We start from the raw sequence: 56761 nt of genomic DNA on the forward strand, positions 1-56761 counted from the left end.
CTGGCGTCCGGCGAGCGCGTCCCGCCGTCCGTCCTGCCGTCCCGGCTCGCCGACGGTCGGTACGCCACCGCCCTCAGCGTGTCGGGCACGTACTTCGAGGGGTGAGCGCGACGAGGGCCCCGCGACGGATCGCGGGGCCCTCGTGCGTGCGTGCGGGTGGGCCGGCAGGCCCGCCGGCGTCAGGACAGGACGGACTCGATCTCGGTCACGAGCGCCGGCTTGGGGCGCGCGCCGACGATCTGCTTGACCAGCTCGCCGCCCTTGTAGATGTTGAGCGTCGGGATCGACGTGATGCCGTACGCCGCCGTGACCTGGGGGTTCTCGTCCGAGTTCACCTTGGCGATGCGGACGCGGCCCTCGTAGGTGCCCGAGAGCTCCTCGAGGATGGGCGCGACCTGGCGGCACGGGCCGCACCACGGCGCCCAGAAGTCGACGACGACGGGGATGTCGGACTCCAGGACCTCGCTCTTGAAGGTGGCGTCGGTGACGGGGACGGTGCTCACAGGGTCTCCTCGATCTTCTCGGGCAGGGTGGCGGGTGCGGGGGGCTCGGTGGCGTGCACGAGGTCCGCGAGGTAGTGCTGGGCGTCGAGCGCCGCGGCGCAGCCGGTGCCGGCCGCGGTGATGGCCTGGCGGTAGACGTGGTCGACGAGGTCGCCGCACGCGAAGACGCCCTGGACGTTGGTCGCCGTGCCGCGGGACCCGCCGACGTCCGGACCGACGAGCACGTAGCCCTCGTCGTCCAGGTCGACCTGGCCGGTGAGCAGCTCGTTGCGCGGGATGTGGCCGATCGCGACGAACAGGCCGGTCGCCGCGAGCTCGCGCTCGGCGCCCGTGACCGTGTCCCGCAGCGTCACGCCCGTGAGCTTCTCGGCGCCGTGGATCGCGACGACCTCGCTGTTCCAGGCGAACCGGATCTTGGGGTCGGCGAGCGCACGGTCGGCCATGATCTTGGACGCGCGCAGCTCGTCGCGTCGGTGGACCATCGTCACGGTCCGCGCGAAGCGCGTGAGGAACGTCGCCTCCTCGACCGCGGAGTCGCCGCCGCCCACGACGACGACGTCCTGGTCGCGGAAGAAGAAGCCGTCGCAGGTCGCGCACCACGAGACGCCGTGGCCGGAGAGGCGCTTCTCGTCGGGCAGGCCCAGCTCGCGGTACGCGGAGCCGGTCGCCAGGATGACGGCACGCGCCCGCACGACGTCCCCGTTGCCCGTCTCGACCGTCTTGACGTCGCCCACGAGGTCCGCGCGCACGACGTCGTCGTAGCGGACGTCCGCGCCGAAGCGCTCGGCCTGCTTGCGCATGTTCTCCATGAGGTCCGGGCCCATGATCCCGTCCACGAAGCCGGGGAAGTTCTCGACCTCGGTGGTGTTCATCAGGGCGCCGCCGGCGGTGACGGCGCCCGCGACGACCACGGGCGTGAGCCCGGCGCGTGCGGCGTAGACCGCGGCCGTGTAGCCGGCCGGCCCCGAGCCGATGATCACGAGGTCGTGGATGGTGTCGGTCACTGCTGGTCCTTCGTCCGGTGGAACAGGGCTCGTCCGAGGCGGGGCTCGTACGGAGCAGGGCTCTGACGATGCAGGGCTGGTGCGGCCGTGCCCGGCCGTGCCGACGTCGTCAACCGATCCTAGGGCGCGGATGTTCCGCCCGCCGGGGCCGTCCGGCCGTCGTCGCGGGTGACGTGCGTGCGCCTCAGGAGAGGCGCACCTCCGCGAGCTCGACCCGGTTCCCGCCGTCCGCCGCCTGGGGCAGCGCGGTGAACCACAGGACGATGTGCGAGGCCTCGACCGGCTCGCTGAAGGTGAGGACCGTCTCCGCCGAGAGGGGACCGCTCGCGAGCACCGGACCCTCGGTGGGGGTCGCGGGGTCCGTCGCCCGGACCTCGACGGTGCCGCCCGTGCCGTTGACGACGAGGGTGACGGCGCTCACGGTCGCGGGCGCGGCGAGCGTCACCGCGTACCCGACGCCGGGCTTCATGCCGTACGTCGGCGACTTGTACGTGCGGGTGTACCAGAACGTCGTCGGGTCACCGTCGATCGCGAGCTGGACCGCCTCGGGGTGCTCGTTGTTGTCCCCGCCGGGCGGCGGGTCGATCATCTGGGCCGACGCGATGGTGGGCGTCGCGGCGGCGGGCTCCTCGGCCGGCTCCTCCGCGGGCGCCTCGGCGGCCGGGTCCTCCGCGGCGGGGGCCTCGGTCTCGACCGAGTCCACGACGTCGCCCATGCCGTCGCTGCCGCCGATGGGCGGCGGCGGGGTCGTCAGCGCGTTCCAGGCCCACACGAGCCCCACGACGACGGCGATCCCGATGAGCGCCAGCACGAAGGGCGTGGGGTCGAACCGCTTGCGCGTCAGCGCCTCGATGGGCGACCCGATGAGCGTGTCGAAGTCCTCGTGGTCCTCGTGCGGCGCGGGCGGCGGGCGGTGCCCGCCGCGCGGCCCGTGCGGCGCCGCGCCACCCGGCACGACGGCGGTCGCGGTCGGCCGCGCGGGGGCGGCGGCGCTGACCGCGGCCGACTGCCGCACCGCGGGCGGACGGTCGTCGACCCGGTCGGCCGGGGCGGGGGCGTCCGGCACCACGACGCCGCGAGCGGGCGTGACGATGCCGGCCTCGGCGTCCTGGGAGCCGACGTCGGCCGCCGCGGCCGCAGCAGCCGTCGCAGCGGCCGTCGGCGCGCCGGCACCCGACGCGCCGCCCGCGACGGCGCCGGACCCCACCGCACCCGCGGCGGGCGTCGCGACGCGCGGGTCGGTGCGGCGCACGGCGGGCGGGATGGCGGGCGGCGGGGTCGTCCCCGGGCGGCGTCCCGGGCCCTGCGCGGCGAGCGCCGCCCGCACCGACTGGCGCTGCACGCCGGGCGGCGTCGCGGGCGCGACCGACGGCGGCCTGGCGGGGCCGGTGGGTGCGGCGGGCGCGCCGGCGCCGAGCGCGTCGGCGTCGACCGCGACCCACGGCTCGAGCTCGCGCACGAGCTCCGCCGGGCTGTGCGGGCCGTCGTCGTGCGGGCCGAGCGTGACCGCGCACAGCGTGTCGAGGTCGTTGGGCACGCCGGGCACGAGGTCCGCGGCCGCGACGGGCGTCCCGGCGGCGTCCTCGTCGACGGGCGCGACCTCCGCGCCGCCGGCGGGCACGCCGTCGCGTGCGGGCCAGTGACCCGTGAGCGCGAGGTAGAGCAGCGCGACCAGGCCCACGGTGTCCGCGCGCGTCGTCGACCGCGCGTCGCCGATGCCGTGGCCGAGCAGCTCGCCGTCGAGCCCGAGGCCCGTGACGACGACGCCGCCCGCCGGCGTCACGCGGACCGCGGCGGGCCGCAGGGCGAGGTGGTGCACCCCGCGGCGGCGTGCCACCTCGAGCGCGACGGCCGCCTCGCCCACGACGGCGCGCGCCTGGTCGGGGGGCAGCGGGCCGTCGGCGGTCAGCTCGGCGAGGTCGCGACCCGGGAGCGGCTCGGTGACCGTGTACGCGAGGCCCTCGTGGGAGCCGACGTCGAGCACGCGGAGCAGGCGAGGGTCGGCGACGAGCGCGGCCCGGCGCGCGGCGTCCTGGGCCTGGGCGACGCGGCCCGAGCGCAGGACGAGCGCGCGGACGGGCCGGTCGAGGATCTGGTCCTGCGCCTCCCAGCCCTCGACGCCGGGGAGGTCGGTCGGCAGCGGGCGGTCCAGGCGGTAGCGCCCTGCGAGCAGGGTGCCCTGCTCGACGACGACGTCCACCGGCTGCCCTCCCCGTGCGCTCGTGGTGCGGGCTCCCACCCGCGCGCCCATGCTACGGCCCAGGCGCGCGACCAGCGGCTCGACCAGACGGGTCAGGTCGTCCACCCCGAGCAGGCGCAGGCCGCCCAGGTAGACGGCGAGCATCACGGCCCCGACGAGCGCGCACACGAGCACGGCCTCGGCGAACCCGGCGTCGGAGAGGTCGCCGAACAGGCGCGTGAGCGGCCAGCCCACCGCGACCGCGGCGAGCGCGCTCGCGACGGCCCGCAGGTGCATGCCGATCGCGCCGCGGCCCGTGCCCCCGAGGCGCCGCCGGACCTCGAGCCCGCCCCACACGGCCCCGAGCACGTACGACGCCGCGATCGAGGCGCCGGCCGTGACGACCCACCACCGCGGCTCGAGCAGGAGCGCGCCCAGCAGGCTGCCCCCGGCGACGACGCCGGCCATGGCGACCTGGATCCAGAAGAGGCCCTTGGCGTCCTCGTAGGCGTAGAAGATGCGCTGGCACAGCGACCACGCGCCGAGCGCCGCGAGCCCGGCCATCATCGCGACCACGACGGCGGCGATCGAGCCTGCCTCGGCCGGGTCGGTCGACGGCAGGACGACGCGCACGACGGGCAGCGCGAGGACCGCCAGGACGGCGGTCGCGAGGACCGTGAACGCGCCGATGACGCGCAGGCCCGAGGAGAAGTCGTCCCGCAGCGCCCGGGTGTCCTCGGCGGCGGCGTGCGCGGACAGACGCGTGAACAGGGCCGTGAGCAGCGACACCGTCACGAGCGAGTGCGGCAGCATGAAGATCGTGAACGCGAGCGTGTAGGCGTTGTTGCCGGCGACGTCCGCCTGGAACTCCTGCGCGGCGGCGGTCGCGACCTGCATGACCACGAGGATGCCGAGCTGCCCGACGACGAGCGCCGCGAACGTCCAGCCCGCGACGCGGCCCGCGGTGCCCAGGCCCGCGCCGCGCCAGTCCCGGCGCGGGTGGAAGCGGAACCCGCTGCGGTGCAGCGGCACCACGAGGACGAGGGCCTGCGCGACGACGCCCAGGGTCGCGCCGCCGCCCAGCAGGGCGATCCGGCCGGCGTCCCACGTGGCCGGGTCGTCCTGCGGGCCGCCCCGCACGTACCCGCCGAAGACGGCGATGAAGACCACCAGGCCGAGGATCGCGACGACGTTGTTGACGACCGGCGCCCACATGTACGGCCCGAAGCTGCCGCGTGCGTTGAGCACCTGCCCCAGCAGCGAGTAGATGCCGTAGAAGAGGACCTGCGGGATGCACCAGAAGGCGAACGCGGTCGCGAGCGCGACGAACTCCGGGTCCCGCCCATTCGCGGCGAGGCGGACGACGACCGGCGCCGCGACCGTGAGCACCGTGGCGAGGCCCAGCAGGACGACGCCGGCCAGGCTGAGCAGGCGGTCGACGAAGGCCTGGCCGTCCGGCGAGCGGTAGGCCCGGACGACCTGCGGCACGAGGACGGCGTTGAGGACGCCGCCCGCGATGAGCATGTAGAGCATGTTCGGCAGCCAGTTGGCCAGGCCGAACGCGTTCGCACCCGCGGCGTTGGCGCCGATCGCCGCGACCAGCACGGACACGCGCACGACGCCCAGGACGCGCGACGTGGCCGTCCCCGCCGCCATGACGCCGGCGCTGCGCCCGACGTCGCTCACGGCGCGCCCACGCGCGGCGGGTCCGTCGCGGCCGCGACCCGGCGCTCGCCGCCCGGGGCGCCGGTCGTGTCGGTCCCGGCGACAGAGCCCTCGGTCGTGTCGCCGGTGCCCTCGGTCCCGGCGACGGAGCCCTCGGTCTCGGCCTCCTCGGGCGACAGGGCGTCGGGACCCGAGTCGACGGGCGCGGCGCGGCTGGCCGTCCGCCCGCGGCGGATGGTGCGCGCCACCCCGAGGACGAGGCCCAGCGCCAGGAGCCCGCCGATGATCGCGGCCCCGATGCCCTCCCACTCGGCGCGCACGCGCACGGTGAGCCGGGCGCGGTCGTCCACGAGGACCCCGTCGGCCGTGCGCACCTCGACCGCGACCTCGACGTCCGCGCTCTGCACGCCGTGGACCGGGACGAGGACCTCCTCCTGCCCGAGCGCCGGCAGGGTCACCGTCACCGGCTCGTCGGCCTGCAGCCGCCGGTCACCCGGACGCAGCGTGATCTCGACGGTGACCGCCTGGTCGAGCGTGTTCTCCACGAGCACGGGCAGGCGGCTCGACGTGGAGACGAGCAGCACCCCGCTCGCGGCGACCCGGACGACGTCGCGCAGCGTCGCCGTCCGCGCCTCGGTCGCCGCGACGAGGGCGGCCCGGCGCGACGGGTCCGCGCGCCACGCGACGGACAGCGGTGCGAGCAGCTCCGCGGTCGTGTCCCCGACGAGCTCCTCGGGCCGCTCGGCCATGGTCGCCAGCCGCCCGCGCAGGGTCAGCGAGCCCTCGAGCGCGGCCAGCGTGCTCGGGGGCATCTCCGCCGCGGTCGGCTCGGTGCGCGGCAGCGTGCCCCGCTCGACGTCCCCGCCGGACGCCGCGAGCAGCTCCTCGACCGGTGCCGTCCGGACCCAGGGGACGGAGCCCAGCGCGGCGAGCTGCGCCGCGACGACCGCCGGGTCGGCGTCCCAGTCGCGCGGGACGGTGACCAGGAGGTGCCGGCTCTCGCTGGGCCGCTCGGCCGTGACGACGGCGAGCTCGGCCAGGACGTCCTGCACCGCCGTCGCGGGCGTGAGCTGCGGGTCGCGCGGCCGCGGCGCGTCGGTGTCGCCGGCCGCACCCGTCACCGCCCCGGACGCGAGGGCGCTCGACAGGCGCGCGTCCGGGACGAGGACGGTGACGTCGCCGGCGTCGGTCGTCACGGTCGTGCGGGCCGAGGGCGTGTAGGTGAGGTCGTCCGGGACGGACAGGGCGCCCGGGCCGGTGACGACGGCGCGGGTCCCGCCGCGCATGCCGAAGGCCGCGGTCGTGAGGTCGGGCAGCGCCTCCGCGGGCAGGACGACGTCGGCGCGCGCGTCGGCCGGCAGGCCGGCCGTCGGGGCGCTCTCCGCCGAGCGCCGCAGCGCGAGGTCCCACGGCCCCGCGCCGCGCGCGTGGGCGAGCGCCGCGACGTCCGTGTCCCCGTACGGCAGGAGCATGACCTCGCGGCCGGCCGCCGCGGTGGTGAGCGTCGCGGCCCACGCCGCCGTCGTGGTCGCCGCCGTCGTGGGGCTGCCCGAGGTGCCGGGGGTGCCGGGGGTGCCGGCGGCGTCCGCCGGGTCCTGGGTGTCCCCGGCGTCCTCGGTGCCCGCGGCGTCCTCGGTGCTCCCGGTGCCGTCGCCGTCCCCGGCGCCCGGGTCCGGCGCGCCCGTCCCGTGGGCCTGCTCGACGAGCCACGGGTCCACCACCCACGACACCGCCGGGTACGGCGCCGTCGCGACGAGCAGGTCGGCGAGCCGGCCGCCGGGCCGGGTCAGCGTCTCGAGCTCTGCCCGGAGCGGTGCGGGTCCGTCCTCGACCGCCGTCGCGTGGGGGTCGACCGCCGGGCCGACGACGGGCACGAGCAGGCTGACCGCGGTCGGCGAGAACGTCTGCTCGGGCAGCCAGATGGTGAACGTGCGCGCGAGGCCCAGGCGCGGCCGCGCGTCGTCGTCGCGGTCGACCACCTCGACCGCGAGGCCGCGCGGTCCCCACGCGGCGGAGGCGGCGAGCCCGACCGAGGCGGCGGGGACCGTCGCGGTGAACGGGACCGACGCGCCCGGGGCCAGCGGACCGACGAGGTCGACGGTCACCAGCCGTGTGCCGGCCGCGGCGTCGTCGTCCGCGTCGCGCCAGGCGTCGAGCGAGGACCGCGTGAGGAAGGCGGAACGCGCGAGCCGCACGACGACGCGCGGGGTGCCGACGACGTCGTCGCCCGCGTTGCGCACGGTGCCCTGCACGACGAGGTCGCCGCCCGGCTGGAGCACGGACGTCAGCGCGTCGACGTCGACCTCGAGCGGCAGGCCGGGGTCCTCCTCGGGCGCGGCCTCGTCGGTGGCCTCGTCCTCCGTCGTCGCCGGGACGACGGCGACCGGCCGCCCCGCGGCGTCCACCGGCACCACCGCGCCCGCCGCGGCCGGGGCGCCGAGCAGCGCCGCGAGCACCAGCACGAGTGCCGCCCTCATCGGACCCCTCACTCGGCCTCGCCCGCGAGCACCGCGCTCGCAGCCTGCGCCAGGCGGCGCTCGTTCGGGTAGGCGAGGCGGTCGGGCAGGTCGCAGAGCGCGACCCACGCCACGTCCTCGGCCTCCTGGTCGGGGTCCCCCTCGACGCTCAGCACGCCGCCGGTCGCCTCGAGCAGGAAGTGGTGCACGACCTTGTGCACACGCCGGTCCTCGCCGGTGAACCAGTAGTCGATGGTGCCCAGCCGGCGCACGACCTGCCCGAGGATCCCCGTCTCCTCCGCGATCTCGCGCACGGCAGCCTCGGCCGGGGTCTCGGTGCCCTCCAGGTGGCCCTTGGGCAGGCACCACTCGAGGCGGCCGGCCCGGTTGCGGCGCGCGATCACCGCCGCGTGGGCAGTGCCCGCGTCCCGCGCGACGACGAGCCCGCCGGCTGACGTCTCCTCGACCACCGGCAGCGTGTGCACCGGGCGCCGCACCACGCGGGCGTCGATCCGCAGCGCGTGGCCACCGGGCGGGGTGGGCACAGGGCCCGGCCGCGGGTGGGGAACGGCGCTGGACATGCCGCCACTGTAACGACCGCCGTCCGTCGGGCCGCCGTGCGGGCACCCGCGTCCGCCGGCCCTGTGGACGACCGGGGCGGGCCGGCGCGAGCGCGGCCCCGCCGTCTGGCACCCTGGTGTCCCGTGCCGACCTCCTCCGCGACCCCGCCTCCCGCCCCCGGCGCCGGCGCGTCCGACGCGCTCGCGGCGCTGCGGCGGCGCGCCCTCACCGTCATCGCGGAGCTCGCGCCGGCCGCGATCGAGCTGGGCGAGGCGTTCGCGGCGGCCGGCCACGAGCTCGCGCTCGTCGGCGGGCCGGTCCGGGACGCGTTCCTCGGCCGGGCGAGCCAGGACCTCGACTTCGCGACGTCGGCGTCGCCGGACCAGACCCAGGCGGTCCTGGCCGTGTGGGGCGACGCGCACTGGGACATCGGACGCGAGTTCGGCACCATCGGCGCCCGTCGCTTCGCACGCGGCGGCGCGCCCGACGTCGTCGTCGAGGTGACGACCTACCGCACGGACGAGTACGACCGCACCTCGCGCAAGCCCGTGGTCGCGTTCGGCGACTCGCTCGAGGGCGACCTCTCGCGGCGGGACTTCACGGTCAACGCGATGGCGGTGCGCCTGCCGGCGCTGACGTTCGTCGACCCGTTCGACGGCCTCGCCGACCTCGCGCGCGGCGTGCTGCGCACCCCGGTCACGGCCGAGCAGTCCTTCGACGACGACCCGCTGCGCATGATGCGCGCCGCGCGCTTCGTCGCCCAGCTCGGCTTCACGCTGCACGACGACGTCCGCACCGCGATCGAGCGGATGGCGGACCGCCTCTCGATCGTCTCGGCCGAGCGCGTCCGCGACGAGATCGTCAAGCTCATGCTCGCGCCGGACCCGCGTCCGGGCCTCACCGCGCTCGTGGACACGGGCCTGGCCGACGTCGTGCTGCCCGAGCTGCCCGCGCTGCGCCTCGAGATCGACGAGCACCACCGGCACAAGGACGTCTACCAGCACTCCCTCACGGTGCTCGCGCAGGCGATCGACCTCGAGACGGGCACGCACGAGCGACCCACCGGGCCCGTGCCCGGGCCGGACCTCGTGCTCCGGCTCGCGGCGCTGCTCCACGACATCGGCAAGCCCGCGACCCGGCGGTTCGAGGCCGGCGGCGGCGTGAGCTTCCACCACCACGAGGTGGTCGGCGCCAAGATGGCCGCCCGCCGGCTCAAGGCGCTGCGGTTCGACAAGGAGACGGTCCAGGCCGTCGCACGGCTCACGGAGCTGCACCTGCGCTTCCACGGCTACGGCGAGAGCGGCTGGACGGACTCGGCGGTGCGCCGGTACGTCACGGATGCCGGCCCGCTGCTCGAGCGGCTGCACCGCCTCACGCGGTCGGACTGCACCACGCGGAACCGGCGGAAGGCCGAGCGCCTGTCCTTCGCGTACGACGACCTCGAGCGCCGCATCGCGGAGCTGCGGGAGAGGGAGGAGCTCGCGGCGATCCGCCCGGACCTCGACGGCGAGCAGATCATGGCGGTCCTCGGCCTGCGCCCGGGACGGGAGGTCGGGGAGGCCTACCGCTGGCTGCTCGAGCTGCGCATGGAGCACGGCCCGCAGGACCCGGCGGACGCCGAGCGCGCGCTGCGGGAGTGGTGGGCGCAGCGGACGGCCGGGACCCCGGAGTGAGGTCCGGCGCGTGAGGCTCTGGTCGGTGCACCCGCGCTACCTCGACCGCCAGGGGCTCACGGCCGCGTGGCGCGAGGGCCTCCTCGCGCAGAAGGTCCTCACGGGCACGACGAAGGGGTACCGCAACCACCCGCAGCTGCGGCGGTTCCGCGTGGGCGACGTGCAGCCCGTCCCGCCGGGCGAGCCGCCGCTCGACCCGGGCGCGCCGGTCCTCACCTTCCTCCACGGCGTCGCCGACGAGGCCGTGCGCCGCGGCTACTCCTACGACCGCGGCCTGCTGCTCGGCCCGCCCGACGCCGAGCTGCGGCTCGAGGTGAGCGAGGGGCAGCTCGCGCACGAGTGGCTGCACCTGCGCCTCAAGCTCGCGCGCCGCAGCCCGGACGTGCTCGCGCGGTGGCGCGACGTCGGCCTGCCCGACCCGCACCCCCTGTTCGACGTCGTGCCCGGGCCGGTCGCCGACTGGGAGGTCGTCACCGACCTCACGGAGCCGCCCGACCCGGGCACCTCGGGAGCCGCGCGTCCCTAGGGCGTCCGCGCGACGAGGTCGTCGACGCGCACCGTGAACGGCGCGTTGGTGGTCGAGGACGACAGGTAGGCGTTGAGGCCCACCGAGCCTGCCGCCTGGAGCCCTGCCGTCGCGTCGGTCACCGACACCTGCCAGGTCGTCGGCTCGGGCGTGCCCGCGCGCCACACGCGCGCTCGCAGCGTGGTCGGGCCGGCCCCGACGGCCTGCGTCCGCACGAGCAGCTGCTCGCCCGTGCCCAGCGTCAGCCCCGGCACGACGGCGGGCGCGACCAGCGCCGTCTCCGTCGACCCGGCCGTCCGCGCGAGCCCGAGCGCCACGACGCCGTTGGTCCGCAGCCGGACGTTCGCCCGGTACTCGCCGATGCCGGCCACGCGCCGCGTGCCGACCGTGAGGTAGACACCTCCGCCGGTGACGGGCTTGTCCGTGCTCACCGCGAGCGCGAGGTCGGTGCCGGCGGACGTCGCGTCCGGCAGTGCCGCGTCGAGGGTCCGGCCCGCGGTCGAGAACTTGAGCTGCGCGGCCCCGCTCGCGACGGCGTACTGCGTCGTGCTCCCGCTCACGCGCCAGACGCCGCCGACGTCGGCCGTGCCGAGGCCCGTGGCGACGGTGCGGCCGAACGCGTCCGCCGCGAAGGGCGGCGCGGTCGCGGTGACGCTCACCGTGCGCGTCGCGGTGGCGGTCGCGCCGTCGTCGTCGGTCACCGTGAGGACGACCTGGCGCGTGCCCGCGGTCGCGTAGGTGTGCTGGACGGTCGCGCCGGTCGCCGTCGCGCCGTCGCCGAGGTCCCACGACCACGAGGCGACCGTGCCGTCGGGGTCCGACGACGCCGACCCGTCGAACGAGCACGCGAGCGCGGTGCACGCGGAGGTGAAGGACGACGTCGGCGCGACGTTGCCGCCCGTGGGCGCCGTGATCGTGAAGGCGTCGGTGAACGAGCCCCCGGTCGCGCGGACGAAGCGTGCGCTGAGGCTCGTCTCCGTGACGTCCATCGCGAGGACGCCCCACGTCGCGGTGGCGAGCCCGGACGACGCGGCGAAGTACGGCGCCTCGCCGTCGGCCGTGTCGACGGCCCGCTGCGACTGGCCGCCCGTGCCGACCGTCGCGAAGACCGTGCCCGCGCCCCGGACCATGGTCGCGTCGGCGTCGGCGACGCAGTCGGTGTCCGCCGTGCCGGTGGCGAGCGAGGCGCAGCCCGGCCGCAGCGCGAGCTGGTGCGTGCGCTGGTAGAGGTGCTCGTGGCCGTTGAGCACCAGGTCGACCTTGGTGCTCAGCAGGAGGTCCGTGAGGTCGGTGCCCGGGTCGCACGAGTACTCGCCGAGGGACACGCACGGCTTGTGCAGGCTCACGACGACCCAGGGGACGCCGTCGGCCCGCGCGTCGGCGATCGCGGCCGCGGTCCACTGGTAGCGCGGCGTGCCGGCGCTGTAGTCGTACGTCCCGTCGGGGAAGGTCAGGGCGGGCGAGATCGCGATGAGGCGCACGAGCGGGTCGGCCGCGGGGACGTCCACGTACCACTGGCGTCCGTAGGTCCCGACCATGCCCGGGAGCTGGTTGGGCAGGCACGCGGCGAACTCGTTGATGTGGCCGTCCTGGCCGTTGGACTCGTGGTTGCCCGCGACGAGCTCGAACGGGAACCCCGCGCCGACGTGCTCGGTGACGAGGTCGCACCAGGCCTGCTCGCCGCCCGGGTCGCCGTAGGAGAGGTCGCCGAGCGCGATGTTCGCGTCGGGGGCGAGCGACGCCGTCGTCGTCAGGACGGCGCGCGTGTTGGCGTTCTGGGCGTAGTCGCCCGCGGCGGTGAGGGTGACGGTGCCGGGCACGCCGGCCGCGGCGACCGGACCCGCGGCGGGCGCGCTGCCGCCCGGCGAGCCGGAGGGCGCGGCCGTGAGGACGGTGACCCCGAGCGCCACGAGGGCGAGGACCGTCGCGGGAGTGCGGGCGCTGCGTCGAGCCATGACGACCTCCGGGCCTGGGGAGCCCCCCTTGCCGCCTGTCCTACCGCAGAAACGGACAATGCGGAACGCCCGTGCCGGTGTCGATCTTCCCCGGGCGTCGCCGGCCGGGCCGGGTCAGGCGGTGGTGCGGCGGACGACCAGGACGCAGACGTCGTCCTCCTGCGCGTTCCCGGTGAGCACGTCGACGAGGTGGTCGCACACGCCCTGGGCGTCGAGGCCGTCCGGGAGCGTCTCGAGCGTCGCCCTCAGGTCGTCGAGGCCCTGGCGCAGCGCACGGTCGCGCCGCTCGACCAGCCCGTCCGTGTAGACCACGAGCACGGCGCCCGGCTCGAGCTCGACGACGGCCTCGACCGGCTCCGGCGCGATCGTCGCGACCCCGACGGGCGTCGTGAGCGCGCCGTCGAGCGCCACGACCGTGCCGTCGGCGGCGCGCAGGAACGGCGGCGGGTGCCCCGCGCGGCTGTAGCGCAGGGTGCTGCCCTCGAGGCGCAGGTACACGCACGTCGCGACGTCGGCCATGCCGAGGCCCTGGACGAGCTCGTCGAGGCGCGCGACGACGCTGCCCGCGTCCTCGCCGGACCAGGCGTAGGAGCGGAGCACGGACCGCAGCTGGCCCATGGACGCCGCAGCCCGCAGGTCGTGCCCGACGACGTCGCCCACGGCGAGGCCCACGGCGCCGTCGGGCAGCGGGAGGACGTCGAACCAGTCCCCGCCCACCTGCGACCGGTGCATCGCGGGTACGTACGCCGCGGCGACGTCGAGCCCCGGCACGTCCGGCAGCGCGGGGAGGAGGCTGCGCTGGAGCGTGAGGGCGGCGTCCTGCTCGCGCTGGTAGAGGCGCACGTTGTCGAGGCCGAGGCCCGCACGGTGGCCGATGTGCGCGGCCGTGATGACCTGCTCCTGGGTGAAGCCGTCGGTCGCCGCGTCGACGAGCGTGAGGACGCCGAGCACGCGGTCGCGCGCGCGGAGCGGCACGACCATGGCGGAGCCCAGGCCCAGGCGCTCGAGCAGGGCGAGCTGGGTCGGGGTCGTGCGGCCCGGGAGCGAGGCGATGTCGACGGGGAACGGCGCGGCGACGTGCGTCGCGTCGCTGCGCAGCGCCCGCCGGACGACGCGGGACCGCGTGAGCCAGCCGACGTCCTCGTGCTCGAGCGCGGCGGCGTCGTCCGCGTGCTCGGGCTCGCGCGAGACGATGTGCAGGCGGTCGAACTGCCCGCGGTCGTTGGTCACGGCGACGAAGCCCCACGTCGCGAGGCGGGGTACGGTGATCTCCGCGAGCGCGCGGACCGCGGCGGTGTAGTCGAGGTGCTGCGCGAGCTCCTGGCTCACCTCCGCCAGGAGCTGGAGCCGGCCGCTCGCGACGCGCACCTCGTCGAGGGCCGCCTCGCGCGCGAGCTGGGCGTGCACGCGCTCGGTGACGTCGGCCTGGATGCCGACGTGGTGCGTCACGTTGCCGTCGGCGTCGACGACGGGGCTGATGACCACCTGGTTCCAGAACGGCGTGCCGTCCTTGCGGTAGTTGAGGAGGGTGTCGGCGATGGTCGTGCCGCTGCGGAGCGCCTCGCGGATGCGGTCGACGACGGCCGGGTCGGTGTCCGGGCCCTGGAGGAAGCGGCAGTTGGTGCCCAGGACGTCGGCCGCGCTGTAGCCGGTCACGCGCTCGAAGGCGGGGTTGACCCAGATCAGCGGGTCGTCGGGCTGGTGCGGGTCGGAGATGGTGAAGGAGAGGTCGCTCGCGATGGCGGCGCGCGCGTGGAGGTCGTCGCCGAGCTCCTGGAGCGCGTGGACCTCGGGACCCTCGCGGAGCGGGAGCAGGATCACGAGGGCCCGGCGCGCGAGCGGCGCGGGCGCGTCGACCAGCGGCACGCCGACCACCCAGAGCGCCTCCCGCGGCGCCGACGTGTCCGACGCGCGCTCCGCGCTGATCTCGATGCCGCGCGCGGGCGTCCCGCCCGCGACCGTGCCGAGCGTCCGCAGGCCCTCCTCGAGCGGGACCCCGTCGGCGCTGTGCAGGCCCGCCGCGCGCGACCACTCGGCGAGCGGGACGGGCAGGTGCAGGCCCGGCGCGAGCTCGGTCGCGAGGAGGTTGGCGAACACGACGGTCCCGGCGTCGAGGTCCACCAGGAGCGTCGCCGCGGGGCGGTCGTTGAGGACCTCGGCGACCGTCGTGGGGGCGTGGTGACCGCCCGACGGTCCGGCGACGATCGGGATGGCCACGGGAGCCGGCAGGGCCTCGCCCGACGCCGGCCCGGAGACGGTCACGTCAGGCACACGCCGATTCTAGGCGAGCGGCGTCGCACGGTCGTCGGTGCGACGCCGGGGCCCGCCGAGGCGCGCGACGCCCGCGTGCAGCGCGGCAGCCGTGAGGACGTACGCCACGGCCAGGGCGAGGAAGGCGGGCCGCGACCACCCCGTGTCGGGCAGCACGGCGGCGGCGAGAGCGGCCGCGCCGACGAAGGCCGCGTTGTACAGCACGTCGTAGAGCGCGAAGGCGCGCCCGCGGAAGTCGTCGTCGGTGTCGCGCTGGACGATCGTGTCGACGGCGATCTTGGTGCCCTGCGCGGCGAGGCCGAGCAGCGCGGCGCCCACGAGGACGGCGGTGCGCTCCACGGTGACCGCGAGCAGCACCTGGCTCGCCGCGCCGACGCCGAGGCACAGGACGATCCACCGCTCGGGCTCGACGCGCTCGTGGGCGACCGGGGTGAGCACGACGGCCGCGGCGAACCCGATCGCGGTCGCGGCGAGCACGAGCCCGAACGCCTGCAGCCCGGCCGCGCTGTCCCGGGGGTCGGCGAGGAGGTTCCGCGCGATGAGGATGCTCGCGATGAACGTCACGCCGTAGACGAACCGGTGCGCGGTCATGACGCCCAGCGCCATGGCGGGGGTGCGGCGGGCGAGGAGGTGCCGCGCGCCCGCGCCGAGGCCGGCGGCGACCTCGCGCAGCCGTGCGAGCATCTCGGTGCCGCCCGCCCGGTGCGTCGGGCCCAGCTGGTCCGGCCCGAGGCGCAGCGCGAGGGCCGAGGCCGCGGCGAACAGGAGCGCGGCGCCGACGAGGACGACCGCGTCGTGCGCCGGGCCCTCGGGCGCGACGACCCCGCCCACGAGGCCGAGCGCGCCGCCCACGCCGGCGGCGGCCGCCCCGAGCGTCGGCGTGATGGAGTTCGCCATGAGCAGCTGGTCGCGCGGGACGACGCGCGGCAGCCCCGCCGAGAGGGCGGACAGCAGGAAGCGGTTGACCGAGAGCGTGACCAGCGTGAGCACGTAGACCGCGGGCCCGACGCCGACGCCGACGAGCAGGCCGGCGAGCACGAGCGTGAGCACGACGCGCACCGCGTTCCCGACGAGGAGCACCTGCCGGCGCCGCCACCGGTCGAGCAGCACACCGGCCCACGGCCCGACGACGGTGAACGGCAGGAGGAGCACCGCGAACGCGGTGGCCACCCCGGACGCCGTCGTCATCCGCTCGGGGGCGAAGAAGAAGAGCGTCGCGAGCCCGACCTGGAACATGCCGTCGCCGGTCTGGGACACGAGGCGGACGGCGAACAGCCGTCGGAAGCCCGGGTGGACCGCGACGACGCGCAGGTCACCGAGCACGCTCACACGGGCAGGGTATCGGCCACGTCACCCGCCGATTTCCTTGAAGGCGCACGTGGTCGGCCGATCCGACTCCCGTGAGAGGTGACCATGGAACGCGCGCGCGCCGGGAGGCGGGCCCGAGCGGGATCGTGAGCGAGCTGCGCCGCAGCCACGTCGCGCTCCTCACCGCGCTCGCCGCGATGCTCGCCGTGTCCGTGCTCTCGTCGCTCTACCTGCTGCTCGTGACCGAGCCCGCCGTGGTGCGCTACACGAACCTCGCGCGCGACGCGCGCCTCATGCACGAGGCGATGCTCGACCAGGAGACCGGCCTGCGCGGCTGGGTCGCGACGGACGAGGAGACCTTCCTCGAGCCGTACCTCGACGGTCACGCCTCCGTCCTGCTCACGAGCCGCAGCCTGGTCGCCGCGACCCGCGAGGACGCGACGCTGGGCCCGCGCGTCGACCGGACCGTGAGCGCACGCGAGGCGTGGCAGGTCTGGGCGGACGACGTCGTCCTCGGGCGCACCCGGCTCTCCAGCCTCACCACGGGCGCGACGGTCTCGGTGCTGCTCGAGGGCAAGACGCTGTTCGACGCGTACCGCGCGTCCTACGACGCGACGACGGGGACCATCGTCGCGGAGCGCGACCGCGCGCTGGACGCGCAGCGCCTCGCGCTCGTGGTGAGCATGGCCGCGGCGGTGCTCACGGTCGCCGGTGCGGGGGCCTTCGCCGCGCGCCGCCGGCGCCGCCTGGTCCGGGCCGTCGTCCAGCCGGTCGCCGAGGTGCTCACCACGATCGACGCGCTGCGCGGCGGCGACCTCGACGCGCGCGCGCCGCGCACCGGCCTGTCGGAGCTCGACGCGATGGGCGAGGCGCTCGGTCACCTGGCCGCGGACCTGCGCTACGCGGGCGAGCTCGCCGCCGCCCGGGAGGAGCGGCTCGAGCTCCTGGCCGACCGGCTCGCGAGCGTCGTCATGATCGCGCGCGAGGTCTCGGGCAGCACGAGCGTGCGCTACGTCGCCGAGTCCGTCGCGTCCGCGGCCGCGGCGCTCCTCGAGGCGCCGACCGCCCTGTGGGTCCGCTCCGACGACGGCGTCCTGCGCGCCGCGAGCCGCAGCACCGACGAGCACGGCGTCGTCCCGCCCGGGGACGTCCCGGTGCCCGAGGCGGTCGCGACGTGCGCGGCGGACGCGCGCTGGGTCCTCGCCGACGGCGGCCGGGCACACCCCTTGCTGCTCGGCGGTCGCGTCGTCGGCGTGCTGCACGTCGCCGGCGAGGTCGCCGAGGCCGACGCCGACTCGGTCGACGTGCTCGAGGCGCTGCTCTCGACCGCGGCGGCGGCGCTCGAGTCCGCGCGCCTGCACAGCACCGCGCGCGAGCAGGCGGACCACGACGCCCTCACCCAGCTGCCGAACCGCCGTCGGCTCGAGGGTGACCTCGCGGTCGAGTGGGAGCGTTCCTGCCGCTACGACCGCCCGCTGAGCGTGCTCATGGTGGACCTCGACCACTTCAAGCGCCTCAACGACGAGCACGGCCACCTCGCGGGCGACGCCGTGCTGCACGCGGTGGCCGAGGCGCTCGCGCGGGGCCTGCGCTCGACGGACACGGCCTACCGCTTCGGCGGCGAGGAGCTCGTCGTCCTGCTGCGCGAGACCGACGCGGCCCACGCCGGGCCGATCGCCGAGCGCGTGCGCGCGGCCATCGCCGACGTCGTCGTGCCGGAGGTCGCCGCGCGCGTCACGGCGTCGATCGGCCTCGCCCAGCGCACGCCCGACATGCTGGAGGCCTCCGACATGCTCGAGGCCGCCGACGCGGCGCTCTACACGGCCAAGCGCTCGGGCCGCGACCGCGTCGCGGTGGCAGAACCCACCCCGGCCTTCTGACCCCCGGCCGCCACCCGCCCGGAGCCCGTCGCGGAGGCTTCGGGTCACCATGTGTGCCGAACCCTCCGCGATCGGTCTCGGGGGTTCAGGTACGGCGAAGGCCCGGGCGACATGCGTGCCCGGGCCCTCGACCTTCGCTTCGTGCGGCTCAGCGCTCGGCGTCGCCCGCGATGAAGGCCTCGAGCTGCGCCCGGCCCTTCGTGTCCTCCATCTGGACCGGCGGCGACTTCATGAAGTACGTCGAGGCCGAGATGATCGGGCCGCCGACGCCGCGGTCCTTGGCGATCTTCGCCGCGCGGAGGGCGTCGATGATGATGCCGGCCGAGTTCGGCGAGTCCCACACCTCGAGCTTGTACTCGAGGTTCAGGGGCACCTCGCCGAACGCGCGGCCCTCGAGGCGGACGTAGGCCCACTTGCGGTCGTCGAGCCACGCCACGTAGTCCGACGGACCGATGTGGACGTTGCGGTCCTCCTTCTTGCCGGCGAGGGGGCCCTCGTCGATGTTGGAGGTGACGGCCTGCGTCTTGGAGAGCTTCTTGGACTCCAGGCGCTCGCGCTCGAGCATGTTCTTGAAGTCCATGTTGCCGCCGACGTTGAGCTGGTACGTGCGGTCCAGCACGACGCCGCGGTCCTCGAAGAGCTTGGCGAGCACGCGGTGCGTGATCGTCGCGCCGACCTGCGACTTGATGTCGTCGCCGACGATCGGGACGCCGGCGGCCTCGAACTTGGCGGCCCACTCCGGGTCCGACGCGATGAAGACGGGCAGGGCGTTGACGAAGGCCACGCCCGCGTCGATGGCGCACTGCGCGTAGAACTTCGCCGCGTCCTCCGAGCCGACGGGCAGGTAGCAGATGAGGACGTCGGCGCGGGTCTCGCGCAGCTGGGCGACGATGTCGACCGGCTCCGCGTCCGACTCCTCGATCGTCTGGGAGTAGTACTTGCCCAGGCCGTCGAGGGTGTGGCCGCGCTGGACCGTCACGCCGAGCGGCGGGACGTCGGCGATCTTGATGGTGTTGTTCTCGCTGGCGCCGATGGCCTCGGAGAGGTCGAAGCCGACCTTCTTCGCGTCGACGTCGAACGCCGCCACGAACTCGATGTCAGACACGTGGTACGGGCCGAACTTCACGTGCATCAGGCCCGGGACCCTGGCCTCGGGGTCGGCGTCCGCGTAGAAGTGGACGCCCTGCACCAGCGACGCGGCGCAGTTGCCGACGCCCACGATGGCGACGCGGATCGAACTCATCTCGCTCCTCGGTTCTCTCTCAGTGCCGGGGCGCCGGGGCGCCGTCGGCGGTGTCGGGTCCGGCCGGACGGCCGTCCCCCTCGGTCGTGCCGCGGCGGGTGCCGCGCTCGTTGTCGATCAGCCCGTCCAGCCACCGGACCTCGCGCTCGACCTGCTCCAGGCCGTGGCGCTGGAGCTCGAGCGTGTACTCGTCGAGGCGCTCACGCGTGCGCACGGCGGACTGGCGGACGTTCTCCAGCCGCTCGGTGAGCCGCGTGCGGCGTCCCTCGAGGATGCGCAGGCGGGTCTCGGCGTCGGTCTGCGCGAAGAACGCGAACCGCACGTCGAAGTGCTCGTCCTCCCACGTCGTCGGGCCGGAGCTCGCGAGGATCTGCGCGAGGTGCTCCTTGCCGTCGGCCGTGAGCTCGTAGACGATCCGGGCGCGCTTGCCGCTCAGCGCGTGCGGCGGCGGCGTCTGCGACGCGTCCGTCCCCACGATGAGACCGCGCTCGACGAGTCCCTTGAGGCACGGGTACAGCGACCCGTACGACAGGGCGCGGAACGAGCCGAGCAGCAGGTTGAGCCGCTTGCGCAGCTCGTACCCGTGCATGGGCGTCTCCTGGAGCAGACCGAGGATGGCCAGCTCGAGCACGTCGGAACGACCGCGCACGTGGACCTCCCCTCGCCTGCCCGCCGCCCGTCCCCGAGCCGACGTCGGCTCCGATGGAACGGGTGGATGTATCGAACTGATACATCGGGACTGTAGGTCGCGAGGTGTCGGGGAGGCAAACGCCCGGTGATGTGACGCGCGTCACGCGGCGCCGCGCCGCAGGGCGCCCAGGCCGCTGGTCGACGCCGGATGTCCGCAGACCGCGCACACGTGCGCACACGGGCTCCACGACCCCGCGCCCATACTGGACGGGCCCCGGGAGCGGCGGTTGCCTACCCTGGGCAACCGCAGCGCCCCCCGTTGCGGCCTGCACGTGCGGCCCGCACCGCACCCGCGCGTCCGCAGCACCGCACCACCCGAAGCGTCCTCGACCGGAAGGCACAGCGTGGCACCGGCCAGCACTCCCCCCTCGCGCGGCTCGTCGCGCCCGTCCGGCCAGGGCGGCCCCACCCGCCGCAGCGCCTTCGGGTCGACGGGAGCCACCCCGGCCGCCGCGCCACGCACGCGCGCCGCCGCCGGCACGACGGCGGCTGCGAGCCGTGCCGCGGCGCCGCGCCGACGCGGGCTGGTGGACTACCCGCGTCACGGCAAGAAGGGCGTGCGCCGCTGGCTGCCCTCGTGGCGCCTGGTGCTCGGGACGTTCCTCACGGTCGCAGCGCTCGTCGTCGGCGGCTTCGTCTACCTCTACACGACGACGGAGATCCCGGAGCCCAACGACTTCGCGGACGCCCAGACGACCGTCGTGTACTACTCCGACGGCTCGACGCCGATGGGCGAGTTCGCGGAGCAGAACCGCACGATCATCGAGGGCGACACCATCCCCGAGCACGTCAAGGCCGCCGTCGTCGCCGCGGAGGACCGCAGCTTCTACGAGAACCCGGGCATCAACCCGGCCGGCATCGTCCGTGCGCTCTGGAACAACCTGCGGGGCGGCGACCAGCAGGGTGGCTCCTCGATCACGCAGCAGTACGCCGAGCGCTACTACTTCGAGGACACGGTCAAGGACTACCGCGGCAAGCTCAAGGAGGCGCTGCTCGCGATCAAGCTCGACCGCGCGCAGGACAAGGACGAGATCCTCGCCAACTACCTCAACACCATCTACTTCGGGCGCGACTCCTACGGCATCGAGGAGGCCGCGAAGGCGTACTTCGGCGTCCCCGCCGCGCAGCTCGACGTCGCCCAGGCCGCGCTCATCGCCGGGATCATCCCCTCGCCCAACAACTGGGACCCGCGCTTCGACGCGGAGAAGGCCGAGCAGCGCTGGGAGTACGTCGTCGACGGCATGGTGACGACCGGCGCGCTGACGCAGGCCGAGCGGGACGCGCTCGTCTTCCCGCAGACGGTCGAGTACTCGCCGACCGACACGTTCGCGGGCCCGCAGGGCTACCTGCTCGACATGGTCCGCACCGAGCTCCTCGACTCGGGCGCCGTGACCGACGACGAGCTGCGGATGAACGGCTACCGCATCATCACGACCATCGACTACGGCCTCGAGCGCATGATGATCGACACGGTCGCGACGCTCCCGCCGGACCACGCGCCCAACCTCCGCACCGCCATGGTGTCGCTCAACCCGCAGGACGGCTCGATCATGGCCCTGTACGGCGGGCCCGACTACCTGACCCAGGCGCGCAACCAGGTGATGCAGGACTCGGCCCAGGCCGGCTCGACCTTCAAGCCGTTCACCCTCACCGCGTACCTCGAGGGCGGCGGCTCGCTGAAGTCCCGGTACGTCGGGCCGGACGACATGGAGATCCCCGGCTTCGACGACCCGGTCAACAACTTCGGCAACGCCGACTTCGGCAAGATCGACCTCGTCGAGGCGACGGCGCAGTCCGTCAACACGGTCTACGCGCAGATGAACGTCGAGATCGGCCCGCCCGAGACGGCGCGCGTGGCGGAGGCCCTCGGGCTGCCCGACGGCGTCGAGGAGGTGCCGTCCAACACGCTCGGCGTGACGACCGTCCGGCCGATCGACATGGCGCAGGCGTACAACACGATCGCCGCCCAGGGCATGCGGTACGAGCCGTTCATCGTCCGGCAGGTGCTCCACCCCGACGGCAGCGAGGCGTACGTCGGCTCGAGCGCGGGCGAGCAGGTCGTCGCGCCCGAGATCATGGCGGACGTCACCTACGCGATGAGCCAGGTCGTCGAGGACGAGGACGGCACCGGGAAGAAGGCGCAGGCCGTGGGCCACCCCGTCGCCGGCAAGACCGGCACGTCGACCTCGAACAAGTCGGCGTGGTTCATCGGCTTCACGCCGCAGCTCACGACGGCGGTCGCCCTCTACCAGGTGGGCCCCGACGGCGGGCAGGAGGACATCGCGACCTTCGGCGGGTACGGCCAGATCACCGGCGGCTCGGTGCCGCTCGACCTGTGGACCACCTACATGACGAACGCGATGGCCGAGCGCGAGGTCGTGGAGTTCCCCGAACGGGCCGACGTCGGCGAGCCGAACACGCCGCCGCTCGTCGCGGTCCCCTCGGTCGTGGGCCAGGCCGAGCCCCAGGCGCGCAGCGCGCTCGAGGCCGCCGGGTTCGGCGTCGAGGCGACCACCGCGAACGACCCGTCGGTGCCTGTGGGCGCCGTCGTCAGCCAGAGCCCCGGCGGGGGCGCCGAGGCCGAGCAGGGCAGCACGGTGACGATCGTCGTCTCGGGCGGCCCGGGCACGGCGGCCGTGCCGAACGTCGTCGGGCAGGACGGCGGCGCCGCGCAGGCCGCGCTCCAGGGCGCCGGCTTCGGCGTCGCGGTCCAGCAGGCCGAGAGCGCGACGGTGGCCGCCGGCCTGGTGATCAGCCAGAGCCCGGGCGGCGGCGGCCAGGCCGCACCCGGCTCGACCGTGACGATCGTGGTGTCGACCGGACCGCCGGCCGCGCCCGGCGGTGGCGCGGGCGGCGGTGGCGGGGGCGACGGGACCGGCGGGATCGGCGGCGTCGGGCCCGGCCTGCCCCCGGCTCCCGAGGGCTGAGCCCCTGGGGCCCGGCCCCGAGGGAGAAGCTCGCCGGAGGGCGCCCGTCCACAGCGTGGTCGGGCGCCCTCCGGGCACCCGGTAGCATGGGGGGTTGCTGCCCGGAGCTGCACGGTGCCATCACCGCGACCGCCCGGGCGCTGACGCACAACCCTCCTGTCACGGAGAGACCGTGACCGCTGAGTCCACAGGAGGTGGGTAACCGCATGCGTCGTTACGAGATGATGGTCATCCTCGATCCCGACATCGAGGAGCGCACCGTCGCCCCGTCCCTCGACAAGTACCTGTCCGTGGTCACCACGGCCGGTGGGACGATCGACAAGGTCGACATCTGGGGCCGGCGTCGCCTGGCCTACGAGATCGCGAAGAAGGCCGAGGGCATCTACGCCGTCGTCGACTTCACCGCGGAGCCGGCCACCGCCAAGGAGCTCGACCGCCAGCTCGGCCTCAACGAGGCCGTCCTGCGCACCAAGGTCCTGCGCCCCGACGCTCGCTGAGCACCGCCGGGCACCTCGCCCGGCGCCGTCGCCCACGGCTGATCGCACCACCCCGCCGCGCTCGCGGCGGACGCACCGCCGCACGACCCACCGCACCGATCGCACCGAGACAGGGAGCTGGCATGGCTGGAGACACCGTCATCACGGTGGTCGGGAACCTCACCGGGGACCCGGAGCTGCGCTTCACCCCGTCGGGGGCCGCCGTCGCGAACTTCACGATCGCGTCGACGCCCCGGCAGTTCGACCGCCAGACGAACGAGTGGAAGGACGGCGACACGCTGTTCCTGCGCTGCTCGATCTGGCGCGAGGCCGCGGAGAACGTCGCGGAGTCGCTCACCAAGGGCACGGCCGTGATCGCCCAGGGCCGGCTCGTCCAGCGCTCGTACGAGACCCGTGAGGGCGAGAAGCGCACGGTGGTCGAGCTCCAGGTCGACGAGATCGGCCCGTCGCTGCGTCGCGCGTCGGCCAAGGTCACCCGCGCCCAGCGCTCGGGTGGCGGCGGCGGCGGCTTCGGCGGTGGCGGCGGCCAGTCGAGCGGCGGTTCCTCCCAGGGCGGCGGCGGGTTCGACAACGACCCGTGGGCCACGCCCGCACCGTCGGCCGGCGGCTCGTTCTCGGACGAGCCCCCGTTCTGACACCCCAGACCTACCCCATCCCGGGTCGCGCGGCCTCACGGCCAGGCGGATCCGGGCTCCACAGCTGAAGGAGCACCACGATGGCGAAGCCCGTCGTCCGCAAGCCCAAGAAGAAGACCAACCCGCTCAAGGCAGCCAAGATCGACGTCGTCGACTACAAGGACACGGCCCTGCTGCGGAAGTTCATCTCCGACCGCGGGAAGATCCGTGCCCGCCGCGTGACCGGCGTGTCCGTCCAGGAGCAGCGCGCGATCGCGCGGGCCGTCAAGAACGCGCGCGAGATGGCCCTGCTGCCGTACTCGAGCTCGGCTCGCTGAGAGAGGCTGACCCATGGCAAAGCTCATCCTGACGCACGAGGTGACCGGCCTCGGCGCCCCCGGTGACGTGGTCGACGTGAAGGACGGGTACGCCCGCAACTTCCTCCTCCCCCGCGGCCTGGCGACCGGCTGGTCCAAGGGCGCCGAGAAGCAGATCGCCGGCATCCGCAAGGCCCGCAAGGCGCGCGAGATCGCCTCGCTCGACGAGGCGAAGGCCGTCGCCGACCGCCTGCGCTCGAACCCGGTGACCGTCGCGGTCAAGGCCGGCGAGTCCGGCCGTCTGTTCGGCGCGGTCACCACGACGCACATCGCCGAGGCTGTCGCGGCCGCGGGCGGCCCGACGATCGACAAGCGCAAGGTCGAGATCGGTCAGCCGATCAAGTCGGTCGGCTCCTACACGGTGCAGGTCCGCCTGCACGACGACGTGTCGGCGCAGATCGACGTGCGGGTCGTCCCGCAGGCCTGACCCGCCGCAGCACCACCTCGAGGCCCGGTCCCCCGCGTGGGGCCGGGCCTCGCTGCGTCCCCTCGCACGACGGCGGCCCGGCGCACGACGGCACGACGCCGGCTCAGCGCACGACCGCGGCGACGGCGCTCGCCTCGACGAGGGCGCCCGGCACGGCGAGTCCGGAGACGACGGCCGCCGTGACGAGCGGCGGCGCCCCCTCGCGCGCGAGCGACGGTGCCGCAGCCGCGTACGCCGCGCCCACGTCGACGCCCTGCGCGAAGAGGATCGTCCAGCTGACGACGTCGGCGAGCGTCGCGCCCGCGGCGGCGAGGGCGGTGGCGACGTTCTCCATGACCCGGCGCGTCTGCGCGGCGACGTCGTCGCCGCCGACGAGGGCGCCGGTCGCGTCGACGGCGTTCTGGCCGCCCACGTGGATGGTCGTCGCGCCCGGCGGGACGACGGCGACGTGGCTGAAGGCGGGGCTGGAGACGAGCCCGTCCGGTCGGAGCAGGGTGATGGTGTCCATCACGCCACGGTAGGCGCGCCCACCGACACCCGTCAGGCCGGTCTCCCGCCGCGTGCGGCCGGCGCCTACGCCCCCGTGCGCATCCACCGCGTCCCACGGGCGCGGAGCCCGGTCGTCACCGCGCGTGCCGCCATGAACAGGCCGGCGAACGCGACCCACGACCACGCGAGCGCGCCGGCGCCGTCGGGAGCGAGGACGCGCACCGCGAGCGCCGCGGGCGCGTACACCGCGAGCGTCACGAGGCCGACGACGGCGAGGTACCGGCCGTCGCCCGCGCCGATGAGCACGCCGTCGAGCACGAAGACCCAGCCCGCCATGGGCAGCGTCACCGCGACGACGACCAGCGCGACAGCGACCGCGGACCGCACGTCGGCGTCGCGCGTGAACAGCGGCGCGATCCACCACCCGGCCGCGCCCAGCACGACGCCGAGCGCCGCACCCGCCCCCACGCCCCACTGGAGCGTGCGCCGCAGGACGTGGCGCGTCCGGCCGACGTCGCCCGCGCCGAGCGCCTGGCCGACGAGCGCCTGCGCGGCGATCGCCAGCGCGTCGAGCGCGAAGGCGGCGAGGCCCCAGAGCGCGGCGACCACCTGGTGGCCGGCGAGCGTCACCGTGCCCAGACCCGCGGCCACCCACGCGGCGAGGAGGATCGCCGCGCGCAGCGAGACCGTCCGGACGACGAGCGGCGCGCCCGAGCGCAGGCCGGCGCCGAGGCCGGCCGCGCTCGGCGCCAGCGCGACGCCCTCACGCCGCGCACCGCGCGCGACGACGCCGGCGAGCGTGAGGCCCATCGCGGTCTGCGCGACGGCCGTCCCGAGCCCAGACCCGGCGACCCCCATGCCGACGACCAGCACGAGCGCCACCGAGAGCACGGCGTTGAGCACCGCGCCCGCGGCGGCGACCACGAGCGGCGTGCGGGTGTCCAGCATCCCGCGCAGCACGCCGGTCGCGGCGAGGACCACGAGCATCCCGGGCAGGCCGGGCGCGGACCAGCGGAGGTACGCGACGGCGTGCGGCACGACGTCGGGCGGCGCGCCCAGCGCGGCGACGAGCGCGGGCGCCGCCACGACCAGCGCGAGCGCCAGGAGGGCGCCGATCCCGGCGCCCAGCCACAGGCCCTCGACGCCCAGGCGCAGCCCGTGCGCGCGCCGTCCCGCCCCGAGGTTCCGGGCGACGTCGGCGGTGGTCGTGTAGGCGAGGAAGACGCAGAGGCCCACGAGCGTCGTCAGGACGGTGCCCGCGAGCGCGAGGCCCGCGAGCTGGGGCGTGCCGAGCACGCCGACGACGGCGGAGTCCACGAGGACGAACAGCGGCTCGGCGACGAGCGCGCCGAGCGCGGGCAGGGCGAGGGCGAGGACCTGGCGGTCCACGGAGCGGTCACCGCGACCAGGGCTCGGGACGTCGTGTCCATCAGGTGAACGATCGGCCAACGAGTTCCTGTCCACAGTCGGTGCACGGAGAAGGTGGTGCTCAGCGGCGGTTCCCACCGCGGTTCCCACGGTATCCACAGTGTTGTCCCCGGCCTGTGCACAAGCGCGCGGCGCACCGTCCACAGGCCCTCCACACGGTTGCCCACAGGACCCAGGTCCCGCGCTTTGGGGACACGCCCGGGTGGCCCCTAGCCTCCCCGGGAGAGCAGGACGAGGTTGGGCGTCGGGGGCGCGACGGGTGGTGGCCGCAGGGCCACGGCGGGTGTCGGCGGCGTGCGATAGAACGTCAGTTCGACACGTACGCGAAGGCCGACGGCTGCGGCATGCAGCCCTGGAGTCAGGGAGTGGTGGACCCGGGTGAGCATCGACGAGCTCGAGCAGGGGCTGCGGGGAGCGCCCTCGGGCAACCCCGGGTTCGACCGGACGCCTCCGCAGGACATCCCGGCGGAGCAGAGCGTGCTCGGCGGCATGATGCTCAGCAAGGACGCGATCGCCGACGTCATCGAGCAGCTCAAGGGCGTCGACTTCTACCGCCCGGCGCACGAGCTGGTGTACGACGCGATCCTCGACCTCTACGGCCGCGGCGAGCCGGCCGACGCCGTCACGGTCGCCGCCGAGCTCACCAAGCGCGGCGAGATCTCGCGCATCGGCGGCGCGCCCTACCTGCACACGCTGATCTCGATGGTGCCCACGGCGGCCAACGCGGGCTACTACGCGCGCATCGTCCGCGAGCGCGCGGTGCTGCGCCGGCTCGTCGAGGCGGGCACGCGCATCGTCCAGCTCGGTTACGCGACCGACGGCGGCGACGTCGACGACATCGTCAACAACGCGCAGGCCGAGGTGTACGCGGTCACGGAGCAGCGGACCAGCGAGGACTACCTCCCGATCGCCGACATCATCAACGGGACGATGGAGGAGATCGAGGCCGCGGGCAGCCGCGGCGACGGCATGGTCGGCGTGCCGACCGGCTTCATCGAGCTCGACAAGCTCACGAACGGCCTGCATCCCGGCCAGATGATCGTCCTCGCGGCGCGACCCGCCATCGGCAAGTCGACGCTCGGGATCGACATCGTGCGGTCGGCGTCGATCAAGCACCAGATGACGTCGGTGATCTTCTCGCTCGAGATGAGCCGCAACGAGATCACCATGCGCATGCTCGCCGCCGAGGCGCGCGTGCCCCTGCAGAACATGCGCAAGGGCACCATGCGCGACGACGACTGGCAGAAGCTCGCGTCGACCATGGGCCGCATGTCGCAGGCGCCGCTGTTCATCGACGACTCGCCCAACATGTCGCTCATGGAGATCCGGGCCAAGTGCCGGCGGCTCAAGCAGCGCCACAACCTCAAGCTCGTCGTCATCGACTACCTGCAGCTCATGAGCTCGGGCAAGCGCGTCGAGTCCCGCCAGCAGGAGGTCTCGGAGTTCTCGCGCGCGCTCAAGCTGCTCGCCAAGGAGCTCGAGGTGCCGGTCATCGCGATCTCGCAGCTCAACCGTGGCGCCGAGCAGCGCACCGACAAGCGGCCGCAGATGAGCGACCTGCGTGAGTCCGGGTCGATCGAGCAGGACGCCGACATCGTCATCCTGCTCCACCGCGAGGACGCCTACGAGCGCGAGTCGCCGCGCGCGGGCGAGGCCGACCTCATCGTCGCCAAGCACCGCAACGGCCCCACGGACACCATCGTCGTCGCGTTCCAGGGCCAGTACGCGCGGTTCGTCGACATGGCACCCGTGGGGATGTAGCGGGTCCGGGGCCGGCCGCCCGACGGCTGTCGCCCCGGCTCTACGGATCCGCAGTCCGCTCGAGAAGGAGGTCGGTGTGGTCTCGCCCCAGGCGCTCAGCGAGGACGACCGGCGGACCGTCGCCGCGTGGGCGGCGGACTGCGCCGAGCGCGTCCTGCCGCTGTTCGAGGTCGAGGCGCCCGACGACGACCGTCCGCGGGACGCGATCGCCCGCGCCCGCGCGTTCAGCCGCGGCGAGCTGCGTGCGGCCGACGAGATCCGTCAGCGCTTCGTCGCCGGCCGTGCTGCCAACGCGGTCAGCTCGTCCGCGGCGGTGGCCGCAGCCAGGGCGGCGGCGCAGGCCGTCGGCGTCGCCCACATGGGCGCGCACGCGCTGGGGGCGGCGGCCTACGCCGCCAAGGCCGCCGGCCTCGCGCATCCCGATCGCGCGAGCGCCGTCGACGACGAGATCCGCTGGCAGCTGCACCGCATGACACCGGCGACCCGCGCGGCGCTGCAGCGGCTGCCCCTGCTCGGCCAGGACTCGGCGGGTCCGCTCGGGTCCGGGCTGCTGGCGTCCGGGGTGCTCGGGACCGTCATCGAGAAGATCCAGGCGGACCTCACGGCCGAGCGGCCCTGAGCGCCGGACGCGCGAGGCGTAGCGCCACCGCCGCGAGCACCGTGCCGAGCAGCGCGCCGAGGGTGTTGGCGAGCCAGTCGTTCGTCGAGCAGCTCCGTCCGAGACCCGTCGCGAACGCCTGGAGCACCTCGAGGAGCAGGGACGCCCCGCTCGCGGCGAGCAGGACGACGAGCGGACGCCGGGTCAGGACGCCCGCGAGCAGCGCCACGGGGACGAAGAGGACGACGTTGGCCATGACCTCGACCGCGCCGAGCGTGGGGACCGCCCACTCGACCGCGCAGCCGACGGCGAGCTCCCGACCGGTCGGGACGAGCGTGAGCGCCGCGACGGCGACGAGCGCCAGTGCCAGCAGCAACCGCGTGACGCGCGGCCTCGGGGCGAGCCACGCTCCGACGACCGGGCCCAGGACGACGAGGGCGAGCAGCGCCGCCGTCGTCAGCCAGGGGCGTTCGACGAGGGCCGTGGACAGCACGCACGGACCCTACCCGGGTGCGCGGTCCACGCCGCCGGGTGCCCGACGGCCGTACCGGCGCGTGGGAGCAGGAGCCGGCGATCGACCGTGTCGGCGCGGCGCTCTACGTTGGCCGTACGTCCGCACGACGATGCCGACACCACGGAGCGCAGCGATGGCCGAGATCGTCCTCTTCCACCACGTGCAGGGCCTCACGGACGGGGTCCGCGAGTTCGCCGAGCGGCTGGGGGTGGGCGGGCACACGGTCCACACGCCCGACCTCTTCGAGGGCGCTCGACCCGCGACGATCGACGAGGGCGTCGCCTACGTCCAGGGCGCGGGTGAGGAGGCGCTCGCCGCGCGCGCCGACGAGGCCGTCTCCGCCCACCCGGACGCGACGGTGTTCGCCGGCTTCTCGTGGGGCGGCGCCACGGCGCAGCGGTACGCCCAGACGCGCGCCGGCGCCCAGGCCGCCCTGCTTTACGAGTCCTGCCTGCCGATCACGGGCGACTGGGCGATCGGCCCGTGGCTCGACGGCGTCCACGTGCAGGTCCACGGCATGGACGGCGACCCGTTCTTCGCGCTCGAGGGCGACATCGACGCGGCGCGCGAGATCGTCGCGGCCGTCGGACCCGACCTGGCCGAGCTCTTCGTCTACCCGGGCGACGCGCACCTCTTCACCGACAGCTCGCTGCCGTCGTACGACGCCGACGCGACCGCGCTCGTCCTCAAGCGCTCGCTCGGCCTCCTCGACCGCCTCGGCTGAGGGGCGCCGGCGGGGCCGGCGCGGAATCGGGGGGACACGCGGCGGCGGCCGCGGCAGGCTCGCCCGCGTGACGATGCACGAGGGCGAGGTCCCGGTCGACGCCGACGTCGTGCGCCGGCTCCTCGCCTCACAGCTGCCCGCGCTCGCGGGCCTGCCCGTCCGCGAGGTGCGCTCGACCGGGACGGTCAACGCCGTCTACCGGCTCGGCGACCACCTGTGCGTCCGGCTGCCCCGGCTCGCGCACTGGCAGGACGCCCTCGACCGCGAGACCCGCTGGCTGCCCGTGCTCGCCGCACGCCTGCCGCTCGCCGTCCCCGAGCCGGTCGCCGTCGGCAGGCCCGACGACGGCTACCCCCACCGGTGGGCGGTCTACCGCTGGATCGAGGGCGCGACGTACGACGACGGCTCGGTCGCGGACGAGGTCACGGCCGCGCACGACCTCGCCGCGTTCGTGCGGGCGCTGCGCACGCACGACGTCGTGCCTGACGCGCCGCGCACCGGCCGCCGCCCGCTGCGCGAGCTCGATGCGCCGACCCGCGGCGCGCTCGACGAGATCGCCGCGACGGCGGGCGCGCGTCCGGAGGTCGCCCACGCCGACGACAGCGGGACGCGCGCCGACGCCGGCACCCGGAGCGCCCACGTCGACGTCGCCGCGGCCCGCGAGGCGTGGGACCTCGCGCTCGAGGCGCCCGCCTGGGACGGCGAGCCTGTCTGGGTCCACACCGACCTGCTGCGGCCCAACCTGCTCGTCCGCGACGGCCGCCTCGCGGCCGTGCTGGACTTCGGCGCCGTCGGGGTCGGCGACCCGGCAGCCGACGTCGTGCCGGCGTGGAGCGTCCTCGGACCCGACGGCCGTGCGGCGTACCGGCGCGCGCTCGACGTCGACGACGCGACGTGGGCGCGGGCGCGCGGCTACGCGCTGCACCAGGCGGCGCTGATCATCCCCTACTACCGCGTGACGAACCCGGGGTTCGTCACCACGGCGGTCCGGACCGTCGCCCAGGTGCTGCAGGACCTCGCCCACTGAGCGCGGCAGGCGGTCGGCACGGCACCGCCGCCGGACGAGGGCGACGGGCCCCCGCGGTGTGCGTCCGCGAAGACCCGTCGCCCCCGGGTCGCGCGCGACCCCCCGACCGCGCGCGACGCCTCACTCGATGCAGAACCCGACGTCGACCGCGACGGTCCGCCCCGTCCAGGTCGAGTTCACGACGGCCCGGTCGGACACGCCGAGCCGCAGCACGTAGCCGCACGGCTTCAGTGCGCTCGTGTCGAGCTGCCACGTCGAGCCGACCGGCGCCTCGGACGTGCTCAGCGGGACCGACGTCGTCAGCGCACCCGTCGGCAGCGCCGTCGGCAGCAGGCTGAAGCCCCAGCTGCCGAACCACTCGTCGCGGGCGTCGAACGTGCCCAGGACGACCATGCCCTGCGTGAACTTCCCGCAGCCCTGCTGCGCGATCTGGGCCGGGTCGAACTCCAGGTGCGCGGCGTTGGCCGGGTCGACCGACGCGGCGTTGAGCGTGTTGTCGAGCTGGACGCGCTGTGAGTCCACCGCGCCCGGGCCGCCGACCTCGAGGGTGACCTCCCAGAGGTCGTCGCCGCTCGTGTCGACGTAGCCGAGCGTGCCGAGCGTGTTGGCGCTCCACACCGGCCACGTCGTCCAGCCGCCGCCGCCCGGCGTCACCCAGGACCCGAAGCCACCGCTGTCCACGACGAAGAACGGCGTCGTGACCGGCGAGGGCGCGCCGCCCGCGGTGACGTCCCGCACCATGAGGCGGTAGGTCGAGCCGGCGAGCGCCGGGTCCGTCGGCCCGTGGACCGTGACCCGCCCGGCGAAGGGGCAGCCGCGCGGGTCGAGCGCCGCGCCCGTGTAGGCGAGGTGCGCGACGGGGAGCGTGACGCCCGTCCCGGGGTGGATCTCCTGCGTGGCGACGCCACCGACGATCGTCATGCGCGCGACACCGTCGTACGGGCGGCCCGGCGGGACGTGGACGTGGGTGTCGAGGCGGTTGCCCCAGTGCGGCACGGCGTCGGGATCCGTGGTCGACGGCGGCGAGCCCCATGAGAGGACCGCGCGCACGCGGTGCACCCCCGGCTCCGTGCAGAGCCGGCGGTACCTGTCGAGCTCGATCGGCAGCAGCGCGGCGTAGGACAAGCCCGACGACGGCATCGTGATGTAGTCGTGCGCCGCGACCTCGACGGTGCCGAGGTAGGTGTAGCGGCAGTCGTCGCCGAAGTCGGCCCAGAAGGCGACGTACTCGGTCGAGCCCGCGCTGCACGGCGGGCCGGAGAAGCCCGTGGGCCGCTTGACCCGGTACGTGGCGACGAGCTGCGCCGAGGCGGCGTCGAGACCGACGCACTCGAGCTCCTCGTACGTCGTGTTGCCCTGGCCGTCCTCGAGCTGGCCGAGGATCTCGCCCCAGTCGATGCCGAGCTCCTTGTACGTGAACGACGCCTGCGCGAGGGCGGACGGGGTCATCGCGCCCGAGATCGCGACGGCGGCCTCGGTCGCCGCGAAGCGGTGCGGCGGCACGGGGTCGAGCGCGAGCTCCGCAACCTTGCGGTCCGTCGCGCGCTCGGCGAGGGCCGTGAGCTTCTCGGGCGCGTAGGCGCGGGCGAGCACCCGGGCCGAGCGCGGCGTGGTGACGGAGACGCGCGGCGGCAGCGGCTGCGGGTTGAGCGCGACGGGCCCGATCGGGTCCGGCTCGGGCATCGGGATCGGCAGACCCTCGGCCTCGACGAGGTCGTCGAGCACGGACGGGTCGATCTCGAGCTTCGGCTTGAGGACTTCGACGATGTCGTGGGGGAAGAAGAACCGGCGCGGGCGGATCTGGACCGTGTCCTCCTGGACCTCGCCCCACACGGGGATGAAGTCCGGGTCGCCCGGGGTCGGCTGCTGCTCCCACGAGAGGATCGCGCGCACGCGCGGCAGCACCGGCACGAGGCAGAACTTGCGCAGGGGCGTGAGCACCACGCCGACCGCGTGCACGATCGGGTGGTCCGGCTCGCCGGTGCAGTCGCGACCCGCGGGCAGGTCGAACGCGCGTGCGGCGCCCGCGCCGGCGTCGACCCAGCCCGAGCCGAAGTCGACGTAGAAGCGGACCCACTCGGTCGAGCCCGGGGTACACGGCCCGCCGCTGTAGCCCGCGGAGCGCTTGATGACGACGGTCGCCTCGAGGCGGTCCCGCTCGGGGCTGTACGAGACGCAGCCGAGCGCCTCGTAGAACGTGTCGCCCTGCTTCTCCTCGTTGACGGGGAGGTTGCCCGCGAGGCTCGCGGCCCCGAGGGTCCCGAAGTGGTTCGGGTTCGCCGCGATCAGCCGGCGGAACCTGGCCCGCGACGGCTCGATGTCTGCACGCATGACGTCTCCTCGGTGCTCGGCGCGGGCAGGTGCCCGCACCCGGAACGAGGGCGTGCGCGTCCGGTTTGTGACGGTCCGGGCGTGGACGGCCGCGAGCCGCGGGGCGCCTGCCTACGCTGGGCCGATGGCGACGCCGTCGGACTCCGCGGAGCGCTTCCTCGTGAAGGGCCGGGTCGAAGGCCTCCCGCGACGCCGCGTCGACCGCGACCTGCTCGTGCGCTGGGTCGCGTCGCGGCTCCTCGAGCTCGACGAGCCCGTCACCGAGCGTGAGCTCACCGACCGGCTCGCGGACCTCGCACGCGACCCGGTCGGCCTGCGGCGCGAGCTCGTCGACTCGGGCCTCGTCACGCGCACGCGCGACGGCGCGGAGTACTGGCGCACGCGGGTGACGGAGTTCGACGACCTCTGAGGCCTGCGCACCGCCGCCGGACGGTCGGCGGCTCCTGCCACACTCTGCTCGTGCTCAGGTCGCTCACGCTCCGGTCGTCGTCGCCCCCTGTGACCGTCCTGGTCGCGAGCGTGCTCCTCGCCCTCGCCGGATGCGCGACCGGCTCCGCGCCCTCGCCGGATCCCGGCGCCGCCGCTCCAGCGTCCGGCCCTGCGGCGAGCCCGGAGCCGGTGGGGTCGAGCCACGCGGGACGGGTGCCCTCCTTCACGCCCTGCGGCCGTGCACCGGCGGACGCGAGCCGCACCCACCTCGTCCCGAGCCCGCTCGACGAGTCGGACCGCGCCCGGGCGGGCGGGTGGGCGGACGTCATCCCCGACGGCCGGGTCGTCGTGGAGGCCGCCACCGAGCTCGACGTGCGGGACGGGGTGCTCGGCGCGGGCAACGGGTACGAGGCGTCGACCGGTCGACCGCTGCGTACGGTCCAGGTCGCCGACACCACCGTGCCGGCCGCGCCGGTGAGCCTTGCCGTGCTGGACAGCCCGAGCTCCGGCCGACGCGTCGCCTTCGTCGAGATCCGCCTCGACCCCGCGCCGCCCGCGCGGTGGGCCGCGGAGCCCGATCTGGGCATCGTCACCGACGGGGGCGACGGCGGGTTCGTGGCGCTCGGTGCAACGCCGACGGAGCTGGACGACGCTGCCGCCGCGGCTGCGGTCGACGCGTCGTTCGGCGCCTTCTTCCCGGACGAGGACGACTCCTCGACGTGGAACGAGTGCCTGGTGCGCTCGACCGAGGGCCAGGCCGACGGGGTGCTGTTCTCGACCGGTTGGGGCGACGGCGTCTACCCGACCTACCTCGGTCTCGACGCCGACGGCGACGTCGTGAGCGTGGTCCTCTTCGGCGGCGTGCTGCCCTGGAACCTCAGCGGTCTGCCCGGCGAGGCGCCGCCCGCCGACGAGGTCGGTCCCTAGCCGCTCGCGCGCGACTCACCCGGGGAGGTCGTCGTCGCCCGACCACCCGACCGTGAACCGCTCGTCGGCGGCCTGGGTCTCCTCGACCAGCCGGGCGAGCAGCGCCGCCGCCGAGCCCGACCGCAGCAGCGCCAGCTGGTCGAGGGAGCCGAGGGGCGCGATGCCCGCGACCTGCCACAGGCGCTCCGCCGGCTCGCCGGACAGCTCGACGTCGGGCGGCCAGGGCAGCTCCGCGAACTCGCTCACGCGGGCCAACGTGCTGCGCACCAGGGCCTCGGCCTCGTCGAGCGCGGGGACGTCGGCCGCCTCGAGCGGGAGCGGGGGGAGCTCGCGCACCTCGGCGCGCGGGAACGGGTCCTCCTGCAGCCAGCGCACGACCTCGAACCGGGCCCCGCCGGTCGCGAGGAGCACGATCAGGTCGTCACCGACCTGGACCGACGCGATGCGGGCCACCGTGCCGAACCCGAACCGCGCGTCACCACCGCCGACCTCCGAGCCCCGCTCGATGAGCACCACCCCGAACTCGGGGTCCTCCTCGCCGAGCACCGACGAGAGCATCGCGACGTAGCGCGGCTCGAAGACCCGCAGCGGCAGCGGCATGCCGGGGAACAGCACGGAGCCGAGCGGGAACATCGGCAGCTCGCGGGTGGCGTCGGCCATGGCTGCGATCCTCCCCCGCGCCGCCCCGCGCGGCGACCCCGGGCAGCACGAAGGCCCCGCACCTCGAGGTGCGGGGCCCGTGCGATCCGGGGCGGGGGCGCTCCGGGCCTGCGGTGTCAGGCGTTCTGCAGGACGTTCTTCTCGGCGGGGGCGATGACCGTGCCGGCCGGAGCGACGAGGCGCAGGGCCCAGCCGACGAGGACGAACAGCAGGCCCATGCCGGCGGCGAAGGCCGCGACGCCGAAGGCGATGACGGAGGTGAACAGCGAGCTGCGCAGGAACGAGGCGTTCATCATCGTGGCGCGGACGGGGTCCTCGCGGTCGAGCTCGGCGTAGGTCTTGCCGCCCGAGGCGTCCAGCGCGTGGTGGTTGATGATGTCGGCCTGGTAGTAGGCGTCCAGCGGGCCGTCCACGAGCTCCCCGCCGAACATGGCGGCGTCCTCGGCGACGGTGATGTTCTCGGCGACCAGCTGGCTGCGGACCATGATCCACGTCGCCGCACCGGCGACGATCAGGGCGACGCCGGCGATGATCGCCACGAGGCCGACGAGGCGGACGGGCTTGGTGCTGACGGTGGTGGACATGACGTGAACCTTTCCCAGGAGACGAGGGGCCGGAGTTCGCGTCCGGTGGTCCTCGGGGGCGACTGCCGCCCTCTGGTGATTACTCTCGGCCATCGCCGAGCCTGGATCTCGGGTCCAAGGTCCGGGGGCCCTACGTCCCGGACCCGTCGCTCGAAACGCCCGTGACCTGCGCTGACGCACCGGGGTAGGCTCTCGCGCTTGTGAGCCGCCTCCTCGAGATCGTCGCCCCCGCGCGGCTCGGACGCGGCTTCCGGCTCCTGCTCGCGTCGTCCTGGCTGTCGAACCTCGGGGACGGCATCGCGATCGCGGCGGGTCCCCTGCTCGTCGCGTCCCTCACCGACGACCCCCTCCTGGTCGCCGCGGCCGCGACCTTCCAGTGGCTGCCCCCGCTCCTCTTCGGCCTGTGGGCGGGCGCGCTCTCCGACCGGCTCGACCGCCGCCGCCTCGTCGTCGTGGCCGACGTCATGCGCACCGTCGTGCTCGTGGCGCTGGCCGCGGCGCTCGCGGCCGACGTCGCGACGATCGCGCTCGTGCTCGGCGCGCTGTTCCTCCTGGGGACGGCCGAGGTGTTCGCCGACAACAGCTCGCAGACGCTGCTGCCGATGCTCGTCCCGCGCGGCGAGCTCGCGCTCGGCAACTCGCGGCTCCAGACCGGCTTCATCACGGTCAACCAGCTGGCCGGGCCGCCCCTCGGCGCCGCACTGTTCGCCCTGGGCACGGTGATCCCGTTCGGCGCGCAGGCCGCGCTCGTCGCCCTGGGCGCGGTGCTCATCTCGCGGATCGCCCTCGCCCCGCACCGCAGCGAGCCCGCGACCACGCACCTGCGGCACGACATCGCCGAGGGCTTCCGGTGGGTCCGCCACCACGCCGCGGTCCGCACGCTCGTCCTGACGATCTTCACCTTCAACATCACGTTCGGCGCCGCGTGGTCGGTGCTCGTGCTCTACGCGACGCAGCGGCTCGGCCTCGCCGAGGTCGGCTTCGGCCTGCTCACGACCGTCAGCGCGGTCGGCGGGCTCGTCGGCACGGCGTCGTACGGCTGGATCACGCGGCGCGTGAGCCTCGGCGACCTCATGCGGATCGGTCTGGTCGTCGAGACGCTGACCCACCTCGGCCTCGCGCTCACGACGTCGCCCGCGGTCGCCCTCCCGATCTTCTTCGTCTTCGGCGCCCACGCCTTCGTCTGGGGAACGACGTCGGTCACGGTCCGCCAGCGCGCCGTGCCGACCGCGCTCCAGGGCCGCGTGGGCAGCGTCAACCTCGTCGGCGTCTTCGGCGGCCTCGTCGTCGGCTCGGGGATCGGCGGGCTCCTCGCCCAGCGGTGGGGGGTGACGGCGCCGTTCTGGTTCGCGTTCGTCGGGTCGGCCGTGTTCGTCGTGCTCATCTGGCGCCAGCTCGCGCACATCGCGCACGCGGACGAGGGCCCGGCGCCCGACGACGCCGCGGACGACGACCCCGCGGACGACCACCCCGGCGGCGCGCAGGACGACGAACCCGAGGACGTCCGACCGGGCGGCTAGCGTCTCCCCATGATCCGGACCGTCGCGATCGAGGGGTACCGCTCGCTGCGCGACGTCGTCGTCGGGCTCGAGCGCCTGACGGTCGTCACGGGGGCGAACGGCAGCGGCAAGACGAGCTTCTACCGTGCGCTGCGCCTGCTCGCCGACCTCGCCCGCGAGGGTGCCATCTCGACCCTGGCGCAGGAGGGCGGCATGCGCTCGGCGCTGCACGCCGGCCCGCGCGACGGCTCCCCGGTCGCCATGCGCCTGGGCTTCGCGAGCGACGAGCTGTCCTACGCCATCGACCTCGGCCTGCCCCAGCTGGGCCCGTTCCACCTCGACCCCGAGGTCAAGGTCGAGGCGGTGTGGTCCGGGCCGGTGCTGCGACCGGCGACCCTGGTCGCCGAGCGGCGCGGGCCGCTGGTCCGCACGCGGGGCGACGACGGCGACTGGCGCACCGCGCGCTGGCAGCTCGCGGCCCACGAGTCGCTCATGGGCGCCCTCTCCGACCCGACCGAGACGCCCGAGCTCTACGCGATCCGGGAGCAGGCGCGGCGCTGGCGGTTCTACGACCACCTGCGCACGGACCCGGAGGCGGGCTCGCGCCGCCCGGGCGTCGCGACGTACACCCCCGTGCTCGCGGCCGACGGTGACGACCTCGCGGCAGCGCTGCTGACGGTCGAGCGGGTCGGGGTGGCCGACGTGCTCGGCGCGACGGTCGCCGACGCCTTCGACGGCTCGCGCCTGGAGCTCGTCGAGGACGGCGACGGCGTCTGCCGACTCCTGCTGCACCAGCCCGGGCTGCGCCGTCCGCTGGGCGCGCGCGAGCTCTCGGACGGCACGCTGCGCTACCTGCTGCTCGCCGCGGCGCTGCTCTCGCCTCGGCCGCCGGGGCTGCTCGTCCTCAACGAGCCCGAGGCGAGCCTGCACCCGAGCCTCATGCCCGCGCTCGCGGCCCTCGTGGTCGACGCCGCCGAGCGCTCGCAGGTCGTCGTCGTGACCCACTCGGGCCCTCTCGTGCGGGCCCTGTCCGAGCACGCGGGCCTGCTCGAGCTCGAGCGCGCCGGCGGCACGACGTCGGTCGCCGGGCAGGGGCGCCTCGAGGGTCCGCCCTGGTCGTGGCCGAGGCGCTGACGCGCTCGGCCGGCGGTGGCCGGCTCCGGACGGTGGGTCAGCCGCGCGACGCCTCGTAGCGCCGCAGCGCCTCGGCGCGCTCCGCGGCGTGGTCGACGACGCGCTCGGGGTAGCCGTGCGCGAGGCCGTCGTCGACCAGCCACGGCTCGTGCGCCGCCCCGCCCTCGACGTGCGCGAGCTCGGGCACGTACCGGCGCACGTAGGCGCCGTCGGGGTCGAACTTCCGGCCCTGGCTCACCGGGTTGAAGACGCGGAAGTAGGGCGCGGCGTCGGTGCCCGTGCCCGCCACCCACTGCCAGCCCTGGCTGTTGGAGGCCATGTCGCCGTCGCGCAGGTGGTCCAGGAACACGCGCGCGCCGTGGCCCCACCACACGTGGAGGTCCTTGACGAGGAAGCTCGCGGTGACCATCCGGACCCGGTTGTGCATCCAGCCCTCGTGGCGCAGCTGACGCATGCCGGCGTCGACGAACGGGAAGCCCGTGCGGCCCTCGCGCCACGCGTCGAAGCGCTCGCGGGCGAGCGCCTCGTCGGTCGCGTCCGCGGCGTAGGGACGTGCAGGCCCGCGTCCCGACCGCCCCGCGCCCGACGACGCCCCGCGGGACCGCCCGGCGCCGGGTGCGTCCGGCCACGCGAGCGGCGCGTAGGTGAGCGCCGTGGGCCGCAGGTCCGCCCAGGCGGCGTCGGGCCGGTGCCACAGGACGTCGGCGTAGAACTCGCGCCAGCACAGCTCGGTGACGAAGGTCTCGGCGCCGCGCGAGCGCGCGGCGCGGTGCGCGGCGACGTCGGCGAGCAGGGTGCGGGGGTGCACGGTCCCGTACTTGAGCTGGACCGACAGCTGCGACGTGCCGTCGACCGCAGGCCGGTCGCGGCCCTCGGCGTAGTCCTCGAGCGCATCGTCGAGGAACGCCCGCCACCGCTCGTGCGCCGCCGCCTCGCCGACCGCGGGCAGGGCGACGTCGTCGGTGAGGTCCGGGGACGGCAGCGGCTCGGAGTCGGGCCCGCGGTGCCAGCGGACCGACGGCGTCGTCGCGGGCGCGCGCCAGCCGTGGCGGCGCCATGCCCGCGAGAACGGCGTGAAGACGCGGTAGGGGTCGCCGTCGTCCTTGAGGACGCGGCCGGGCGTCACGGCGTACGGGCTGCCGGTCGCGACGAGGTCGACGCCGGCCCCGGCGAGGGCTGCCCCGACGTGCGCGTCGCGCCGCCGGCCGTAGGGCGACGGCTCGGCGCTGACGTGGACCGACGTCGCGCCGACCTCGGCGGCGAGGGCGGGCAGCACCTCCTCGGGGCGACCCGACCGGACGACGACTGCGCCGTCGTAGGGCTCCTCGAGCGCGCGGAGCGCGTCGACGAGGCACGCGGTCCGCACGTCGCCCGCCGACGCGAGCAGCGTCGGGTCGAGGACGAAGACCGGCAGCACCGCGCCACCCGCGTCGTGCGCCGCCCCGAGCGCGGGCAGGTCGTGCAGGCGCAGGTCGCGCCGCAGCCAGAGGATCGCGGGCGGGGTCGTCACGCGCGCCCACCGGCGCCACGGGCGGCGCGCGCGCCCGAGGCCCCGACCTCGCTCACGACTGAGCTGCGCCGAGGACCGCGGGCGCCCACTGGCCGCCGCACACCGTGCAGCGCACGGTCTCGTGCGCCGCGCCGAGCGGGAGCAGCGGGACCCAGAAGACGTGGAACCACGTGCGCTCCTCGAGCCGCTCGTACTGGCGCGGCTCGTAGCAGTAGGGGCAGTGGAACCCGCCGGTGCCGAGCGACCGGCGTCGCTGGCGCGTGCCGAAGAAGAGGAACATCCCACCAGGGTCGCCCGCGCGCGGCGATCCCACGAGCGGAGCGGGACGACGGGCGGCCGGATGGGCTGGCCGTGGGCCTGGCCGGGCGGGACGATGGGGTCCCGGACGACAGGAGGACCCTCGTGCCCGACGTGACCGATCTCCCCGACCTCGCCGACCTCACGCGCTCGCACCTCGCGGCGGCGCTGGCGTCCGCGCACGGCCGCAGCGCCGAGCTCGTGCTGCACGACGGCGTCCTGCGCCAGACGGTCATCGCGCTCCGGGCCGGCTCCGTGCTCGGGGAGCACAACGCGCCGCACGCCGCGAGCGTCTTCGTGCTCGCCGGGCGCCTGCGGATCACGGGTCAGGACGTCGAGGAGATCGCGGCGGGTCAGCTCGCGCGGCTGACGCACGAGCGGCACGGGGTCGAGGCGCTCGAGGACGCGGCGTTCCTGCTCACGACCGTGACGAGCCTCGAGCCGCAGCAGGTCGGCCTCGAGGGACCGGACAGCCGCCCGCGCTGACGACGCGTGCGGGCCGCGGCCCGCGGTCTGCCGTCGGCAGATCCGCCGCGGGCAGACGCCGGGTCCCCGGCGGCCGACCCGGTGCGACGGTGGGAGCACGACCCGCTCCCACCACCGCCCCAGGAGGACCCGTGGACACCGCGACCGCCCCGCCCGGCAGCTTCGACGACCAGCTCGCCGCCCGGCTGCTGCACCAGCGCATCGTCGTGCTCGGCCGCCCGGTCGACGACGAGATCGCCAACCGCCTGTGCGCCGAGCTGCTGCTGCTCTCGGCCGAGGACCCGCGCCGGGACATCGCGCTCTACATCAACTCCCCGGGCGGCTCCGTGAGCGCGGCGCTCGCGGTCTACGACACGATGCGGCTCATCCCGAACGACGTCGCGACGCTCGGCATGGGCCTCGCGGCGAGCGCCGCGCAGTTCCTGCTCAGCGCGGGGACGCCCGGCAAGCGGTTCATCCTGCGCCACGCGCGCGTGCTCATGCACCAGCCCTCGGGCGGGCTCGGCGGCACGGCCGTCGACATCGCGATCCAGGCCGAGAACATGGCGCACACCAAGCGGACCATGCAGGGCCTCATCGCGGAGCACACCGGCCAGGACGTCGCGACCATCGAGCGGGACAGCGACCGGGACCGCTGGTTCACCGCCGACGAGGCGCTCGCGTACGGGTTCGTCGACCGCGTCGTGGTCGACCTCGAGGACGTGCGGCCCGAGGGCGGGCTGCGGAAGGTGGGGCTGGGATGAGCTCGTACACGATCCCGTACGTCGTCGAGCGGCGGCCCACGGGCGAGCGCACGTCGGACGTGTTCAGCCGGCTGCTCTCGGAGCGGATCATCTTCCTCGGCACCGAGATCGACGACGGCGTCGCGAACGTCGTCATCGCGCAGCTGCTGCACCTGCAGTCCGACGACCCGGACGCCGACATCAACGTCTACATCAACTCGCCCGGCGGCTCGCTCACGGCGCTCATGGCGATCTACGACACGATGCAGTTCGTCCGGCCCGACGTCTCCACGTTCTGCATGGGTCAGGCGGCGTCGGCCGCGGCGGTGCTGCTCGCCGCGGGGACGCGCGGCAAGCGGTTCGCGCTCGAGCACTCGCGGGTGCTGCTGCACCAGCCGTCCGGCGGGGGCGAGGGCACGGCGGCCGACCTCGAGATCCAGGCGCGCGAGGTGCTGCGCCTGCGCTCCGAGGTGGAGCAGGTCCTCTCGCGCCACACGGGTCACAGCGTCGAGAAGCTGCGCGCCGACACGGACCGGGACCGCATCTTCACGGCACGCGAGGCCGTCGAGTACGGCCTGGTCGACGACGTCGTGGGGACGATGAAGCGCTGAGGGCGCGAGGCGCGCGCGTCAGGCCGTCGGGTCCTGCACGACGCCGACGAACAGCGGCGAGCGCGTGGCGGTGTCCGTGAGCACGAGGAGGAACGGCCGGTCGACCGTGACGGGCTCGACGACCTCGGCGCTGACCGCCACGACCCCGACGGCGGTCGCGGCCGCCGCCTCGGTGCCCTCCTCGTCGACCTCGAGGAACGTCTCCTGCACGACGCTGCCGATCGCGAGGGCCTCGTCGGCGCCGAAGCCGGGTGCGTCCAGCGCGATCGGCAGGCCGAGCTCCTCGAGCGCGGGCAGCAGGTCGTGCCCCTGGGTGATCCGCAGCGCGGGCATCGAGACGTCGGCGCGCGTGGCGAGCGGCGCGTCGGCGAGCGCGTCGAGCCGCGCGGCGTCCACGGTGCACGGGTCGACGCCGCGGGGCGGGAGCACGACGACGGCCGCGAGGGTGCCGTCACGGTAGGGCAGCTCGACCCGCGTCCAGCCGTCGTCCGCCGTCGCCGTGCCCGACCCGCCGCTCATCATGTCGACCTCGACGAGGGTGTCGTCGGCGGCGCGGAACGGCGCGGGCTCGGCGTCGTCGAAGGCGGTCGCCCACTCCGCGTCGAGGTGGACGGCGTTGGTGAGGACGACCCGCGTGGCGGGCTCGAGCGGCTCGGCGAACAGCTCGGGGATGCGGCCGGCCGTGTCCTGCGCGACGGACGCGTTGATCCGGTCGGTCGCGCCCTCCGCGTCGTGCCGGTAGTCGAGCGCCTCCACGCCGGCGTCGAAGGCGGTCGCGACCGCGTCGAGGTACTCCTGCGTCGGGTCGACGGTGAGGTCGGGCCACACGCGGTTGCTCGTGCGCAGCGTGTCGCCCCCGCCGGCGCCGTCGCCGGCGCGGAGCGCGTCGATCGCGGCGGTGTGGTCGCGCAGCGCGGCGGCGAGCTCGTCCGACCACGCGGGGAGGTGCAGCAGGTCGGCGACGGCCTGGGCGGTCGTGCCCGTCACGGCCGGCTGGAGCATCCCGAGCGCCTGGGCGGCCGACGTCGGCGAGACCAGCAGGTTCTCGCCCGGCTCCTCGGCGCAGCGGGCGTGCAGCAGGTCGAGGCCGAACTCGGTCTGGGCCGCGGCGACGTCGAGCGCGGTGAAGGCGCCCGGCGCGACGTCGAGCACGACGCCGCGGTACTCGGCGGCCGGGCCCGGCGTGGGCCGGGCGTCGCCCGCGCACCCGGCGAGGAGGCCGACCGACGCCACGACGGCGGCGGCCGAGGCGGCGCGGCGGTGATCGGGTCGCACGGGTCCTCCGGAGGGTCGAGGGCGGCAGGTGTGCCGCCTCTGCCCTGCCTGTGTCCCCGGGACGCGTGACCTTGCGGTCGCGACCGGTCCGGGCCGCGGCCGGCGCGGCGACGGGCGGGCCGTCGGCCCGCGTCGCTCAGGCGACGCGCAGGACCGCCGTCCGTGCCGCCCCCGGTCCCGACGTCGTCGGTCCCCCCACGCCGGCGCTCCGCGGCGCGGCGCCCGCCTCGCGCGTGCGCCCGACGGACGTGAGCGAGAGGACGGTGTCGGGCCGGCCGTCGTGACCGGCGCGCGCGGTGAGGTCGACCACGACGGCCTGCGGCGCGAGCAGGCCGTACGCCTCGCCGAGGAGGTCGACCATCCCCATGCCGAGGGCGCGGCACACCGCGACGAGCACCTCGGACGACGCCTCCTTGCGGCCGCGCTCGATCTCCGACAGGTAGGCGACGGAGACCCGGGCGTCCCGGGCGACGTCGCGCAGCGTGCGGCCCTGGGCCTCGCGCCGCTCGCGCAGGATGCCGCCGACGAGCCGGCGCAGCAGCGGCTCCGGCGGTGCGGTCGGTGCCGTGACGGTCATGGCTGCTCCTCGTCGGGTGCGGTGCCTTCGGACGCTAGCAGCGCCCACCGACGACGCCGCCCCCGCCCCGTCTGCTCTCCGCGAACGACGTCAGCTCGTGCGCCAGACCAGCGGCGTCGTCGTGATCTCGGCGTGCGCGTCCTGGCTCACCTGCGGGTTGCCGACCACGCCGGCGTACCCGACCGACTCACCCAGCGGCACCGCGACGATGTCGCACGACGTGATCTCGGCGCCCACGGTCGGCTCCTCGAACGAGCCGCCCTGACATCCCGGGAACGTGCCGAACACGAGCAGCGAGGACGCGGGGCTGCCGGTCGAGTCCCAGCCGTAGAGCGTCGGCGCGTAGACGCTCAGGAGCGGCTGGTTGCCGCGCGCCCAGAGCAGCCGGTGCGCCGAGTCGACGTAGTACGCGACGTGCGTCGCGGGGTCGTAGCCGCTGATGTCGACCTCGGCGAGCGCCGCCGGGTCCGCCGGTCGCACCCCGACGACGCGCGACGCGAACTGGGCGTCGTAGTAGGCGTCGCCCGCCGGGTCGAGGCCCCAGCCGATCTGGACGACGGCCTCGGCGCCGAGGTCGAGCTCGCCGCCCTCGGGCGTCAGCTCGGCGGGCACGCCGACCTCGGTCGGCGCCGGCTCGGGCGTCGGCGTGGGTGTGGGAGTCGGCGTCGGCTCGGCGGCGGCCGTCCGCTCTGGCTTGGCAGCGGGCGCCTCGGGCTCCGCCGGCCCGGCGGCGCACGCGCCGAGCAGGGCGAGGACGGCGAGCGGGGTGAGCAGCGCGGCAGCGCGCGTGGGGAGGCGCACGCCGCGCATCGTGCCACGCGCAGGACGCGAGCGGTCGGACCGCCCGCCGCCGACGTCGACCGCCGGACGGCCCGCGGCCCGACCACGGTCGCGGGACCGCGGGCGGCCCGATCACGGGAACACCCCGTGGGTCCCGCGGGGTTGGCCCCACGTGAGCCAGACGCCCCCTGCCCCGACCGACGCCATGACACCATCCCCGACCGGCGAGCCGACCCCCGCCCGGACCGCCACCGGGGCCGCGACGCGCCCCGGGCCCGAGGACGCGACCCTCCCGCTCGGCGTCCTCGACTTCGTCGGGATCGAGCACGGCGAGAGCGCGCACGCGGCACTCGAGGGCGCGATCGGCGTCGCGCAGGCCGTCGAGGCGGCCGGGCTGCGCCGCTACTGGGTGTCCGAGCACCACAACATGCAGAGCCTCGCGTGCAGCGCGCCGGAGATCCTCGTCGCGGCGGTCGCCGCGCGGACCACGACGCTCCGCGTCGGCGCCGCCGGGATCATGCTGCCCAACCACGCGCCGTTCAAGGTCGCGGAGACGTTCCGCACGCTGCTCGGCCTCTACCCCGGGCGCGTCGACCTCGGCCTCGGCCGTGCGCCGGGTACCGACCCGCTCACCGCGCACGTGCTGCGGCGCGGGCTGCAGGTCGACGTCGGCGCGGACTTCCCCGGTCAGGTCGCCGAGCTGCTCGCGTTCCTCGGCGACGGCTTCCCCGAGGACCACCCCTACCGGCGGCTCGTCGCGGCGCCCGTCGTCGACGAGCAGCCGCCCGTGTTCGTGCTCGGCTCCAGCCCGTACGGCCCGCAGTTCGCCGCGGTCAACGGGCTGCGCACGGTCTTCGCGCACCACATGAGCCCCGAGCTCGCGATCGGCGTGCTGCGCGACTACCGCCGCGACTTCCGGCCGGGCCCCGACGGCGCCGCACCGTGGTCCGCGATGTCGGTCCTCACGTTCGCGAGCGACGACGCCGACGCGGTCCTCGAGTTCGAGGCGGGCTGGTCGCTGACGATGCAGAACCTCGCGCGGGGCATCCGCGAGCCGCTCCGCCCCGAGGACGTGCGCGAGTACGCGGCCTCGAGCGCCTTCCGTGCGCGACGGCAGGTGGAGGAGCCCGACCAGCGCATGGTCACAGGCCCCGCCGCGGACGTCGTCGCCCGCCTGCGCGACCTGCAGCAGCGCGCGCAGGTCGACGAGCTCGTGCTCGTCACGCCGTCGATCGACCGCGCGCGTCGCGTCGCGTCCCTCGAGGCGGTCGCCGAGGCCTGGCGCGCCTGACCGGCGGCGAGCCGCTCCACCGACCCCTCCGCCGACCCCCTCCGCCGACCAGCCGACCGACCGGACCTGCGGCGGTGCCGGTCCGGATGTGCGGCGCACGTGACGGATGTGGCTGGTGAGCCGCCGCGCCGTACTCACAAACCCCACGCGTCACCCCGGCACCGTGCGCCGCACGTCTTGATCGGCGGACCCGACGAGACCTCGGCAAGACCTCGGCGGGACGTCGGCGCCGACCCCGGCGGCGCGTCGGCGTGCGGCGGCGCGGGGCGTCACGCCTCGGTGAGGCCGCGGTCGGGCGCACCCATGTCGCCCGTGCGGGGCGTCCCGTCGGCGAGCGCGTACCGCAGGTAGACGGTGCCCGACGGGCCGGCGACCGGCGGGTCGAGCAGCGTGAGGGAGGTCGGCACGACGCCGCCCTCGAAGAGCCGCTTGCCCACGCCGAGCGTGATCGGGTGCAGCCACAGGTCCAGGCGGTCGAACAGCCGCTCGCGCAGCAGCGTCTGCACGAGGTCGAGGCTGCCGACGACCTTGACGTCCTCGTGCCGGTCCCGCACCTCGCGGACCGCTGCCGGGAGGTCGGGGCCCAGCAGCGTCGAGCCGGCCCACGAGAGGTCGGGCGTGCCGCGCGACGCGACGTACTTGGGGATCCGGTTGAACAGGGCGGCGATGTCGTCGTCCGGGCCGCCCTGCTGGTGCGGCCAGTACGCGGCGAAGATGTCGTAGGTCCGCCGCCCGAGCAGCAGGGCGTCGGTGCCCCGGTACGCGGCCGCGACCTGGTCCCCGCCGACGTCGTCCAGCAGCGGCGCCTGCCAGCCGCCGAACGGGAAGCCGCCCTCGGGGTCCTCCTCGGGTCCGCCGGGTGCCTGCCCGACGAGGTCGAGCGTCGCGAACGTCTCGATCGTGATGAGGCCCATGCCCTGCTCCCAGCGCTCTCGTCGGTGTCTCCCGAGTGGGTGGACCACCCGACGGCGCCGACCTCATCGGGTCGACGCCGTCGGGTTCGGGTTGCGGCCGCTACGGTCGCGAGCGCCGGTCAGGCCGCGGGGACCGTCGCCTCGGCGAGCCGCTCGAGCAGGCCGGCCCAGCCGGTCGGGTCGTCGAGCGCGGCGCGCATCGCGGCGGCCGCGTCGCCGTACTGCTCGAGGCCGCGGTGCTCGAGCCGGACCTCGGTCGCGCCGTCGTCGACGGGCGTGAAGCGGATCTCGAGCTCGGTCGCGAGCGCCGGGTCGTAGGTCCACCCGGCGGAGACCTGCCAGGTGAGCACGACGCGGCCCGGCGGCTCCCACGCGAGCACGCGGCCCCAGTCGCACTCGCCGCCCGCGGCGTCGCGCTCGAACCAGCGGCCTCCCTCGCGCGGCTCGAGCACGACGGTCTCCAGCGGCTGGGCCCCGATGCTGTACTCGCGGTTCCACCAGCGGTCCATGCCGGCGGTGAAGACCTCGAAGGCCCGCTCCTGCGGGACGCGGACGGTGATGCTCTTGACGATCGGCTCGACGGTGGTCACGGGCGCTCCTCGGGATCGGCCTCCGCCGCGGCGGCGAAGGACTGCAGTGCGTCGGTCCAGAACTGGTCGAGGTAGGCCCGCACGGCGGCCACACCGGCCGGGTCCACCTCGTAGATGCGCCGCGTGCCGACGGCGCGGTCGCGGACGAGACCCGCGACCTTGAGCACGCGCAGGTGCTGCGAGACGGCGGGCCGGCTCACGGGCAGGCCGTGCGCGATCTCCCCCACCGGTCGGGGCCGCGCGGCGACGCGCTCGAACACCATCCGGCGGGTGGGGTCGGCGAGCGCCTCGAGGACGGTTCCGTAAGTAGGCACGAACGGTAAGTTACGCCTTACGGCGACGGAGGTCCAGACCCGGTGCGCGCCCATCGCGGACGGCGCACGGGGCGACGTCGCCCCCCACGCGTCAGGCGCTCGGCCGTCGTCCGGTCACGGCGAGGGCGACCGCGAGGACCGCGGCGGCCACGCCCCACTGGACGGCCAGCAGCGTCGGCGAGAGGACGCCGACGTAGAGCGCGAGCGCCGTGGGCAGCGTGCCCAGGAGGGCGACGTCGACGCCCTGCGTCATGCCCGTCGTGGGCGGCGCCCCGCCCATGGGCGAGGCGATCACGGGCTGCCGGAGCTTCGGCGGCGGACGGTAGGCCGACCGCACCGCCGCGGCGGCGAGCACGACCGCCCAGACGGGCGCGACGGCGGCCAGCCCCGGGAGCGTCGCGACGGCGACCGCGCTCCAGACGACCGCCGCGACCAGCGGCGCCGCACCCCGCGCGACCCGCACCTGCCGCGCCGAGAGCGGGAGCGACCGGTCGAGCGCCGGCACGAGCTCGCCGTGGCGCGCGCCCGCGGCCGCCGAGCTCGCGGCCCAGAAGCCCGTGAGCAGCAGGACGGGGTAGAGGGCGATCCCCGTCCCCACCACCGGGGACCGCGCGGCGACGACGGCCACGAGCGCGAGCACCGCGATCTGCACCAGCGCACGCGGCGACCTCGCGAGGAGGGTGAGGTCCGCGACGGCCACCGCGCTCCGCGGGCCGCGCGCCCGCAGCCGCCAGGAGCGCCGTCGGTCGCGCGCCTCGACGCTGGTCAGCGCGCGGCCGAGCTCGCGCAGGTCGAGCGCGAGCACCGCCACCTGGGCGCGCTGGCCCAGCGACCCGAGGCGGCGGAGCGTCGCGCCGTCGAGGCGCTCGACCCCGCGGTCGGCGAGCGCGGTGAGGCCCGCCGCCGCGACCAGGAGCGGCAGCCCGACCCAGGCGGAGCGGTGGAGGTGCCAGCCCGGCCACCCGCCCGTGAGCACGAGCACCGCGAGCCCGATGACCGCCGCCGCGACGACGCCGTCGCCCACGCCCGCGAGCGCGCGCTCGCGGCGTCGCAGGCCACGTGCGTCGGCCGGCCGCTGCTGGACGACGGCGGCGACGGCGCCCACGAGGGCCGCGGCGCCCCCGCCGAGCGCGGCCCAGGCGAGCGCCGGGCCGACGGCCGGCGGCAGGCCCAGGGACAGCGCGGCGAGCGGTCCCGCGACGACGCCCGCGGCGAGCGCGATCGCGGGCCAGCGCAGCACGGACGGCCGCAGCAGCCCGCGCCGGTCGACGGGCATCGGGAGCCACCACCCCGCGCCCCCGCCCCCGAGCGCCACGGGGCCCAGGCGGGTGCCGAGCGCGAGCACGCCGCCGCACAGCGCGACGAGCACGAGCACCGTGCCCGCCTCGCCGATCGGGACGGCGTCGGGCTGGGCGGCGGTCGCCGCCTCCTGGACCACCGCGGCCGTGCCGTAGGCCGTCACCGCGAGCAGGACGACGCACGTGACGGCGTACCAGAGGTCCGAGACGACGTCGCCGAAGCCACGTCCGGTGCGGGCCCCCTCGATGTCCTCGGTGATCCGGCGGACGTGGCGGCCGGACGGGACGGCGCCGCGCACGAGCTCGGGCAGGGTCATGCGCGCCTCACACCTCCGCCATCGCGGCCACCGCCTGCGCGGCGCGGACGCGCCGGCAGCGGTCCTCGCCGACGAGGACGGCGTCGGCGCCGAGCGCGGTGAGCAGCACCGGGTCGTGCGTCGCGAGCAGCACGCCGGTGCCCTGGGCGGCCTCCTCGGCGAGCAGCCCCGCCAGGCGGTGGCGCATCGACGTGTCGAGCCGCGCCTCCGGCTCGTCGAGCACGAGCAGTCGGCGCGGGCGCACGAACGCCGCCGCGAGGAGCAGCCGGCGCCGCTGGCCCGAGGACAGCGCCGTGGGGATCGCGTCCTGCTCGTCGGTCATGCCGAAGACGTCGAGGACGGCGTCGACGGCCGTCGTCGTCGAGGTCACGCCGTGCCCCGCCGCGGTGAGGAGCAGGTGCTCGCGCGCGGTGAGGCCGGGGAACCACGCGTCGTCGTCGAGCACGGACGCGACGGCGGCGCGGAAGGCCGCGCGGCGCTCGTCGACCTCCTCGCCGAGCACGCGCAGCTCGCCGCCGAGCGGCTCGAGCAGCCCGAGGACGGCGCGCAGGATCGTGGACTTGCCGGTGCCGTTGGGGCCCACGAGGGCGAGCACCTCGCCCTCGCGCACGCGCAGGTCGACGGGGGCGCAGACGGGGCGGTCGGTCCAGCCGACCTCGAGGCGGGTCGCGCGGACGAGATCGGTCACGGCCACGACCCTAGGTCGTCCGACGGCGCGCGGGGTCGTCCGCGTGGACGACCCCGGTGGCCGGAGCTCCGCCGCGTGGGGGAGACTGGTCACGGCCCGAGGCGGGCCACCGGACGAGCGGCACCGTACCCGGACAGACACGACGGCGTCCTGGGAGGCAGCCGTGCACTGGATCGTCCTCATCCTGTCGGGAGTGCTCGAGGCGGTGTGGGCCACGGCCCTCGGCCGCTCGGAGGGCTTCTCGCGACCCGGCCCGACCGTCGTCTTCGCGGTCGCGCTCCTCATGAGCATGGGCGGGCTCGCCTACGCGATGACCGCGCTGCCGGTGGGGACCTCGTACGCGGTGTGGGTCGCGATCGGGGCCGGCCTCACGGTGGTCTACGCGATGGCGACCGGGACCGAGCCGGCCTCCCTCCTGCGGGTGCTGCTCATCGTGGGGCTGATCGGGTGCGTCGTCGGGCTCAAGGTCACCTCGGGTCACTGAGCGGGTCGCCGAGCCGCCGGGTGGCCCGATCGGGCCATCCGGGAGATGGCCGGTCCGCGCGACGCGCGGCGGCGTCGTCCGGCGGTGCGATGGGATCCCATCCCGCTCACGGCCGGAGTGACCACCATGACCACGACGACGACCGCCGGCACCACCGGCACGGCGACCACGCCCGCGACCACCGCAGCGACCACACCCGTGACCACGCCCACGACGACGACCGGCCGCGCCCACCCGCGGTCCGCCACCCTGCGAGCGCGCCTCGGCGCGACGGTCTACGACCCGTTCCTCGCCCGCGGCGAGCGGCTCGGCTTGGAGCGGCGGCGCATCGCGCTCCTCGCGGGGGCCCGCGGCCGCGTCCTGGAGATCGGGACGGGCACCGGCCTCAACCTCGCCCACTACCCCGCGGACGTCGAGGAGCTCGTCCTCACGGAGCCGGTGGCGCCCATGGCGGACCGCGCACGCGCCCGGCTCGCCGCCTCGGGGCGGGCGGCCGAGGTGCTGGCGGCCCCGGCGGAGGACCTGCCCGTCGCCACGGCGTCCGTCGACACGGTGGTGTCGACGCTGGTCCTGTGCACGGTGCGCGACGTCGAGTCCGCGCTGTCGGAGGTCGCGCGCGTGCTCCGGCCGGGCGGGCGACTCCTCTTCGTCGAGCACGTGCACGCCGCGGGGACCGCGCTCGGCCGGTGGCAGACCCGCCTCGCCGGGCCCTGGGCGGGGTGCGCCGGGGGTTGCCGCTGCGACCGCGACCTGCTCGCCGCGATCACCGCGCGGTTCGAGGTCCGCACGCTGCACCGGGCGGAGTGGACGGGCATGCCGGGGATCGTCCGGCCGCTCGTGGTCGGGACGGCGACGCCGTCGCGGGCGGCGACCCACGGTGCGTGGGAGCACCACGTGACCCGTCGCACCTGACCGGGGGGACGGACGCGGTCGAGCAGGGGACGCGTGCCCCCGCGTGGCGCGCCTCGCTAGGGTCGAGGCGTGCGCGGCGACGAGCAGCGGGTGCACCACGCCGACGTGGGCGGCCGCTCCGTGGCCTGGGCCGCGACCGGCTCCGGGCCGCCGCTCGTCGTGGCCGGCTGGTGGTCGAGCCACCTCGCGGTCGACTGGCGGGACGCGCGGTTCCGGCGGTTCGTGACCCGCCTCGGGGAGCACGCGCGTGTGGTGCGCTACGACCGCCCGGGGACCGGGCTCTCCGCCCGCGACGGGCCGCCGCCGGCGTCGTTCGCCGAGGAGGTCGCGGTGCTCACCGGGCTGGTGGGCGCGCTCGGCCTCGACGAGGTCGCGATGCTCGGTGCCAGCTCGGGTGCGGGCGTCGCGGCCGGCGCGGCGGCCGAGCTCTCGGTGCGGCGACCGCGGGTCACCCACCTCGTCCTCTACGGCGGGTACGCGCGCGGCACCGACGTCGCGTCCGATGCGGCGCGCGCGGCGATGCTCGACGTCGTCCGCGGCCACTGGGGGCTGGGGTCGCGCGTGCTCGCCGACGTCTTCATGCCGAGCGCGAGCGCGGCCGAGCGGGACCGCTTCGCGCGGTCGCAGCGCACGCTCGGGACACCCGAGGAGGCGGCCGCCCAGCTGCGGCACGCGTACGCCCTCGACGCGCGCGCGGTGCTGCCCGCCCTCGGCGCGGTCCCCACCCTGGTGCTCCACCGTCGCGGCGACCGGGCGATCCCGTTCGCGCTCGGCGAGGACCTCGCCGCCCGGGTCCCCAACGCCCGGCTCGTCGCGCTCGCGGGCGAGGACCACCTCCCGTGGCTCGGCGACGCGACGGCGGTGGTCGACGCGACGGTCGCTCACCTCGAGGGGCGGGCGGCCCGTCCGACGTCGTCGCCGGGCCGGTCCGACCGCGCGCTGACGCCACGCGAGCTCGAGGTGCTCCGGCTCGTCGCCGCCGGTCTCACGGATGCCGAGATCGCCCGCGAGCTCGTGCTCAGCCCGCACACGGTGCACCGGCACGTCGCCAACGTGCGCACGAAGCTCGGCGTCACGTCGCGGGCCGCTGCGGCCGCGTGGGCAGCGCGGCACGCCGGCCTCTGACGTCCGCCGGGCCGGAGCCCGCCGGTCCGGCGACGTGCGTCAGAGCTCGCCCGTGCGCTGCAGCGTGCGCATCGCGAGCCAGCCGAACGGGATGCGCGCCCAGTAGGTCAGCGCGCGGAAGAGCACGACGACCGACGCGGCGATGGCGCCCGGCACGCCGCCGTTGATGAGGCCGATGGTGAGCGCCGACTCGATCGCGCCGAGGCCGCCGGGCGTGGGCACGAGCGCGCCGGCCGTGTTGCCGAGCAGGTAGATGAGCGCGAGGTCGATGAGCGGCAGCGCCTCGCCGAACGCGGCGAGGCTGGCCTGGAACGCGCCGAGGTAGCCGACGGTCATGATGAGGTTGCCGACGATCGCGACGGCGAACCGCTTGGGCTGGCCGAGCAGCTGGACGAGGCGCGGCCACGTCTGGCGCCACAGCGGCAGCGTCTTGGACGCGACCCAGCGCCGCAGCGCCGGGACGAGCATCGCCGCCGCGAGGGCCGCCGCGACGATCGCCACCGACACGAGGACCGTGCGCGACGGCAGCTGCATGGGCTTGCCGGACGCGAGCGAGAGCACGAGCAGCAGGAGCAGCGTGGTGATGAACTGCGACACCTGCACGAGCCCGACGGACGCGACCGCGAGCGTGTTCGAGACGCCGCGTCGCGTGAGCATCCGCAGGTTGAGCGCCGCGGGCCCCACGCCGGCGGGCGCGACGAGCGCGACGAACGAGCCCGCGACCTGGACGAGCGTCGCCCGCCACAGCGGCAGCTTGACCGGCGCGAACGCGACGAGCGCCATGGCCGACCCGAGGAAGGTCGCCATGCCCATGCCGAAGGCGACGGCCGCGTACCAGGGCTCGGCGTCGACGAGGGCCGCGGAGATCTCGGCGAAGTTGAGGCGCGTGATGACGAGCACCGCGGCCGCGATCCCGAGCACGAGCGTGAGGACGGTGCGCGCGCCGAACCGGATGAGGCGCTGCGGCTCGACGTCGGCCTCGGGCAGCTGCGCGAGCAGCGCCTCGCGCACCTCCGCGAGGACGCCCTTGCGCTCGCGGGCCTCCTCGCGCGTCGTGCGCGGCATCGCGATGGTCTGCAGCAGCGGGCCGATGGCGACGAGGTCCTCGTCGGTGAAGACGCGCGCCGCCGACCCGACCGCACGCTCGGCGCCGACCCGCAGCGCGAGCAGGGCGAGCATCTGGGCGAGGTCCATGCGGCGCGCGAGGTCGGACGACGCGACGTCGCCCGACTCCCAGCCGGTGAGCAGCACGACGGGCCCGGCCGCCTCGACCGGCGCGGGCGTGCCGTCGGGCGCGGGCGGCGACGGCGGCACGAAGGGGGGCTCGAGGTCCACGAGGACGGCGTCGGACGTGAGCGCGCGGTGCGCGAGGCCCGCCTGGTGGGCGATGCGGAGCTGGTCCCAGACGGCGTCGAGCACCTCGTCGCTCAGCGCCTCGGGCGGCAGGTCGCGCAGGGGCACGGCGCCGTACGCGTGCTGCTGGACGAGCAGCATCGAGTCCTCGGCCTCGGCGAGCGCGAGGAGCCGCGGCGTCCGCACCCCCGCGGACCACGCGGCGTGCGCGAGCAGCGCGGCGCGCTCGGCCGCCTGGCGCAGGGAGACGACGGCGCGCCCGTCCAGCCCGCGCAGGCGCAGGGAGCGCCAGAACCGCACGAGGATGCCGACCACCTGGCGGTCGCCGTCGAGCACGACGACGTCCAGGCGCTCGCCGTCGTCGGTGGTCATCGCGTAGACGCGGTTGTCGCTGTGCCGCGTGATCGCGACGGCCGCGAGGTCGGCGGGCTCGCCGTCGGTCGCGTGGGGGGGCGACGCCGACGACGGCGCCGTCGCGGAGGACGGCGGGACGGCGCCCGCGTCCGTCGTCCCGGCGGTGGCACCGCTCCCGTCCGCGCGCGGCGCGGCGACGACCGGCTCGGCGCGGGGCGTCGTCGCGGCCGGGTCGTCGTCGGTCAGGTCGCCGACGCGCACGAGGCACACGGGCTCGAACCCCGCGCGCCGGATCCCCGCGACCAGCGAGTCGCCGTACGCGCGCTCGCTCTGGACGCCCGACGCGTACCGGACGCCGAGCCCGACGAGGCGGCCGAGCAGCACCGTCATGAGGGCCGCGGGCAGCGTGAGGACGCCGCTGATGAGCGCGACGCCGAGGGCCAGCCACACGAGGTTCCACGAGAGCCCGACGGTCCGACGGCGGTTGCGCGCACCCGCGACGGTCAGCAGGGCCGCGGTCGCGCTGAGGGCCGGCGGGATGATGACCTCGCGCACGCCGTTGGTCCAGACGCTGAACGACGACCGCAGCACGGGCACGCCGAAGCGCGTGATGATCCACGCCGCGAGCAGCGCGGCGCCGAAGGTGAGGATCGCGGCCACGACCGCCTCGACCGCGTGGCGCAGGAGGCGACGGAGCACGAGCTCGGCGAGCACGGCGAGCGGCACGAGCACCGTGATGAGGCCCTCGATCACGGCGACCGGCACGATGAGCAGGCGCTGGATGACCGTCTCGAAGTCCTGGACGTCCTCGGTCACGCCGGTCGTGGTGCCGCGCGCGTAGATGCCGATGACCACCACGAGCGCGATCCCGAGCGCCGAGAGCACGACGCCGACGAGGTCCGCCGGGTGGTGCACGCGCGCGGCGGGCGTGTCGACGATGTGGACCTCGCGGGCCTCGTGGGCCGCCGCGGGCGCGCCCGTGCCGCCGACCCCGGGCCCCGGGACCGGCCGCGCCCCCTCTCCACCGGGGGCGGTGAGGCCCTCAGGTGGCGCACTCGACATGGTCGCGAGTCTAGGGCGGGCGGTTCGTCCCGTCGGGGAGGCCGGTCCGGCGGGCCCGGCACCCCCGCGGCCGTCATCCACGGTTGACAACGCGGGGTCTGTCAACCACGATTGACACACCTCCGGAGGCGTCAGCGAAGGAACTCGATGAAGGACGACACCATGAGCAGTCTCGTGGCCCAGGCCGAGGGGGAGGACCCCATCTCGGCGCTCGCGGCCCTGCGCGCCCTGCGCACGGAGGTCGAGCGGCAGGAGGCCGTCCTCGTGCGGCGCGCCCGCAACCGCGGCGCGTCCTGGGCGGCGATCGCGACGGTGCTCGGCGTCACGCGCCAGGCGGTCCACAAGAAGCACGGCGCCGGCTGGCGCAAGGCCTGACGCGGGCGTCGGGCCCCGAACGTCGTGGGACCCGCGCCGCTCACCAGTCCCAGCGCGGGACCTCCTGGCACGGGTGGAGGTCCGCCTCCGCGACCGCGTGCGAGTTCTGCGCCGCGACCTCGGTGCCGAACTCGAGGTACTCGAGCAGGGCGGTGCGCGTGCGCGCGTCCGCGGGCCAGGCGACGTCGTCGGCGGCGGCGAGGAAGAGCTCGACGAACCGTGCGCGCTGCGCCTCGGTGATCCGGAGCCCGCGGTGGTGATCGAGCAGCGCCGCGAAGCCGCCGAGCCGGTCCGTGTAGGTGCGCGGGCCGCCGAACACCTCCGCGAGGAACGCCGTCAGGTGGGGCACGTGGTCGGCGTGACCCGCGCCGAACAGCGGCTGCAGCAGGGGGTCGGCGAGGACCGTCGGGTACCAGGCCTCGACGAGCCGGCGCATGCCCGGCTCCCCGCCGACGTGCTCGTAGAGCGTGGTGGCGTCCTCGCGGGTCGCCGGGGTGGTCGCACTCATGGGCGCCTCCTGGGTCGCGGCCCAGCGTCACACCGCCCGACGCCGGCGGGCAACGCC

At 75.6% G+C, this 56761-nt stretch carries 53 protein-coding genes and 1 riboswitch (1 of these 54 cut by a window edge); of the genes, 25 read left to right on the forward strand and 28 right to left on the reverse strand.

Annotation, left to right across the window (positions count from 1 at the left end):
* Positions 1-105, forward strand: the end of a protein-coding gene (locus tag JIG38_RS15555) for a hypothetical protein (RefSeq protein ID WP_199424733.1). The gene continues 669 nt to the left of window position 1, outside the view; only the last 105 of its 774 coding nucleotides appear in the window; the start codon falls outside the window, past its left edge; it ends in the stop codon at positions 103-105.
* 74 nt (positions 106-179) lie between these two features.
* Here the strand turns inward: JIG38_RS15555 and trxA are convergent, their stop codons facing one another.
* From trxA to JIG38_RS15580, 5 genes are all read right to left on the reverse strand, one after another.
* Positions 180-503 carry a thioredoxin gene (gene trxA / locus JIG38_RS15560; RefSeq protein ID WP_199424734.1) on the reverse strand — a complete coding sequence of 108 codons (324 nt, stop codon included), beginning with the start codon at positions 501-503 and terminating at the stop codon, positions 180-182.
* A complete protein-coding gene (gene trxB, locus JIG38_RS15565) occupies positions 500-1507 on the reverse strand; it encodes a thioredoxin-disulfide reductase (RefSeq protein WP_199424735.1) in 1008 nt (335 codons plus the stop codon). The genes trxA and trxB overlap by 4 nt, the downstream gene beginning before the upstream one ends.
* Positions 1508-1691: 184 nt before the next feature.
* Positions 1692-5372: a murein biosynthesis integral membrane protein MurJ gene (locus JIG38_RS15570; RefSeq protein ID WP_307844970.1), complete on the reverse strand. Its 3681-nt coding sequence runs from the start codon at positions 5370-5372 to the stop codon at positions 1692-1694.
* Positions 5369-7828 (reverse strand): DUF6049 family protein, encoded by a 2460-nt coding sequence (locus JIG38_RS15575; RefSeq protein ID WP_199424736.1) that lies wholly within the window; start codon positions 7826-7828, stop codon positions 5369-5371. The genes JIG38_RS15570 and JIG38_RS15575 overlap by 4 nt, the downstream gene beginning before the upstream one ends.
* 8 nt (positions 7829-7836) lie before the next feature.
* On the reverse strand, positions 7837-8388 hold the full coding sequence (locus tag JIG38_RS15580; protein ID WP_199424737.1) for an NUDIX hydrolase: 552 nt from the start codon (positions 8386-8388) through the stop codon (positions 7837-7839).
* Positions 8389-8511: 123 nt separating this feature from the next.
* Between JIG38_RS15580 and JIG38_RS15585 the strand changes: the two genes are divergently transcribed.
* Both JIG38_RS15585 and JIG38_RS15590 read left to right on the forward strand, forming a co-directional pair.
* Positions 8512-10041, forward strand: coding sequence for a CCA tRNA nucleotidyltransferase (locus tag JIG38_RS15585; RefSeq protein WP_199424738.1), 1530 nt, complete (start codon positions 8512-8514; stop codon positions 10039-10041).
* 10 nt (positions 10042-10051) lie between these two features.
* Positions 10052-10567 (forward strand): pyrimidine dimer DNA glycosylase/endonuclease V, encoded by a 516-nt coding sequence (locus tag JIG38_RS15590; RefSeq protein WP_199424739.1) that lies wholly within the window; start codon positions 10052-10054, stop codon positions 10565-10567.
* Here JIG38_RS15590 and JIG38_RS15595 read toward each other — a convergent pair.
* The 3 genes from JIG38_RS15595 to JIG38_RS15605 form a co-directional block, all read right to left on the reverse strand.
* Entirely contained in the window at positions 10564-12522 is a 1959-nt protein-coding gene (locus JIG38_RS15595) for a PKD domain-containing protein (RefSeq protein ID WP_199424740.1), read from the reverse strand. The genes JIG38_RS15590 and JIG38_RS15595 overlap by 4 nt on opposite strands.
* Before the next feature lie 114 nt (positions 12523-12636).
* Entirely contained in the window at positions 12637-14793 is a 2157-nt protein-coding gene (locus JIG38_RS15600; RefSeq protein WP_307844971.1) for a SpoIIE family protein phosphatase, read from the reverse strand.
* A 9-nt stretch (positions 14794-14802) separates the two neighbouring features.
* Positions 14803-16122, reverse strand: a complete 1320-nt coding sequence (locus JIG38_RS15605; protein WP_307844972.1) for an MFS transporter — start codon at positions 16120-16122, stop codon at positions 14803-14805.
* Between the two features lie 125 nt (positions 16123-16247).
* Here JIG38_RS15605 and JIG38_RS15610 point away from each other — a divergent pair, with 125 nt between their 5' ends.
* Positions 16248-17981, forward strand: a complete 1734-nt coding sequence (locus tag JIG38_RS15610) for a sensor domain-containing diguanylate cyclase (RefSeq protein WP_199424741.1) — start codon at positions 16248-16250, stop codon at positions 17979-17981.
* A 148-nt stretch (positions 17982-18129) separates the two neighbouring features.
* On the opposite strand, the gene JIG38_RS15615 is transcribed toward JIG38_RS15610, so the two are convergent.
* Together JIG38_RS15615 and JIG38_RS15620 are read right to left on the reverse strand one after the other, a co-directional pair.
* Positions 18130-19224, reverse strand: a complete 1095-nt coding sequence (locus tag JIG38_RS15615; RefSeq protein ID WP_199424742.1) for an inositol-3-phosphate synthase — start codon at positions 19222-19224, stop codon at positions 18130-18132.
* Between the two features lie 19 nt (positions 19225-19243).
* Complete coding sequence (locus JIG38_RS15620; protein WP_199424743.1) at positions 19244-19873, reverse strand: PadR family transcriptional regulator; 630 nt, start codon at positions 19871-19873, stop codon at positions 19244-19246.
* Between the two features lie 568 nt (positions 19874-20441).
* On the opposite strand from JIG38_RS15620, the gene JIG38_RS15625 reads away from it, so the two are divergent.
* The 5 genes from JIG38_RS15625 (at position 20442) to rplI (ending at position 24756) form a co-directional block, all read left to right on the forward strand.
* Complete coding sequence (locus JIG38_RS15625) at positions 20442-22841, forward strand: transglycosylase domain-containing protein (protein WP_199424744.1); 2400 nt, start codon at positions 20442-20444, stop codon at positions 22839-22841.
* A gap of 206 nt (positions 22842-23047) precedes the next feature.
* On the forward strand, positions 23048-23338 hold the full coding sequence (gene rpsF / locus JIG38_RS15630) for a 30S ribosomal protein S6 (RefSeq protein WP_199424745.1): 291 nt from the start codon (positions 23048-23050) through the stop codon (positions 23336-23338).
* 122 nt (positions 23339-23460) lie between these two features.
* A complete protein-coding gene (locus tag JIG38_RS15635) occupies positions 23461-23973 on the forward strand; it encodes a single-stranded DNA-binding protein (protein WP_199424746.1) in 513 nt (170 codons plus the stop codon).
* Between the two features lie 80 nt (positions 23974-24053).
* A complete protein-coding gene (rpsR, locus tag JIG38_RS15640) occupies positions 24054-24290 on the forward strand; it encodes a 30S ribosomal protein S18 (RefSeq protein WP_034221340.1) in 237 nt (78 codons plus the stop codon).
* Positions 24291-24303: 13 nt separating this feature from the next.
* On the forward strand, positions 24304-24756 hold the full coding sequence (gene rplI / locus JIG38_RS15645) for a 50S ribosomal protein L9 (protein ID WP_199424747.1): 453 nt from the start codon (positions 24304-24306) through the stop codon (positions 24754-24756).
* A gap of 103 nt (positions 24757-24859) precedes the next feature.
* Here the strand turns inward: rplI and JIG38_RS15650 are convergent, their stop codons facing one another.
* Positions 24860-25264, reverse strand: coding sequence for a Rid family hydrolase (locus tag JIG38_RS15650; protein ID WP_199424748.1), 405 nt, complete (start codon positions 25262-25264; stop codon positions 24860-24862).
* Between the two features lie 65 nt (positions 25265-25329).
* The gene (locus JIG38_RS15655; protein ID WP_307844973.1) at positions 25330-26634 is read right to left on the reverse strand and encodes an MATE family efflux transporter; all 1305 of its coding nucleotides are present in this window, start codon (positions 26632-26634) and stop codon (positions 25330-25332) included.
* Positions 26635-27051: 417 nt separating this feature from the next.
* On the opposite strand from JIG38_RS15655, the gene dnaB reads away from it, so the two are divergent.
* Positions 27052-28434, forward strand: coding sequence for a replicative DNA helicase (dnaB, locus tag JIG38_RS15660; protein ID WP_199424750.1), 1383 nt, complete (start codon positions 27052-27054; stop codon positions 28432-28434).
* 76 nt (positions 28435-28510) lie between these two features.
* The gene (locus tag JIG38_RS15665; RefSeq protein WP_199424751.1) at positions 28511-29053 is read left to right on the forward strand and encodes a putative immunity protein; all 543 of its coding nucleotides are present in this window, start codon (positions 28511-28513) and stop codon (positions 29051-29053) included.
* On the opposite strand, the gene JIG38_RS15670 is transcribed toward JIG38_RS15665, so the two are convergent.
* A complete protein-coding gene (locus tag JIG38_RS15670) occupies positions 29034-29525 on the reverse strand; it encodes a VanZ family protein (protein WP_199424752.1) in 492 nt (163 codons plus the stop codon). The two genes, JIG38_RS15665 and JIG38_RS15670, sit on opposite strands and share 20 nt — an antisense overlap.
* A 154-nt stretch (positions 29526-29679) precedes the next feature.
* Between JIG38_RS15670 and JIG38_RS15675 the strand changes: the two genes are divergently transcribed.
* The gene (locus tag JIG38_RS15675) at positions 29680-30270 is read left to right on the forward strand and encodes a dienelactone hydrolase family protein (RefSeq protein WP_233405107.1); all 591 of its coding nucleotides are present in this window, start codon (positions 29680-29682) and stop codon (positions 30268-30270) included.
* 73 nt (positions 30271-30343) lie between these two features.
* Positions 30344-31297 carry an aminoglycoside phosphotransferase family protein gene (locus JIG38_RS15680; RefSeq protein WP_233405131.1) on the forward strand — a complete coding sequence of 318 codons (954 nt, stop codon included), beginning with the start codon at positions 30344-30346 and terminating at the stop codon, positions 31295-31297.
* A gap of 120 nt (positions 31298-31417) precedes the next feature.
* Here JIG38_RS15680 and JIG38_RS15685 read toward each other — a convergent pair whose 3' ends face one another.
* Complete coding sequence (locus JIG38_RS15685) at positions 31418-33628, reverse strand: hypothetical protein (RefSeq protein ID WP_199424755.1); 2211 nt, start codon at positions 33626-33628, stop codon at positions 31418-31420.
* 124 nt (positions 33629-33752) lie between these two features.
* Between JIG38_RS15685 and JIG38_RS15690 the strand changes: the two genes are divergently transcribed.
* Positions 33753-34037 (forward strand): DUF2087 domain-containing protein, encoded by a 285-nt coding sequence (locus tag JIG38_RS15690; RefSeq protein WP_199424756.1) that lies wholly within the window; start codon positions 33753-33755, stop codon positions 34035-34037.
* A 233-nt stretch (positions 34038-34270) separates the two neighbouring features.
* Positions 34271-34984, forward strand: coding sequence for a DUF4241 domain-containing protein (locus JIG38_RS20360; protein WP_199424757.1), 714 nt, complete (start codon positions 34271-34273; stop codon positions 34982-34984).
* Between the two features lie 15 nt (positions 34985-34999).
* On the opposite strand, the gene JIG38_RS15700 is transcribed toward JIG38_RS20360, so the two are convergent.
* Both JIG38_RS15700 and JIG38_RS15705 read right to left on the reverse strand, forming a co-directional pair.
* Positions 35000-35644, reverse strand: a complete 645-nt coding sequence (locus JIG38_RS15700; RefSeq protein ID WP_233405108.1) for an LON peptidase substrate-binding domain-containing protein — start codon at positions 35642-35644, stop codon at positions 35000-35002.
* 116 nt (positions 35645-35760) lie between these two features.
* Positions 35761-36228 (reverse strand): aromatic ring-opening dioxygenase LigA, encoded by a 468-nt coding sequence (locus JIG38_RS15705; RefSeq protein ID WP_199424758.1) that lies wholly within the window; start codon positions 36226-36228, stop codon positions 35761-35763.
* 200 nt (positions 36229-36428) lie between these two features.
* Here JIG38_RS15705 and JIG38_RS15710 point away from each other — a divergent pair, with 200 nt between their 5' ends.
* Positions 36429-37748 (forward strand): MFS transporter, encoded by a 1320-nt coding sequence (locus tag JIG38_RS15710; RefSeq protein WP_199424759.1) that lies wholly within the window; start codon positions 36429-36431, stop codon positions 37746-37748.
* Between the two features lie 9 nt (positions 37749-37757).
* The gene (locus JIG38_RS15715) at positions 37758-38861 is read left to right on the forward strand and encodes an AAA family ATPase (protein WP_199424760.1); all 1104 of its coding nucleotides are present in this window, start codon (positions 37758-37760) and stop codon (positions 38859-38861) included.
* A gap of 37 nt (positions 38862-38898) precedes the next feature.
* Here JIG38_RS15715 and JIG38_RS15720 read toward each other — a convergent pair whose 3' ends face one another.
* Together JIG38_RS15720 and JIG38_RS15725 are read right to left on the reverse strand one after the other, a co-directional pair.
* On the reverse strand, positions 38899-40371 hold the full coding sequence (locus tag JIG38_RS15720; RefSeq protein WP_199424761.1) for a cryptochrome/photolyase family protein: 1473 nt from the start codon (positions 40369-40371) through the stop codon (positions 38899-38901).
* 52 nt (positions 40372-40423) lie between these two features.
* Positions 40424-40651 carry a zinc ribbon domain-containing protein gene (locus JIG38_RS15725; RefSeq protein ID WP_199424762.1) on the reverse strand — a complete coding sequence of 76 codons (228 nt, stop codon included), beginning with the start codon at positions 40649-40651 and terminating at the stop codon, positions 40424-40426.
* Between the two features lie 122 nt (positions 40652-40773).
* On the opposite strand from JIG38_RS15725, the gene JIG38_RS15730 reads away from it, so the two are divergent.
* The 3 genes from JIG38_RS15730 (at position 40774) to JIG38_RS15740 (ending at position 42487) form a co-directional block, all read left to right on the forward strand.
* Positions 40774-41154, forward strand: a complete 381-nt coding sequence (locus JIG38_RS15730; RefSeq protein WP_372419902.1) for a cupin domain-containing protein — start codon at positions 40774-40776, stop codon at positions 41152-41154.
* A 131-nt stretch (positions 41155-41285) separates the two neighbouring features.
* A complete protein-coding gene (locus JIG38_RS15735) occupies positions 41286-41897 on the forward strand; it encodes a ClpP family protease (protein ID WP_199424763.1) in 612 nt (203 codons plus the stop codon).
* Positions 41894-42487: a ClpP family protease gene (locus tag JIG38_RS15740; RefSeq protein ID WP_199424764.1), complete on the forward strand. Its 594-nt coding sequence runs from the start codon at positions 41894-41896 to the stop codon at positions 42485-42487. Before JIG38_RS15735 ends, JIG38_RS15740 begins: the two co-directional genes overlap by 4 nt.
* Positions 42488-42505: 18 nt before the next feature.
* Here the strand turns inward: JIG38_RS15740 and JIG38_RS15745 are convergent, their stop codons facing one another.
* The 3 genes from JIG38_RS15745 to JIG38_RS15755 all read right to left on the reverse strand — a co-directional run bounded on the left by JIG38_RS15745 (position 42506) and on the right by JIG38_RS15755 (position 45140).
* A complete protein-coding gene (locus JIG38_RS15745) occupies positions 42506-43762 on the reverse strand; it encodes a serpin family protein (RefSeq protein WP_199424765.1) in 1257 nt (418 codons plus the stop codon).
* Positions 43763-43898: 136 nt separating this feature from the next.
* Positions 43899-44339, reverse strand: coding sequence for a helix-turn-helix domain-containing protein (locus JIG38_RS15750; RefSeq protein ID WP_199424766.1), 441 nt, complete (start codon positions 44337-44339; stop codon positions 43899-43901).
* A gap of 90 nt (positions 44340-44429) precedes the next feature.
* The gene (locus tag JIG38_RS15755) at positions 44430-45140 is read right to left on the reverse strand and encodes a hypothetical protein (protein ID WP_199424767.1); all 711 of its coding nucleotides are present in this window, start codon (positions 45138-45140) and stop codon (positions 44430-44432) included.
* Between the two features lie 184 nt (positions 45141-45324).
* Here JIG38_RS15755 and JIG38_RS15760 point away from each other — a divergent pair, with 184 nt between their 5' ends.
* Positions 45325-46410, forward strand: coding sequence for an LLM class flavin-dependent oxidoreductase (locus tag JIG38_RS15760; RefSeq protein ID WP_199424768.1), 1086 nt, complete (start codon positions 45325-45327; stop codon positions 46408-46410).
* A 269-nt stretch (positions 46411-46679) separates the two neighbouring features.
* On the opposite strand, the gene JIG38_RS15765 is transcribed toward JIG38_RS15760, so the two are convergent.
* The 5 genes from JIG38_RS15765 to JIG38_RS15785 all read right to left on the reverse strand — a co-directional run bounded on the left by JIG38_RS15765 (position 46680) and on the right by JIG38_RS15785 (position 50531).
* Complete coding sequence (locus JIG38_RS15765; protein ID WP_199424769.1) at positions 46680-47324, reverse strand: dihydrofolate reductase family protein; 645 nt, start codon at positions 47322-47324, stop codon at positions 46680-46682.
* Positions 47325-47443: 119 nt separating this feature from the next.
* Positions 47444-47914 carry an SRPBCC family protein gene (locus JIG38_RS15770; RefSeq protein ID WP_199424770.1) on the reverse strand — a complete coding sequence of 157 codons (471 nt, stop codon included), beginning with the start codon at positions 47912-47914 and terminating at the stop codon, positions 47444-47446.
* Positions 47911-48228, reverse strand: a complete 318-nt coding sequence (locus tag JIG38_RS15775) for an ArsR/SmtB family transcription factor (protein ID WP_307844974.1) — start codon at positions 48226-48228, stop codon at positions 47911-47913. Before JIG38_RS15775 ends, JIG38_RS15770 begins: the two co-directional genes overlap by 4 nt.
* A 91-nt stretch (positions 48229-48319) precedes the next feature.
* Positions 48320-49843 carry a DUF6297 family protein gene (locus tag JIG38_RS15780; protein WP_199424772.1) on the reverse strand — a complete coding sequence of 508 codons (1524 nt, stop codon included), beginning with the start codon at positions 49841-49843 and terminating at the stop codon, positions 48320-48322.
* A 7-nt stretch (positions 49844-49850) separates the two neighbouring features.
* Entirely contained in the window at positions 49851-50531 is a 681-nt protein-coding gene (locus JIG38_RS15785) for an ABC transporter ATP-binding protein (RefSeq protein WP_307844975.1), read from the reverse strand.
* A gap of 89 nt (positions 50532-50620) precedes the next feature.
* Positions 50621-50683: riboswitch (guanidine-III (ykkC-III) riboswitch) on the forward strand.
* 11 nt (positions 50684-50694) lie between these two features.
* Between JIG38_RS15785 and JIG38_RS15790 the strand changes: the two genes are divergently transcribed.
* The 3 genes from JIG38_RS15790 (at position 50695) to JIG38_RS20365 (ending at position 53052) form a co-directional block, all read left to right on the forward strand.
* Positions 50695-51015, forward strand: coding sequence for a DMT family transporter (locus tag JIG38_RS15790; protein ID WP_199424774.1), 321 nt, complete (start codon positions 50695-50697; stop codon positions 51013-51015).
* 126 nt (positions 51016-51141) lie between these two features.
* A complete protein-coding gene (locus tag JIG38_RS15795) occupies positions 51142-51927 on the forward strand; it encodes a class I SAM-dependent methyltransferase (RefSeq protein ID WP_199424775.1) in 786 nt (261 codons plus the stop codon).
* Between the two features lie 69 nt (positions 51928-51996).
* Positions 51997-53052: an alpha/beta fold hydrolase gene (locus tag JIG38_RS20365; RefSeq protein ID WP_199424776.1), complete on the forward strand. Its 1056-nt coding sequence runs from the start codon at positions 51997-51999 to the stop codon at positions 53050-53052.
* A gap of 39 nt (positions 53053-53091) precedes the next feature.
* Here the strand turns inward: JIG38_RS20365 and JIG38_RS15805 are convergent, their stop codons facing one another.
* On the reverse strand, positions 53092-55821 hold the full coding sequence (locus JIG38_RS15805; RefSeq protein WP_199424777.1) for a lysylphosphatidylglycerol synthase transmembrane domain-containing protein: 2730 nt from the start codon (positions 55819-55821) through the stop codon (positions 53092-53094).
* A gap of 162 nt (positions 55822-55983) precedes the next feature.
* Between JIG38_RS15805 and JIG38_RS15810 the strand changes: the two genes are divergently transcribed.
* Positions 55984-56196 carry a hypothetical protein gene (locus JIG38_RS15810; RefSeq protein ID WP_233405109.1) on the forward strand — a complete coding sequence of 71 codons (213 nt, stop codon included), beginning with the start codon at positions 55984-55986 and terminating at the stop codon, positions 56194-56196.
* A 40-nt stretch (positions 56197-56236) separates the two neighbouring features.
* On the opposite strand, the gene JIG38_RS15815 is transcribed toward JIG38_RS15810, so the two are convergent.
* The gene (locus JIG38_RS15815) at positions 56237-56704 is read right to left on the reverse strand and encodes a group II truncated hemoglobin (RefSeq protein WP_199424779.1); all 468 of its coding nucleotides are present in this window, start codon (positions 56702-56704) and stop codon (positions 56237-56239) included.
* Positions 56705-56761 lie beyond the last annotated feature (57 nt).

The sequence above is a fragment of the Actinotalea solisilvae genome (genome assembly GCF_016464425.1).
Classification (GTDB): domain Bacteria; phylum Actinomycetota; class Actinomycetes; order Actinomycetales; family Cellulomonadaceae; genus Actinotalea; species Actinotalea solisilvae.

What these genes read in the sequence shown, in the direction of transcription:
- JIG38_RS15725 (WP_199424762.1), bottom strand. Translation starts at nt 40,651, where the DNA reads ATGTTCCTCTTCTTCGGCACGCGCCAGCGACGCCGGTCGCTCGGCACC.
- JIG38_RS15680 (WP_233405131.1), top strand. Translation starts at nt 30,344, where the DNA reads ATGCACGAGGGCGAGGTCCCGGTCGACGCCGACGTCGTGCGCCGGCTC.
- JIG38_RS15740 (WP_199424764.1), top strand. Translation starts at nt 41,894, where the DNA reads ATGAGCTCGTACACGATCCCGTACGTCGTCGAGCGGCGGCCCACGGGC.
- JIG38_RS15595 (WP_199424740.1), bottom strand. Translation starts at nt 12,522, where the DNA reads ATGGCTCGACGCAGCGCCCGCACTCCCGCGACGGTCCTCGCCCTCGTG.
- JIG38_RS15615 (WP_199424742.1), bottom strand. Translation starts at nt 19,224, where the DNA reads ATGAGTTCGATCCGCGTCGCCATCGTGGGCGTCGGCAACTGCGCCGCG.
- JIG38_RS15685 (WP_199424755.1), bottom strand. Translation starts at nt 33,628, where the DNA reads ATGCGTGCAGACATCGAGCCGTCGCGGGCCAGGTTCCGCCGGCTGATC.
- JIG38_RS15715 (WP_199424760.1), top strand. Translation starts at nt 37,758, where the DNA reads ATGATCCGGACCGTCGCGATCGAGGGGTACCGCTCGCTGCGCGACGTC.
- JIG38_RS15580 (WP_199424737.1), bottom strand. Translation starts at nt 8,388, where the DNA reads ATGTCCAGCGCCGTTCCCCACCCGCGGCCGGGCCCTGTGCCCACCCCG.
- JIG38_RS15780 (WP_199424772.1), bottom strand. Translation starts at nt 49,843, where the DNA reads ATGACCCTGCCCGAGCTCGTGCGCGGCGCCGTCCCGTCCGGCCGCCAC.
- rpsF (WP_199424745.1), top strand. Translation starts at nt 23,048, where the DNA reads ATGCGTCGTTACGAGATGATGGTCATCCTCGATCCCGACATCGAGGAG.
- JIG38_RS15675 (WP_233405107.1), top strand. Translation starts at nt 29,680, where the DNA reads ATGGCCGAGATCGTCCTCTTCCACCACGTGCAGGGCCTCACGGACGGG.
- JIG38_RS15805 (WP_199424777.1), bottom strand. Translation starts at nt 55,821, where the DNA reads ATGTCGAGTGCGCCACCTGAGGGCCTCACCGCCCCCGGTGGAGAGGGG.
- rpsR (WP_034221340.1), top strand. Translation starts at nt 24,054, where the DNA reads ATGGCGAAGCCCGTCGTCCGCAAGCCCAAGAAGAAGACCAACCCGCTC.
- JIG38_RS15575 (WP_199424736.1), bottom strand. Translation starts at nt 7,828, where the DNA reads ATGAGGGCGGCACTCGTGCTGGTGCTCGCGGCGCTGCTCGGCGCCCCG.
- JIG38_RS15795 (WP_199424775.1), top strand. Translation starts at nt 51,142, where the DNA reads ATGACCACGACGACGACCGCCGGCACCACCGGCACGGCGACCACGCCC.
- JIG38_RS15765 (WP_199424769.1), bottom strand. Translation starts at nt 47,324, where the DNA reads ATGGGCCTCATCACGATCGAGACGTTCGCGACGCTCGACCTCGTCGGG.
- JIG38_RS15750 (WP_199424766.1), bottom strand. Translation starts at nt 44,339, where the DNA reads ATGACCGTCACGGCACCGACCGCACCGCCGGAGCCGCTGCTGCGCCGG.
- JIG38_RS15650 (WP_199424748.1), bottom strand. Translation starts at nt 25,264, where the DNA reads ATGGACACCATCACCCTGCTCCGACCGGACGGGCTCGTCTCCAGCCCC.
- rplI (WP_199424747.1), top strand. Translation starts at nt 24,304, where the DNA reads ATGGCAAAGCTCATCCTGACGCACGAGGTGACCGGCCTCGGCGCCCCC.
- JIG38_RS15635 (WP_199424746.1), top strand. Translation starts at nt 23,461, where the DNA reads ATGGCTGGAGACACCGTCATCACGGTGGTCGGGAACCTCACCGGGGAC.
- JIG38_RS15690 (WP_199424756.1), top strand. Translation starts at nt 33,753, where the DNA reads ATGGCGACGCCGTCGGACTCCGCGGAGCGCTTCCTCGTGAAGGGCCGG.
- JIG38_RS15810 (WP_233405109.1), top strand. Translation starts at nt 55,984, where the DNA reads ATGAGCAGTCTCGTGGCCCAGGCCGAGGGGGAGGACCCCATCTCGGCG.
- JIG38_RS15760 (WP_199424768.1), top strand. Translation starts at nt 45,325, where the DNA reads ATGACACCATCCCCGACCGGCGAGCCGACCCCCGCCCGGACCGCCACC.
- JIG38_RS15700 (WP_233405108.1), bottom strand. Translation starts at nt 35,644, where the DNA reads ATGGCCGACGCCACCCGCGAGCTGCCGATGTTCCCGCTCGGCTCCGTG.
- JIG38_RS15705 (WP_199424758.1), bottom strand. Translation starts at nt 36,228, where the DNA reads ATGTCCACCACCGTCAGCACCAAGCCCGTCCGCCTCGTCGGCCTCGTG.
- JIG38_RS15815 (WP_199424779.1), bottom strand. Translation starts at nt 56,704, where the DNA reads ATGAGTGCGACCACCCCGGCGACCCGCGAGGACGCCACCACGCTCTAC.